Below are 57,671 nucleotides of genomic sequence, written 5' to 3'. Positions count from 1 at the left end.
TGTTCTTCCGAATTAATATCACCGGGAGCAGCATAAAACCCGTTGGCACCAAACTGGCATTGAGCGTAGCCTGCCATTGCCTGAATGCTATTATCTGCATTAAAATCATAATTTCCGCTATAAAAAAGGCGCGTATTTTTTGAGGCCGAATTGTAGCGCTGTCCGTTAGAGTTGCTTTGGGCCAATGAAAAAAGCTGACTCTGGTTATCAGATCCGTAAACTCCTGTAACCTCCACTGCTCCACCTCCATAAATTCCTTCACCGTCACCTTCCTCCTTGCTTTTAAAAGAACTTCCGCCCCTTATATCTGCAATTACAGTAGAGCGTTTGCTCTTTTTAGTAACAATATTAATAGCTCCAGTAAGGGCATTGATTCCATAAACCCGCGCTGCAGCACCTCTTATGACTTCAATATGATCTATAGCACTCAATGGCACAGGAATATTCATCATATTGTGGGCAGTTTGGGAGTCTAACATTTTCACCCCATTAATCAGCACCAAAGTTTGCTCCGAAGTTCCACCATCAACAGAAATATCGGTCTGTGTTCCAAACGGACCACGCTGCCGAATGTCCACACCACTTATAAATGATATAACCTCGTTGAGCGATTTAGCAGGAAGCGCCTGAATTTGTTTTTGGGTAATGACCTGAATATCCCGTGTGGACTCACTAAAAGGAGTTTGCAATCTGTTTCCCTGAATAATAACTTCATCTAATTCGTTTATTTCCTGATCTGCATCGGGAACCGTATTCTTTTCTTGCGAGAAGCTAGGTATGGCAGCTAATAGAATTAATGTCGCTAATTGTTTTTTCATAAAGACTTCTTTAATCGTAATATTTAAAATTGATGGCAAAGGTTTGGATTAAAATAGTATTTTTGGTAGTCCGATATGTAAATAATGAGTAGTCCGGTTACAATTCCTTTTAATTCCTTCATAAAAATAGATCGTCGTAAAAAGGAGGCGATCTATATGCAAATTGTTTATCAGTTTATTAACGCCGTAAAAAGCAACCTTTTGGAAGATGATGACCGACTTCCTGGTAGTAGGAAAATTTCCGAAGAGCTTCAAGTACACAGAAAGACAATAGTAGCCGCTTTGTCAGAGCTACAAGAACAAGGGTGGATAGAAACCCTGCCAAACATTGGCTCTTTCGTTAGAAATCCTGAGCTTTCCCCCACTCAATCCAAAAAAACCAACGCTTTTCAGCATCCTCCAGAAAAGGCAGGGTTTCATTTTAAGAAGGATTTTATATTGGATACCCCGATAGAAAAACAACAAGAAAAATTATATTTTACCGATGGCACGCCAGATTATCGCATCATTAAATCGGAGGAACTTGTTCGTTTTTACACTTCGGTAATTCGAAGAAAAAATCAATCAGGTCCTTTCTTAAATACTGTTGATGACAGTCTGTTATTTAGGGACCAACTCAGTTATTATTTAAATTTAACCCGAGGCTTTCATCTTTCTAGGGATTTTTTGCTGCCCGTAGCTGGATTGGAGCAGGTTCATTCCATCTTATCGCGTTTACTGATCAATACAGGCGATCTTGTTTTGGTGGAAGAGCTCAGTTACTTTTTACCCAATATGATTTATAGTCAAGCCGGTGCCAAAATGAGAACAATTCCGGTAGATGCGGACGGAATGAACATAGATTATATTCAAAACCATTATAAACCCGGCGAGATACGATTGGTTTATATCAACAGCACTTGCCAATATCCCACTACCGTTCGTCTTTCCAAAAAGCGGAAAAAGCAATTGCTAGATTTGGCAGATGCATACAATTTCATTGTAATTGAAGATGATAGGGATTTTGAATTTTCTATGATAAAAAACAAAAAAGAATCGCTTTTTAGAATAAACGGCGGCAATCGCATCATTTATGTTGGCACTTTCGGACGGTTTTTAAATCCAGGTTTTCAAGTTAATTTTTTAATAGCCCCGAAAGACCTTTTGCAGGAAGCAGCAAAATACCTGAATATCTTTGGTAAACCAGATACCATGATGGAAAAAGCATTGAGAGAGCTCATTCACGAAGGAGACATTCATCGATACCAAAGAAAGTCCAAAAAAGTAATCGCTGAGCGGAAAGAAATGTTTGCCCAATTACTCAACACACATTTTAAGAACAACATTCTATTTACTATACCGCAAGCTGGTTTAGCTTTTTGGATTCGGTTTAACACTTCATTTTCTTTGACGCAATTGCAAAAAAAGGCAGGAGAAAAAGGACTCTTTATTCCGAGTATTTGCCTCTATCAAAATCGATCCATAACCGCTCTAAGACTAGGATTTGCACATTTTAATCAGCAGGAAATGGAAGAAGCCGTGAAAGTGCTAGGTGAAGCTTATTGGGAAGTAGTTGAGTAGGTGTTGGTTGGTTTTTGGAACAATAGCGTCCTAAACGTATTGAGCCAGTCTTTACAAACTCTTTATATATCTGTATTTCAATAGATTTTTGAAGCGATGGAGTCTTTTTATAGGTTTTATTTTTCTCTGGCCTATCGAAAATTTATCGTAAAATTTGAAGTGAACGAACCGTAAAATTTTATGGCAAGGTCCTTTTGGGACCTATATTGTTGGCTATCTCCATCGTTCTACAGATAGTAGAAACAGCTATATTTATTGCCAATTCCTATAATTTTCCTACAATAAATACTATGTTTAATGCCAGATTACGAGAACACCCAATCCCATCCAAAACATAATAATGCAGTTTACACCCCCAATTTGCAGTTCAACCGAAACTGATTTTATAAGTAAGACTATTCCGATTCATTTGTGGTATACATTTTTAAATATCGCCTGATGAAAAGAATAATACTATTGGTACTGATTTTAGCAGTTACCCCATTTCTGATTATATCCGAAAAACCCTTAAATCAACAGGTTGAAGAAATAAGTAGATATAATTCTAAACAACCAGAATTCAGAGGATGGGAATATATAAAAAATAGGGCATTCAATAAGAATGGTACGCTTCAAAAAGGATATGATAAGCCTGTTATCATTCAAATGGAGAGGGATGCCACTTTTAAGGACAGTATAATTGTTGATGGTTTTATTAAAAAACTTAATGGTTTGCTCCCCACAGTTAGAATTGGTTTTAATTCAGATTCAACTTGGATTGCCCCTATACATAACATAATTATGGGGTTTAGAAAAGATACTCTAGGATTTAGAACCGTACCATACCAATATTACGACAGATTTTTAAGAAAAAAACATTGGCCAGATGGAACTGTTATTGGAATAAATAATTTTGATTTCTTTCGAACTAATGATGGAAACAAACATTCCTGGTTGGCTTTTAAATTTGATGATAACATTTCTGATAGTTCTAGAAAAAAGTTGATCGAATATGAATTATGGGATAGGATTTTTTCCACTCCAAACATGTTAAACTCATATAATCAATCATTTGAGGTAGGAATATTTAATAAGGCTGAACACCAATCTAGTTTAGGCTGGATTGGAGAATTAGACCTATTTCTTCTACAAAAATTATACTCTACTGACTTTATGGAGCAGTTCGGAGAATATATGTATAATACCTATCCCTGGCGCTATGCCACATATTTAATCGATAGAACTAAAGCAAGGTTCACAGGTATGTTATTATCATTTACACTAGGTGTTATTGTACTTATTCTAGGTCTAAGATTGTTGTATATGAAAAAATATAAATATACTTTCTTCAAATACCTAATACCACTACTAGTCGTTTTTTTATCTTATAACTGTTTGAATAACCTATTTTTTTACTTTGCCTATCCTGAAGCTTTTACGTATTTAGACGCCTATTTGGGTTATTTTTTTACCAGTTTGATTGTTGTTACTGCACTAGCTCTCCTCCTATATCTTTTGGATAAAATTTTTATTAGAGAAAATTTGAGTTTTGCCTTACAACTCCTATTGAAAGTAAGTTTCGTTATTTTAACAGGATGCCTGTTTACTTATGGACTTTATCTATTGGCAAATCAGGAAAATAATTTGGTCTCTATATATTCTTACGAAAACTATATTAAATTGATTTTATTTCTAGCATTTGGACGTGGCTTTTTAATCTACTTAAACCACTTCTCAGACTCCCTAGTAAAGCAAAAAGATGTAGAGCTAAGTCACCTAAAAGAAATAAATGCGCAAGCCGAGTTAAAGTTGTTGCAGTCTCACATTAATCCACATTTCTTATACAACGCCTTAAATTCCATCGCTGCCCTGGCTCATGATGATGCCGGTAAAACGGAGAAAATGGCACTTTCCCTTTCCGATTTGTTCAGGTACTCCATCAATAAAAAAGGAGAAAAAATGAGTACGGTTAGTGAAGAAGTAACTCTGGTAGAGAACTATTTAGAAATCGAAAAAATTAGGTTTGGAGAGCGATTGGAGTTTACACTTACTATTGACGAGGATGCCAAGCAAGAAAAGATTCCTATGTTTATGCTTCAACCCCTCATAGAAAATGCCATAAAACACGGGGTCTCCAAGATAGGAGGAGAAGCAAAAATCAGTCTCGACATTAAAAAAGAGGATAAGGGTCTGTTGATAACAGTAGGCGATAATGGTCCCGCATTCCCACAGGGATTGGTAAGCGGACATGGTCTGCAAACGGTTTACGACCTATTACGCTTAAGCTATGGTGACAAAGCGTCCTTAAGTTGGGAGAACGAGCCAAAAAAACAGATTGTAATATCCATTAATAACAGGTAACGGCATGAATAATATATATAGAACCTTAGTCATAGACGATGAGCCCCCAGCAAGAAAACGACTGCTGAAATTACTAGAGAATTTCACCGATACTTTTGAAGTTATTGGCGTTGCCGAAAACGGATTAATCGCTAAAGAGAAAATTGAAACTATTAAACCAGATCTTATTTTTCTGGATATAGAAATGCCAGAGCTAACGGGTTTTGAAGTCTTGGAAACGCTGACCTATATCCCCATAGTAATTTTTTGCACCGCCTATGAGCAATATTCATTAAAGGCATTTGAAACCAATAGTATAGATTACCTATTAAAACCAGTAAAGTTAGAACGCTTGCAACAATCGGTGAGCAAAATAAAGTTGTTTAGCAATAATCTTCCTAATCAGAATATTATTCAGTTATTAAAAGACTTGTCTTCTAAAAAGGAAGTCCACCAAATGACTTCCATCACGGTGAAGAAAGAGGGAAAACTCATTTTTATTAAGCTAGAAGAGGTGAGTCATTTTAGTGCAGATGAACGTTATGTTTCCGTACATGCTAAAAATGGCGTGTACTTAACGGAGGATCCCTTGTCTCAATTAGAAGAAAAATTACCAAACAATTTTCTAAGAATACATCGCGCAACAATTATAAACAAAGATTTTGTCAGCGAAGTACAGAAATACTTTAACAGCAGGTATAGCATCACTTTAAAAACTAATAAAAAACAAACCATAACCACGGGCAGAAGTTATAACGCACAAATAAAGAGTTGGTTGAATGTTTAAGTAAAATCAAGAACACCAACAATAGAAGCATCCAGCTTAGCTTCTAAGCTGAGAAAACTCACTCTATCTAGGCATTATTTCTAAACTACAAAGAATCCTATTCCAACCTAAATTTAAAACAATGAAAAATATAATACTGTTGTTATTACTCGTTTCAATTTCTTGTAAAAAGCGAGAAATAAGTAATTCCAAGGTTTTTGATGCCCCTAAGACCGTTACCCTAACCGGAAATGTATCTAATTTTGATCCTGAAAATCCAAATATTAGTTTTGCTGTAAATCGGGTTGGTGTAGACCGGTTAAGTCTAAATTCTAAAATTGACAGTACAGGGTTTTTCTCAGTGTCCTTTGAAAGCTATACCCCTACTGATGTTTGGGTAAATGTAGGAATCAATTTTCTAGTTTTGACGCATCCCGGTGATAGCATCCATATGAGTTTTGATGCCAAAATCGCTCAGACGGTTCCAATCTTAAAATCGATTCAATTCTCTGGGGATGCGGTGAAGACCAATCAAGATGCAGCACATTTTCAGGAAATGTATTTTTCCAATGAAATTTATACGGACTGGGACGCCAAAAAGAAAGCGACAAAGGAATATGGGGCAGATGACTATCTCCAGTATCTAGATACTTTGCAGCAAAAGAGTACCGAATTAGTGAATAATTTTATTCAGACATATTCCCCCAATGAAGAATCCCTACTTTGGGCCAAAACCTATATTGAACAAGTTTACTACAATGCGTTAGCATTTTACCCAGCAGAACACCGTGAGTTAAACAACTTGCCTTTTTCATGGGATGTCCCAGAGAATTATTACAACTCACTTAACGAACGGCTTCCTATTACAAAACCGATGTTAATCAGCGGCTATGCGTTAGTCAATTTTGTAAATCGCTATAGTTACCGATATGTACGCAACAAGACTAGGAATGAGAAATCCAATGAAAAATATCGTACGGAATTTGGATTGGCAGGTCCTTTAAAGGAACTAGATTCCATAAGTATCTATGGAATTATAAAATATACGGAAGATAGCCTACTACGCCAATTAGTATTAGCTGAATTATTCCAACAGAGGTTTGACAAGGTTGAAATAGATCTCTATGAAGATTATAGAGATTTGGTTAAAACCCATATCACCGAACCCTTTATCGCCAAACCCTTGGAGGAAAATTATTTAAAAACCAAGAAAAGCATAGAGTCACCAGAACTTGTGTCCGAGGCCATATTAAAAGATGCTTCTGGTACTTCCGTTGATAAGATAATAGAGAACCTCTTGGAGACCCACAAAGGTAAAGTAATCTATGTGGATACCTGGGCGTCTTGGTGTGCTCCTTGCCTAGCAGAGTTTCCTAATTCTAAAAAACTTATGGAGGAGATGGAAGGTCAAGATGTAGTTTTTGTTTATATCTGTATAAATACCAAAGAAAAGGCCTACAAAGCTGTATTGGATAAATTTCAACTGGGAGGGGTACACTATTTTTTGGATCAGAACCAAAGTATAGATTTTCAGACTGTATTTAATATTAGTGGTATACCCTTTTACATATTAATTGATAAAGATGGTAGTGTAATAGAAAAAGGATCACATCTACGACCCGCAATGGTAAAGGAAAAAATAGAAAAATTGCTGTGAGTTATAGTGTCTATAATTGTCAAAACAAATGTATAAAAACAGTAGGTAAATTGAAATTATTATGATTCCATTTAGCAGCAATTACTAATTCTAGATACAATAAGTTTCACCTACTACCAATCCACAAATAATTATAAAATGCAATTAAATCCTCCTACATGCAGTTCGTCAGAAAGTGGTTTCAGATATCAGGCTTATCAAGTTTCTTTGAGGTGTATTAATCAATAAACCGACCATTATGAAGAAATTAAGATCATTTCTATTGTTGCTACTTCTCGTTACCAAAGGGTATTCCCAAGAACAGGAAAAATTACCTGAACAACCATGGAAAGATATTCTTGAAATGAATAGTCATGAATATTCCCCAATTACCAAATGGGCAACAGATATAGATATTAAGTTAGAAGGCCTCTACACTGAAGCCGATTCTTTAGTTGTTTCTCAAATTACAAGAAAGTTAGATTCAATTACCGAAACAATATCCATCACATTCACAAATACAGAAGATGCAAATCTAAGAATCCACTTTTTAGATACCCTTGTACGGGTAAAAAATAAATTTAATAGTACCACAACAATTAGGTATGGGCCCAATTCTGGCAATGGATATAAAAGTGCAGATCTTTATGTATACAAAATTGATCAAACAGATTTAGAAGTCCGAAACACCTTAGAGTCGAAAATAGCAAAATCGCTTATTGGTGGATCATTTATTCTTTCATTTACAGAACAAAAAAGGAGTAGTATTTTTAACCCTTTGGTTGCAAGTAATAATAGTAATAATCCATTAAATAAAGAGGACATCGCAATAATCAAGGAGGTTTATGGGAAAAATTATGATAGACGATTAAAAATTGCGGAAGAACAATATAAATATGTGCTTCGGAACATTCGAAATGAAGAAATTTCTCAAAGAAAGAAATCAATTTGGTGGGTGAAAAACCCCATTTCAATTCTTATTCTACCAACGATCATTTTACTTTTAGTATTTGTTTTTATTATTAAGAAAATTAATCAAGCGCTAACAACTAAAATTAAGCATGACTGGTTTCGTTTTGGAATTATATCATTTATTGGATTGCTATTTGCCAACGTTTTAATAGTCCTCTTCACTTCAGTATATGACTTTATAACAATGCCTCCTTATCAATACAGTTCAGTAAGCATAATTGGCAAAATAAAAAGAAGTACAATTATACTATTTGTTCTCGTATTCCCCTTCTTATTTCTTCTACGCTATATTGAGTTAAGAATTACTAAAAGCACCCGTAAAATCTTGACAAAAACTAGTTTAATTTTTCTGTCAACAGGATTTTTACCTTTTATTATTATTTCTTTATTAATGTACTTTACCAATAATCTTACTGGTGATCACAGTTATTATTTCCTTTCTCAAATTTTCTTACTTATAATGACATTTGCGTCAATAAGAGCCTTCATAAGCTACTTTATTTTTAAAGAACGTAGCCTAATTGTAGAAAACGAAATGCAGCTATCACACTTAAGAGAACTAAAAACTAGTGCAGAGCTTAAGGCGTTACAATCCCAAATAAACCCTCATTTCTTATATAATGCATTGAACTCCATAGCCAGTTTAGCCCATAAAAATGCCGATAAAACAGAAAAGATGGCATTATCCCTATCGGATCTGTTTAAATACACCATCAATCGAAAAGGAAAAAAAGACAGCACTATTGGGGACGAAGTAGAAATGGTCAAAAATTATTTAGAGGTAGAACAGATTCGTTTTGACGACCGGTTGAATTTTACTATTGAGGTGGATCCCTCTTTAGAAAACACCAAAATACCCATGTTTCTCATTCAGCCTTTAATAGAAAATGCCGTAAAACATGGGATTTCTAAATTAGAAAACAATGGCCAAATTACCCTTCGCATTCAAAAAAGTGAAGCGGGCATCACTATCATTGTAGAAGATAATGGTCCCCATTTTCCGGAAGGTCTGGTAAGTGGTCATGGCCTGCAAACGGTCTTCGACCTGTTGCGGTTGACCTATAAGGAAAAAGCATCCATTAGTTGGAAAAACACCCCTACCAAACAAATTAAAATCACCATTGAAAACTAGCAGCAGTAATGAATGTACCTTATAGAACTATTATTATAGACGATGAGTTTTTAGCAAGAGAGCGTTTATCAGAGTTAGTAACGCACTTTCCTGAGAGTTTTAGTATCATCGCTACCGCAAAAAACGGAACAGAAGCAAAGGAAAAAATTAATCAACTACATCCAGATCTTATTTTTTTGGATATAGAAATGCCTGGGCTAAACGGATTTGAACTGCTTGAAGAATTAGATACTATCCCTTTGGTTATCTTCTGCACAGCATTTGATCAATATGCCCTTCAGGCTTTTGAAACCCATAGCATAGATTATTTGGTGAAACCTGTACGGTTAGAGCGGTTAGAGAAAACCGTTGAGAAATTGCGCTTATTTAAAGGGAATAATACCTCGCTTAAGCTATTAGAAGCCATTAAAGAAATGGCTACCGAGAAAGAAGCGAAAAAAATGACTTCTATTACGGTTAAAAAGGGAGAGAAGCTATTTTTCGTAAAATTAGAGGAGGTCATTTATTTTGAAGCAGATGCCAAATATGTAAGCATTTACACCAATTCTGGAAACCACTTAACGGAGCAGTCCTTGGCCCAATTAGAAGAGAAATTACCAGATTATTTCTTACGAGTTCATAGAAGTATAATCATGAATACCAATTATGTAGAAAATGCACAGAAATACTTTAATAGCAGGTATATCATCACCTTAAAAACCAAAACAAAAATGACCATAACCACGGGTAGAAGTTATAACGCGCAAGTTAAAGGCTGGTTGAATGTGTAATATAATTATAGTAATCAACCATATTAAAAATGGCGTAGCATAATATTCAACTAAGATTTCACCTGTATATTCTTACAAGAATCCGTATGTTTAATAATTCCTTGTAAACCACAAAACAAACTAGAAAAAATGAACCAACCAAGCAAAGACTTCACCTTAAAGGACATACAAAAACTACTCATCAGCTGCTTCGTATTTATATTTTTAATAAATATTACTATTGCCCAAGAATCAAATATTAGTAAGGCATCACTCCCAGAAACCGTGTTTGGTGAATGGCAAGGTGAGACCGGAAATGGGGAATACAATGGAATATCAATACATCCAATCTTTATAGAGACGGGATATCGCGCATTTATGTACCAGATTATCTATAAAGGGGATAACGGTGTTTACTTTTTTGATGCTAAAGACAATCAAGGAAATACTATAAGCTATCAGCTGGAGGTTGTAGCCAAAGACTCCATTAAACTAAAGCTAGGAGACAATCCGTTTAGAGTATTTGTAAAGCACCAAAATCCATTAGATGGCAAACATATTACCATTTCAGAAGTGCCTAATGAGCTAAAAAGAAGTTGGTTTACCACGGATGGAGAAAACAATCTAGAGTTTTCCGTTGGCAATCAAGAAATAACCTTTAGAAATAAAGCGTACACCATTGAAGAAATTGTTTCTTTTACCTCTAAAGAGCCACGAGAATACCGTTTTGTGGTTAAAAATGACCAAGAATATTGGATGTTCTATTTTAAAAACTGGGACGAACATTATCTGCAAGTAGGCTTTAATGGGAAGGCAGGGGACATGTATAAAGCTAAAAAAGAATATCCAAATTTTAGAATTAAAAATTTTTCAGAGTATGCTTCTTCGGCAAATGGGAAAAGACATTTATCCAATAAAAAGGGAGCGTCGGCCGTTCCTGAAAAAGTGTCCAAATGGATTGATGATGAGCTAGCTAAAGTTAACTCTACCCCTTTAGAGGATTTCGAATCTCCAGAGTTTTTTAAAAGGGCGAATGCTAAACTCATAGGGTTTCTTAAAGGGTATGACCCTAGTTTGGGCTTTAAAACTGGAATTATTTACTTGAGAAATAACATAACTCGTGAAGATTACCCTATTGTTCTACAAATTCATCCTAACGGTAAATTTGAAGCTACTTTACCGTTAACTACCCCATTATATACTCATTTCGTAATTGAAAACAAATGGATTCCCTTCTATATAGAACCGGAACAAACCCTATCGGTAACATTGGATTTGTTAGATCTATTGGCAATAAACAGAATAAGTATACTTCAAAATAAACTCAAGAATATTGAATATGATGGCCCATTGGCGAAGGAGAACGAGGAGTTATTAGGGTTTAGTTTTAGAACTCGGGATTATGAGGCTTATAAAAACAAAATAAGAACAGTATCCCCAAAAGAATTTAAAAACGAACAATTAATTGTATTAGAAGAAAATCTACATCAACTAGATAAGTATAAAAACAATTCTATAATTATTGAAAATGAAAACGCCTTAGATGCCAAAGTACATGTAAATGTAAATTCTATTTCTCCTAAAGTCTATACGATTTTAAAAAATAAAATTTTATTACAAAATGCAGTAACCATGTTCGACTTTGTTATGGATAGAGAATATGAAGCTAGAAAAGATACAATAAATACGTTCTTACAGGAGTCAGTGCCTATTGAATTCTATGATTTTTTAAAAACAATACCCTTAAATGATAAAAACCTATTAGTCTCTACTGAATTTGGTACTTTTATTAATCGCTTTGAATATTGTGACCCCTTCATGAAGACTAGCGTGCTTATGCCTACAAGTTCATTCGAAGATAGGTGGAAAATGAAAGACCTTGTATTAGTTAATGAACTTGGTTTAGAAAACAATTTAATCTATGAAATTTCAAAGATCAGATCGGTAGCATTTGAGTTTGGAAGAAGAGATAAAGAAACTGCTAAGGCTTTTTGGGATCGTTTAAAAAAAGATATTACCAATCCGTTTTTACAGGAAGAAGGAAATCGAATTTTAGAAAAAGTGCATCCAACCGTACAACAGACTTCATATAAATTACCAGATACAAAGGCAACAAATGTTTTTAGAGAAATTGTAGATCCGTTCAAAGGAAAAATAGTGTTTGTAGATTTTTGGGCAACTACATGTGCTCCATGCGTAGGAGAAATTAAAAGAATGAAGGAAATACGCAAACAGTATAAAGGCAATAAAGATTTTGTTTTTGTTTTTATTACCGAAGAACGTTCTTCCCCCATAAATCATTATACAAAGTTTGTACAAGAACAGGAGCTAGAACATATATATAGACTCCCTTTAGATGATTACAATTACTTGCGAGAATTATTCAAATTTAATGGTATACCTAGGTATGTAGTACTAAATAAAGATGGGAATGTATTAAATGACGACTTTCCTATGCATAATTTTGATTTTGAGTTAAACGGAATTCTGGAAGAGAGTAAATAATCCAAACCCTGCGCTAGTGCGAGTATCTTGCTCGTGCCAGTATAAGGTAGTAGATATTGAAACGAGTGTGCCACCCGTCTGCAAACAAAGGCAGGCTCAGTTGGCAGTAATCGGTAATCAGTCGCCAGGTTAGGTCAACTCTAGTCTAGGGAGGTTCAAAAAAATTCTCAATTCTCACATCTCAATACTCACATCTCAATACTCACTACTATAATATCATTTGTTTTGGTTAAATTAGTTATTTCAAAACCGCAAATAATTTTAAAGAGAGGTTTAGTAATAACCAGCCTAATAACGACCAAATACAATAAATGAAATACATAGTATGTGAAGAACCCGGTAACTTTCAATTAAAAGAAAAAGAGCCACCAATAAGAAAGCCTGGGGAGGCTCTTTTAAAAATTAACAGCGTAGGGATTTGTGGGACCGATCTACATGCCTACAGCGGAAATCAGCCTTTTTTCACCTATCCAAGAATACTAGGGCATGAACTGGCGGCCCAGGTACTGGAAATAGAAGACAACAGCAAGGGCATAAAGGTTGGCGACAAAGTAGTGGTGATGCCCTATCTTAGTTGTGGTCATTGTATTGCCTGTAGAAATGGGAAAACCAACTGCTGTACCCAAATCCAGGTTCTTGGGATTCATACTGACGGAGGAATGCAAGAGCAAATCTCAGTTCCTATAGCCATTTTACTACCCGCCAATAATTTAACCGACAATCAGATGGCTATCGTAGAACCTTTGGCCATTGGTGCCCATGCTATTAAGAGGGCTCAACTAACTAAAGATGAAACCATCGTGGTAGTAGGATGTGGTCCCATAGGAATCGGGATTATGAAATTGGCACAGCTAGAAGGTGCAAAAGTAATTGCAGTGGATATGAATCAAGACCGACTCCAATATGCAAAGGAAAAAATAGGAGTTGATTTTATTGTGAACACAAATAATGACGCAATAAATCAGATTTCTGAAATTACTAAGGGCGACCTGGCTACCGTAGTCTTTGATGCTACTGGTCACAAAGGAGCCTTGGAATTAGGCCCCTCTTATATGTCACACGGGGGACGGTATGTTTTAGTGGGACTTTCCAAAGGGGAGCTAACCTTTAAACATCCTGAAATTCACGCTAAAGAAACTACCTTACTATGTAGTAGGAATGCCACGGTGGCCGACTTTGAATTCGTTATTTCCATGATCGATCAGTTCCCTACCGAATCCTTCATTACGCATAGTGTACATTTTTCAGAAATGAAAGAGCATTTTAATAATTGGTTGGATCCTGCTGCTGGAGTCATTAAAGCGACCGTTGAATTTTGAAAATAACATCTATGTCCACAACCTTTCTACAAATACACCCTGAAGATAATATTCTTGTCGCGCTACAAGAGTTGCCGCAAGGTCACCCAATTACATTTAATGGGGATACTTTTCCACTAACCGCCAAAATCTCTGCTAAGCATAAATTCGCGCTAAAGGATTTTAAACCGGAAGACCCTATTTTGATGTACGGGAACTTAATTGGCAAAGCAACCAAGTCCATCGCCAAAGGGGAGATCATCACCATAGATAATATAGTACATGCCTCTTCCGATTATAGCGTAGGAAAGCAACAGTCCGAATGGATAGCCCCCGATGTCAGCAAATGGAAAGACCGCACTTTTAACGGCTACCACCGCGCCGATGGTAGTGTAGGTACGGCCAACCACTGGTTGGTAATTCCCATGGTGTTCTGCGAGAATAGAAATGTAAATGTATTGCGGGATGCCTTATTGGATTCATTAGGCTATAGCATCGCAAAAGAGTATTTGGTGGATGCAGAAATCCTAGTTTCCAAATATAAAGCAGGTGCCAGTAAAGAAGAACTCATGGCGGCAACTATCATTAAAACCCCAGAAGAAATTAAAGAGAACCGCACTTTCCCCAATGTAGATGGAATAAAATTTTTAACTCACGACGGAGGATGTGGTTGTGACCGGGGGGATTCGGATACCCTATGTAATCTATTGGCAGGTTATATCACCAACCCCAACGTAGCTGGGGCAACCATTCTTAGTTTGGGATGCCAAAACGCACAGGTGAAAATTCTAACGGATGCCATTGCAAAACGAGATCCCAACTTTTCTAAACCTCTACATATTCTAGAACAACAAAAAAGCAAAAGCGAACGCCACTTTATAGAAGATGCTGTAAAACAGACCTTTTTAGGTCTCATAGAAGCAAATAAAGCAACCCGAAAACCCGCACCCCTAAGTAAACTCACCTTAGGACTGGAATGTGGTGGTTCTGATGGATTTTCTGGTATCTCTGCTAACCCTGCCCTTGGTTATACTTCCGATCTTTTGGTAGCCTTGGGTGGCGCCACGGTACTTGCTGAATTCCCTGAATTGAACGGGGTAGAACAAGAACTCATCAATAGATGTGAGACAGCAGAAAATGCGGAGAAATTCGCCTCCCTTATGCGTGCCTATTCGGAAAGGGCAGTAGCCATTGGCTCGGGCTTCGAAAGTAATCCGTCTCCCGGAAATATTAAAGACGGACTCATCACAGACGCTATGAAATCGGCCGGAGCAGCCAAAAAAGGGGGCACTTCCTTGGTAAAGGATGTATTGGAATATACAGAACCGGTCACTAAAAAAGGATTAAACCTTCTTTGCACTCCAGGAAACGATGTGGAAAGCACTACCGGACTAGCAGGCTCTGGCTGCAATGTAATTGCCTTTACTACAGGCCTGGGCACACCCACAGGAAACCCTGTGACGCCCACCATTAAAATCTCCAGTAACAACGCCTTAAGTGAACGCATGAAAGACATCATCGATTTTAATGCAGGTACCATTATAACTGGAGAAGATACCATAGAATCTAAAGGAGAAGAATTATTGGAGTATATTATAGAGGTTGCCAGCGGTAACATTGTCCCAGCCGCAGTTCGATTAGATCAGAATGATTTTATTCCTTGGAAAAGGGGGATTTCTCTTTAACAATTAACAGTGAACAATTAGCAATTAACAATTTTATAGATATGAGTACAGAGAATTAGTATTGAGAATTGAGTAGTGAGTATTGAGTATTGAGATACTTACTCGGGCGGAATTAGAGAACGATATATGAGGTCACCTGACGGTGACTAAGTTTACCTGCTAAGGGAGACAGAGTCTAAGACATGATTTTAAAACAAGTATTCAAACAAACCGCATTTCCAAATCATCAAATTAATTCATTTTTACGTTAATAAATTAACCATGCAAACAATAAACCGCACTTTAATTAAGCAACAACCCTCCCCCCTACCGACCAAAATACTTCAATTTGGAGGTGGAAATTTTCTTAGGGCCTTTGTAGATTGGATGGTACAGATTCTAAACGAGAAGACCGATTTTAATGCGGGCATAGCTATTGTTAAGCCAACGGAATATGGGGATTATCAGGAATTAAAGGATCAAGGCGGACTTTTCACTGTGATTCTAGATGGTGTTAAAAACGGACAACAGATTCAGAATATTAAACGGGTAGATTGTGTAAACTCCGTCATCAATCCCTATACCGAATGGGAACGTTATTTGGAGCTTGCCAAAGACCCCCATCTGCGGTTTGTGGTTTCTAATACCACCGAAGCCGGAATCAAATTTAATCCTCAGGACATATTTCAACACACGCCGCCAAAAGAATTCCCTGCAAAACTGACCCTGTTTCTATACCATCGATTCCAGTTTTTTAATCAAGATCCATCTAAAGGCCTAATTCTTCTGCCTTGCGAGTTAATCGAGAATAACGGACTCACACTACAAAAAGCTGTACTAGAATATGCCAACCATTGGGAATTGGAGTCCGAATTTACCTCTTGGATAGGTACTGCCAATCACTTCTGTAGTAGCTTGGTAGATAGAATCGTATCCGGATATCCAAAAGATCGCGCCAAAGAAATAGAAGAAACATTGGGATATAGAGATCCCATGATGGTCGCCGGGGAATACTATCACAGTTGGGTGATTCAGGCTCCAGAGTCGGTACAAAAAGAACTCCCCTTTTCCCAAACCGACCTCAACGTGCAGTTTGTAGAAGACCTAGTCCCCTATCGTGAAATGAAAGTGCGGATATTAAACGGTGCCCATACCGCCTTGGTACCCGTTGCTTATTTAGCAGGAGCCAGATTAGTGGATGAAGCCTTGGAACAACCTGAAATAAGTCGATTTATAAATGAGTTATTGCTACAAGAAACCATCCTAACCTTAGACTTCCCAGAGACAGTAAAACAACAGTTTGTTGCCGATGTATTAGATCGATTTAGAAACCCCTTACTAAAACACCAACTGATCAGTATTGCCCTCAATATCACCTCAAAGTTTGTTGCCCGATTGTTGCCAACACTCAAAGATTATCAAGCCTTGGAGAACACACCACCTAAAAGGATTGTTTTTGGATTGGCCGCCCTCCTTTATTTCTACAGAGGAAACTATAATGGGGAGAAAATCGACCTAAAAGACGACCCAAAGGTGCTCTCCTTTTTCAAAGAAAGCTGGAGTCAGTACGATGAACAAAAAACTTCTATGGACGAAACCATCCACCAAATCCTGGCAAATACTGATATCTGGGGGGAAAACCTCAACGATCTTCCAGGCTTAACCGAAATGGTTGTTAGCTATATTGGTTCCATAGAACGACAAGGGGTTCTTAGTAGCTTGGAATTAGTAGGGAGATGTGAGTATTGAGAAGTTCACAGTAGGCTGTCATCAGTATACAGTTAAAAGTAGCAGTAAGCAGTAGCAGGCAGTAGTTTTAATTAACAATATCACTCAGTTATCCGTCAACCGCTGTTTCAATAACCAGTAAAATAGATATGAGTACAAAGTAGTGAGTATTGAAAGCGGTTCAGTAATCAGTAATCGGTGGTCAGTGGCCAGTTTTTTTTCAATTATCAGTGAACAATTATCAATTGCTGTAAGCTTTGGGCATTTCCCTGTAGTCTTTGGATTTTATTGGTATCAAGATGTCGTAAACGCTTTGTTAATAAACGTTAATTTTATGAGAATTTCCGCTCCCTTTAGGGCAAGGGGTAGACGGAAATTCCAGAATGAATTGAGAGTACTTTTAGTATATACTTCCCTAAAACTACATCACCCTATAACCTTTTAACAATCGAGCACAGCGAGTGTGACTTCTCCATCGCCCAAAAACAGGGCTCATTTCGAAGTGACTCCAGGCCTGTTAAAAACCTTATATTTGGATGTTTTCAGGGAAAATGTAATTATGAGTACAAAATCATTATTACATAATAACCAATCTATTGCATGACCACTTAGATATTCGTACGGAGATTCTTTGCTTTAGACAACTAGTAATCCTTATTTGAATTGCAACGGCGTTTTAGCCCATGATTAAAGTGGATCAGTGTTAGCTTTGCCATCTCCAAATTGTCAAATTTTCAAATCATCAAATTGGAATGATCCAACAAATCCTCCTACGTAAAGAATCAAACCTTTAACTTTGGGATTAAAACTGAAACTTATCCCAATGTATCTAAACTGCCATTCCTACTACAGCCTTCGTTTTGGAACTATTTCCGAAACGGAGTTGTTGGAATTGGCGCAAGAGATGCAGGTAACGCAATTGGCACTTACCGATATCAACAATACCTCGGGCTGCCTAAATTTTGTTAGGAAAGCTCAGGAACACAATATTAAACCCATTTTGGGAATAGATTTTAGAAATGGGGCAGATCAATGCTTTGTAGCCCTAGCTAAAAACAACGAAGGATATCGGGAATTAAACAGTTACCTCTCCCAACACCTGCACGAGGAGAAGAAAATTCCGGCCATAGCGCCGGCTTTTAAAGACGCTTTTGTCATTTATCCTTTTCAAAAAGCACTTCTTAATGGAAAATACAATTTTTTAGAGCATGAGTATGTCGGTATTTCCATCACCGATCTTAGACGACTGCCCTTTACCAAGCTTTCAGAACTCAAGGATAAACTAGTAGTACAACAAGCTGTTACTTTCCGTAATAAGCGCGACTTTAATGCGCATCGTCTGCTAAGAGCTGTAGATAACAATCTATTATTAAGCAAATTACCAAAAACCGAGGAAGCCAATCCCGAGGAAAAGATGATTCCCATAGAGGAATTGACCAAGGCGTTTTCTGAGTATCCCTTTATTTTAGAAAATACGGAGCGTATTATGAATTCCTGCTCCATCTACTTCGACTTTTCCGACAACCGTAAGCCCCAAAACCTAAAAACCTATTTGGGGAATACCGCGGAAGACGAAGCGCTATTAGAAAAACTATGCAAGGAAGGCCTACCCTACCGATATCCCAAAACCGATACCGTAATATTAGAACGACTCCAAAAAGAGATGGACCTCATTAAAAAAATGGGATTTGTTTCCTATTTCCTCATCAATTGGGATATTGTTTCCCATGCCCGTAAACAGGGTTATTTCTACGTGGGACGTGGTAGCGGTGCCAATAGCATAGTCGCTTATTTGCTCCGGATTACCGATGTAGACCCCATAGAACTGGATCTGTATTTTGAGCGGTTTATAAACCTCTATCGAGTTAATCCGCCCGACTTTGATATTGATTTTTCATGGAAAGATAGGGAGGCCATGACCCAGTATATTTTTGAACGTTTCCCCCACGTTTCCCTTTTGGGGACCTATGTCACTTTTCAAGAAAAAGGAGCTATCCGGGAATTGGGAAAGGTGTTTGGACTTCCCAAAGAGGAAATAGATATGCTCTGCAATAGGGATTACCATATTTCACAACTAGACGATATATCTAGACTGGTACTTAAATACGCTCAGTTTATCCAAGGAAAGCCCAACTACCTCAGCATTCATGCAGGAGGGATACTGATAACAGAGAAACCCATTGAATACTTTTCTGCTACCCACCTACCTCCAAAAGGATATCCCACTACGCAATTTGATATGGTGATAGCAGAAGACGTTGGGCTTTTTAAATTTGATATCCTATCCCAACGCGGACTAGCAAAAATTGCGGAGACCTTGGAAATCATTGCCTATAATCAGCCAAAGGAAATCGGCACTTTCGACATTCACAATATTGGAAAATTTAAAACAGATCCCCATATAAACTCTATCTTAAAAAGTGCACAATGCATGGGCTGTTTTTATATAGAGTCTCCTGCCATGCGCATGTTGTTAAAAAAGCTGGAGGTGGATACCTATTTGGGGTTGGTAGCGGCAAGTTCCATTATACGTCCTGGAGTGGCTAAAAGTGGAATGATGCGCGAATATATTCTACGACATCGGGATCCAGAACGGACCAAAGAAAAAGCACATCCCGTAATGTTGTCCATTATGCCAGAAACCTATGGGGTAATGGTATACCAGGAAGATGTGATAAAAGTAGCCCACTATTTTGCCGATCTTACCCTAGGCGAAGCCGATGTGCTCAGAAGAGGAATGAGTGGCAAATTCCGATCTAGAGAGGAATTTCAAAAGGTAAAAGACAAGTTTGTAGACAATTGTCGTGTTAAAGGATACGAAGACACCCTTATTTTTGAGATTTGGGACCAAGTAGCCAGTTTTGCTGGCTATGCCTTTGCCAAAGGGCATTCTGCCTCCTACGCCGTAGAAAGTTATCAGACCCTATTTCTAAAAGCTTATTACCCTTTGGAATATATGGTGGCCGTTCTTAATAATGGGGGCGGATTCTACAGTGCGGAATTCTACATTCACGAAGCCAGGATGTTAGGAGCAAATGTACACCCTCCCTGTATCAACAATAGCTTTATAGTGAATCATATCTATGGCAAGGAGCTATATTTAGGGTTGATGTACTTACGGGAACTGGAAGAAAAGGTGGCAGAGCGCATTTTAAAAGAAAGAGTAACCAAGGGTGAATTTTTATCGTTGACCGATTTTATAGACAGAGTATCCATTTCCGTTGAACAACTAAGTATTCTGATTCGGATAGATGCCTTCCGATTTACGAAAGTGAATAAGCACGAACTATTATGGCAGGCACACTTGTCCCTCTCTAAAAGCACAAAGTTGGAACACCCGAAGCTGTTTTCGCCCAAACAACCACATTTTGAAATTCCCACTTTATACACTACAGACCTAGAAATGGCTTTCACCCAGATAGAACTCCTAGGTTTTCCGCTATGCAGTCCGTTTTATTTATTAACCGAAGTTCCCGAGAATAAGAACGGGAAAAAAGACCTAGAAAGATACCTTGGAAAAAACATCGATATCTATGGATATTTAGTAACCGTAAAAAACACCAAGACCCATAAGGGAACCCGAATGAACTTTGCCACCTTGGTAGATCAACATGGGGAGGTTTTTGACACCGTACTGTTCCCTCCTGTTGCTGCAAAATACTTTTTTAGGGGAAGAGGCATTTATAGGTTTTATGGAAAAGTAGTAAGCGAATTTGGGTTTCTAAGTATAGAAGTGATTAAAATGCAAAAACAAGATTATATTCAAGATCCCCGGTATTCGGACAAAAAACCATAACTACTATATTTCTTTCAGACATTGACTTAATTTAAGTCGGGAAAATTCGAATTCTAGCGCCTTAATCAAAAGTATTTTTACTAGATTGGAGGGGTGAAAAATGTAAGAAGTCCATTAGGTAGAAAAAATGATGATTGCTCCTACCTATTGGCACAACCCCAATCAAAATGAAACGCATAACCAAACTTATAAACCAAGAAATTCCCTATTTAGATAAAACCAAGAACAAGCTTATTTTAATTGGCTTTATCTGTTTATATTCCTATATTTTTATCAAAATATATGACCCATACGATATCAATGAATGGGGAAAGACCTATTATTTAGAATTTGTCTTATTGGGGTTAGGTGTATTCCTAGTTTCCCAATTTATTCTCCGTCCTCTATTTAAGATCAAAAGATTCAAAGTTTACAGTTTAATGCTATGGGGGCTTATGGAAATGCTCCTTATTGCAGCGGTATTCGAATTAGTATATAGTCCGCCAATAAATAGCTTTCAAGAACAAATTGTTGAGTATTTAATAACTGTAAAGCAAATTGTGCTAGTAGTGGTTGTGCCTTACACGCTATTTTTGTGGTATACCCAAATACAATTGAAACTATCATCCTATAAACAGCTGCCTCCTAATACAGTAGCAACCAATGACGATAAAGGGAATGATTTATTGGTAATCAATGGGGAAAATAACAAGGTTCTACTAGCTATAAAGTATCCAAAGCTACTATACATTAAATCTGCAGGTAATTATTTGGAGCTATTTTACCTAACTGGGGAAAAGCTCACAAGGGAATTAGTAAGAATGAGCTTTAAGGAATTAGAGGGGAAGATAAATGACCCTAATGTAATCCGTATCCACCGTTCTTATATGATAAATACCATCCATATTTCCTCTCTAAAAAAGACCAAAAAGGGTTATGCGCTACGCATACAAAATATCCCTGATGAAGTTATCCCAGTATCATCAGGATACAAGGAAGTATTTGAGGAATCCTTAGAGCAAGGAAGGTCCCATTAATCCCAAATAGGGGTTTTCTATCACAAATCCGTCAAGATATGATAGGCTGAAAGCAAACTCCATTAATTTGGTGGTAAACACAACCAGCAAAAACATATTCTGTTTTAAGTCAGATTTCATCGTGAAAAATATCAAGATGTTAAAGAAGGCTCTGTAGAACTAAAACAGAATAGGTTATAAAAAGGTTGTAAACCACAAATTAATTCTAAGTAGTGTGAGTAAAAACAGCATTCTATTTATGGCGGTAATTATCAGCCTATTTATTGGAGGCTATGCCCTAGTTAAAAATTCAGGGACACAACCTCCTACATATTATGATGTTCCGCAATTAAGCAGTACTTGTCCGCCAGGATTTAAATTAAATGAGCGGAACGAGTGTATTTCCCAAAACTTGTACAAACTATACACCACTGATAATGACCCTGGTGTAGGTGGATTAAAAACTGCCTTGCCAGAAGTTAGGGACGGTTTTTCCCCACAAGAGATAGATTTAGGGAGGTATTTGTTCTTTGATCCTGCTCTTTCGGGGAACGGCACCATCTCTTGTGCCACTTGTCACGATCCCAATAAAGGCTTTAGCGATGGCCTACCTAGAAGTAGAGGAATGAATAATCAAATTCTAGATAGGGCAGCTCCTACCCTATGGAATGTAGCCTATTTAAAGAGTTTCTTTTGGGATGGGAGAGCAAGTACTTTGGAAGAGCAAATGAAAGGTCCACTATTTGCTGATGATGAAATGGCAAATACTCCGGAAAATCTAATACAAACAATGAATTCCATTGATAATTACAGGTTCTTATTTGCCGAGGCTTTTCCAAATAGAAGCAAAAATGATTCTATTACTTTAGATGAAATCTACCGCTCTATTGTTGCTTTTCAATCCTCCTTAGTTTCCCTAAACAGCAAGTACGACCAATATGCACATGGATACCATAAAGCGCTGAATCAAAAGGAAATAGAAGGATTAAATATATTCCGATCTTTTGTAGCTAGATGTGCCGAGTGCCATACCCCGCCCCTATTTACCAATCAGCAAATAGCGGTATTAGGTGCTCCCGAACCCGATGGACTCCCTTTTGACCCAGGAGCCGAAGTTCCATTTAAAGACAAAACACTAAGAGGCGGATTTAAAGTACCTAGCTTAAGAAATATTGAAAAAACAGCGCCATATATGCATTCGGGAATGTTTCCGACCCTTAGAGAAACAGTACAATTCTATACGGATGGTCGCGGACATGCAGTCCCCGAAGATGAGGATTTAATTCTGCATTGGCATATTTGGGAGCCCAATTTAACCGACTATGAACTAGATAGGTTGGTTGATTTTCTAAAAACCTTGACAGATGAATCTTTTATGCCAAAAATACCTGAAGTAGTACCTTCTGGTCTAACCACAATGATTAACCAATAACCAAAATAAAGAAATGAAAAAAAAATCTGGATTTTTAAAAATAATCGGTTTGATCCTAACGCTGGCGATTGGCGTTTTTATCGGGAAAACATTTTTTACCAGTAGCCCCTCTGAAACGGTTCCTATGCCAACCACCATGAAATACAGAAATGTAGGACTCACCAAGGATAGCACACGGACAACGATGAGTGAAGAGTTTACTGGTGAAATCATTCAGGTTAAAAAAGGGGAATCCATCCAAAAAGCCGTAGAGGCAGCAAACCCCGGAGACTTAATTCAAGTTTTCCCAGGCACGTATTATGAAACGGTCTATATAGACAAAGACAACATCAGTGTACAGGGAATTATTATTAAAGGAGAATGGCCCACCTTAGATGGAAAAAAAGAACTAAATGATGCATTCTTATACTCAGGAAATAGCATTCATATAGAAAACTTTAAGATCATGAATTATAAAGGCAATGGCATTATGGGTCAGGCTGGAAATAATTTTGTCCTAAGGAACAATTGGATAATGGATGCCGGAGTATATGGAATTTTCCCTCAATATGGTAAAAATGGGTTAGTTGAACACAATGTGCTCAGTGGTATTGAAGATGCTGCTATTTATGTAGGAATGTGTGATAATATAGATGTACTCCACAATGAGGTCTTTAACAGTGTAGCAGGAATAGAAATTGAAAACTCTAGACATGCGTTGGTGGAAAATAATTACGCTCACAATAATACTGGCGGTATCTTAGCATTTATTACTCCTGGACTACCCATTAAAACTGCATATGATATCATAATCCGAAACAACTTTATTGTAAATAACAACCATCCTAATTTTGGTGCCCCAGGTTCTATTGTAGCTGGGATTCCCCCTGGTACCGGTATTCTAGTTATGGCTGCCGACGATGTTATTATAGAAAATAATATTATATCTGGAAATGATAATGCAGGAATTACCATTGTAGACCTCGCCACCGGTGGCAGCACCTCCAATGATAGAAATTCCGAACCCAATCCAGATCGAATTGTTATCCTAGATAATTTTATGCATAACAATGGTAACAATCCTACTGGGGAGATAAAGGCCTTAATGCTCACCCAATTATCCACCAAAGGACCAGATATACTTGCTATGGGCGGCGGAGTTGGCAGTACAATAAGGGACAAGAATAGATATCGCACTTTCGGATTGGATGATTTTGGTCCGGCACAAATAACCGATACCAAAGACGTAACCACCTTTTTATTGGACGCTCCAGTAGCTCCAAGGACGGCTTCCAAAGAAGAAATAGGTCAACTTACCTACTACGGGGTATGTGCAGGCTGCCATGCATGGGAAGAGCGACTAATAGGTCCGCCTACCCAAATTATACAAGCCATTCACGCCAATAATCCTCAGGGTATTGTAGACTATATCACTAAACCGAAAAACTTAAGAAAAGATTATCCAGAAATGCCTCCTCAAGATTACCTGTCCGACGAAGCTAAAATGGCCGTGGCAGAATATATTTTGGCCATGAAAGAATAATCAGGAATAAACCACCTGCGAAATAAACCATTTCCCGAGGGAAAAAAAACTAACTAAACAACCAAACTTTAAATTATATGAACAAACTATTCTTTTTACTGATCGCAATAGGGTTTTCCCTATCTGCATCAGCGCAACGTTCTATATCGGGCCAGGTACTAGAGAAAGAGACCAATGTCCCCCTCTTGGGAGTGTCCATATTAGTGAAAGGAAGCAGTAAGGGAACTACTTCTGATTTCGATGGAAACTATGAACTTAATAATCTGGATGAAAATGCCGTATTAGTGTTTTCTTATCTAGGGTATACCACCCAAGAAATTGTAGTAGGTAACCAGAATACTATCAACGTTTCTTTGGAAATCAACGCCCAGCAAATGGATGAAGTGGTTATTACCGCCCTAAACATTCAGAGAGATAAGGAATCTTTGGGTTATTCCATTTCACAGGTTTCAGCCGAAGAAGTTAATGTGGCTCGGGAAAATAATGTTATGAACTCGCTTTCTGGAAAAGTATCCGGCCTACAAATCACCCAATCCAATACCGGGGTAGACGGATCTAGTCGGGTTTTACTTAGGGGAATTACCACTATAAACGGTTCTAACCGACCATTGGTAGTGGTAGACGGAATTCCCATCAGTAATGGAGGTAGCGGTGGTTCATCATGGGGAGGAGTAGATCGTGGGGATGCGCTGTCTGATATCAACCCAGACGACGTAGCCTCCATCAGTGTCCTTAAGGGAGCTGGTGCGGCTGCAGCCTATGGATCTTTAGGTATGAACGGGGTTATTCTTATTACTACTAAATCTGGTATTAGAAAAAAGGGAGTTGGTATATCCTTTAATTCCACCTTTACCTTTACCGATATTGCCCTAACTCCAGATTTACAAAACGAATATGGAACTGGTGCCTTTGGTGATTTTGCTCCCATGGCAGGAAACGGAAGACCTATTTTGGACTATCCCTTTTCTTGGAGTTGGGGTCCAAAAATGGAAGGTCAAGCCTACACTGATTGGTTGGGGCGTCCGGGTGTATATTCTCCAAACCCCAATGGTAATCCATACAAAGAGTTTTATAATACGGGTTATTCCCTCTCTAACTCTGTTTCTTTTGATGGGGTGAATGAAAATGGATCTTTTAGAGTTTCCATAACCGATGAAGACGGACAAGGAATAATTAGCAATAATACCATATCCAAACAAACATTAAACCTTAGGGGATCATCTAAATTAACCGATAAGTTTAGTATAGATGGTAAGATGACCTATATCACCTCTAAAGTGAAAAATAGGCCAGAATTAGCGGAAGGCAGTGCCAATACCGCATTACAGCTCTCCTTAATGCCAAGAGATATACATCTATCTGATGTGAAAAATAATATCGTAAATCCTATCGGAGAAGAAATTAAATGGAATCTAGACAATACGTTTAACAATCCTTATTGGTCTAATAGGTATGTCCAAAATTTGGATGAAAAAGACCGTTTTCAAGGTTTTATTTCTGCCAATTGGGAAATTAGTGATCATTTTAATCTTACCGGAAAAACCGGAATGGACTATACTGTTTATGACTATGTGTCCCATGGAGCAAGAGGAGCCCAGGCTATTAGCAACGGCCTAGGAAGTTATTCGCACAATAGTGGTAAGAGCAATATCTGGAATTCGGATATCTTAGCAACTTATACTACAGATATAGCTGCATTTAAAATAACCACTAGTTTGGGTGCCAGCTATAGAAATGAATATAGTAGCTATAATAATATTTCTGGTAACGATAGTAAGGTGCCCCATTTTTATCAAATCAGTAACTACAAAAATTCATTTAGCTCAGAAGGAATTTCAGAAAAAGGAATCTATTCCTATTACGGATTGGGCCAGATTAGTTATGGCGGATTTTTATATTTTGATGTTACCTTAAGAAACGACAATTCTTCTACCCTACCCAAAGAAAACAATTCCTATTGGTACCATTCGGAAAATATGAGTTTTCTATTTCCTAAACTATTGGGGATAAATGACAATATTCTAAGTTTGGGTAAGATTAGAGGCTCATATGCCAAGGTAGGTAACGACACTAGCCCATATCGTACACAAGCCGTATATAACGTAGACCAGACCGTAACGCTTCCCTATACCGTTGGATCCATTCCCAACAGTCTCCCGTCGTTTGACCTTAGACCAGAAACTTCAAAATCCTGGGAAGTAGGTACAGAACTTGGATTCTTTGACAATAGACTACAACTAGATTTTACGTATTACGAAACCGAGACTACAGATCAGATTATGGCAGTCCCCTTATCAGGTTCCACTGCTTATTCTAGCAAAGTAATTAATGCGGGAAGTATTGAGAACAAAGGATACGAACTTCAATTTAATGCTATTCCGTTTACTTCCGACAATTTTGAATGGAACCTTGGATTCAATTTCACCAAGAGTAATTCCAAGGTGGTGGCCTTAAATGAAGGTTTGGAAGGAATCACCCTAAATACCCTTTGGAACGTTTCTGTTGAGGCCAGACCTGGGGAAGAATTTGGTAGCCTTTATGGGAACGATTTCTTAAGGGATAATTTTGGACGAAAATTAATTACCAATGATGGATATGCCCAAAGAGGTGACCGTGTAAAGCTAGGAAATATAAATCCAGATTGGTTTGGGGGCATCACCTCCAACATCAGATATAAAAACCTATCCTTAAGTACTCTAATTAGTATTCAACAAGGAGGGGAGTTTTATTCCTACGGTCGTGCCTATAGAATGTTTTTCGGTACTGATAAGCGCAGTTTACATGGAAGGGAAACTGGAATTATTGAGGAAGGTATTAATGAAAATACCGGCTTTGACAATACCACGCCTGCAAATGCTATGTTAAAACAATTTTCGGATGTTTTTACCAACGAAATTGCCACAGATCAAATATTAGATGCTAGCAATGTTAAGCTAAGGGAAGTGGCACTGACCTTTGATTTCCCCAGTTCCATGTTGCACAATACTTTTATTCAATCTGCCAGCTTATCAGCCATAGGTAGAAACCTCTTCTTTTTCTATAATGCTGCAGGAGATATAGATCCAGAAGCCAGTTATAGCAGTGGTCCCGCAGGCACAGCATTTGAACACTCCTCGCTGCCTTCAACCAGAAGCTATGGTCTTAACCTAAAAATCAACTTTTAATCCCCAGTTATGAAAAACATACAAACCACCATAATAAAAACAGCTGTTGTCATAGTCATAGGATTGAGTTTCTTTTCATGTGAAAAACACTTAGACGACCTTAGAGACAATCCCAATGCTGTTACACAAATAGACGATGCGGCCTTATTTACCAAAGCGGTCAGAAGTCTTTTTCAAGGCACCACCGATCAATCTGTATCCCGTTTTGCCGGTCAATACGCTCATTACTTTGTAGCTGGAAGTACGGCCAGACCACCAGATCAGTACGGAGATGGATTTGATGAAAACTACAACGATATGTTTACCGGGATGTACGGAGGCACTATTAGACATATTGAAGAAGTATTAGAGATTACCTCTGCTGCAGAAACCGAAAACGAAGTAAGATATGCTATGGCCCAAGTTATAGCCGTTTTAGGGTATGCCCGACTCACAGATGCCTTTGGAGATATACCCTATACCGAAGGTGGAAAAGGAAAGACAGAAGGTATTTTACAGCCCAAATACGATACTCAGGAGTTTATTTACCAAGATATGATTAAGCGTTTGGGAGCTAGTGTTAATGTGCTTAAGGATGCAGATCCTGCTCTGGGATATCCTAATTCGGATCCAATTTTCAATAACGATCTTGAAAAGTGGACACGCTTTGCCAATAGCGTAAGATTGCGATTAGCCATGCGTTTAAGGGATGCAGACAATAGCCTATCTTTGCAAACGGTGAATGAATGTTTAGCAAATCCTTTAATGGAAGACAACAGCCATAACGCTACCATGATTGAAACAGAAGGTAATGGTAATGCGTGGTTTGGGAACCGTACCGGATACCCATCTATAAAAATGTCTACTAAACTTATAGATCAACTACAAGGAACAGATGATCCTAGATTAGCAGTTTATGTCAGTAAGGATCAACAAGGTAATTATTCAGGTATGATTAATGGTCTTGGTGATGTGGCCTTTGGAAACTCTAATTTCTCTGCCAAATCAGATATGGGCATAGCCCTATCCTCTAGGGACAGTGAACTATACCTAATGAACGCTGCGGAAGTATGGCTCTTACGTGCCGAAGCAGCGCTAGTTTATGATAATGATCCTGTGACGGCCAATACCCTCTATAGAAAAGGTATAGAGACCTCTTTGATGCAGTGGGATATAGAAAATACAGATATAACTACCTTTTTATCCTCCCCTACCGCTACCCTTTCTGGTAGCAATGATGAAGAACAAATAGGAGTTCAAATGTGGCTTGCACTTACCCCTAACTTCTATGAATCTTGGAGCTACATACGTCGCACTGGATTTCCTGTTATTGAAGAAAGAACAGATCCTAAATCAAGCAGGGGTGTTACCAATGGTATTATGCCCAAGCGATTTTTATATTCCTCTTTTGAACTAAGTTCTAATAATAACAATGTAACGCAGGCCATAGAACGGCAGGGCGGTAATAAGATTAGTGTGCCCGTATGGTGGGATAAAAATTAAACACCTACTAGGTAATCGGATAAAAAATGCTATAAGGTTCATAAAACCTTAATTAATAAAAGATATAAATATATGAAACTCATCAAATTAATTAGTCTAGCTGTGCTTCCCTTCTTCCTAATTAGTTGCAGCGACGATTCCCCTGCAGCTCCTTTGGCAGATTTTCAATTTATGGTAGAAGGTACCCAAGTTACTTTTAACGGAACTGTAGAGAACGCCCAAACTATTCACTGGGACTTTGGGGATGGAACAACTAGTACCGAAGAAGACCCTGTTTATGCCTATTCTGATATAGGGACTTTTAAGGTAGTACTTACCGTAACGGGCGAGAATGGAAGCTTTTCTGAAACCAAAGAGGTTACCATTCTTCCATCAACCGAAATATTATTGACCGGTGGACAAGCGAGAACAGAAGGCAAGTCCTGGCGATTAAAAAAGGCATATACCTCTGGAAAAGAAGGAGCAGGAATGGTGGATAATGAATTGGGACTTTTACTTCCCTCTCAAGAGAATCTATTAGATCTTGTGGGATTAGGCGCCTCCTATGAGGACACCTTTACCTTTTATCATGATGGCAGGTATGTAGTAGATAACGTAGACGGACAGAGTTTAATGGGACTCGTATATGCTAGTATTTTTCATGCTGAGCAAATAACGGGCATTTCTTATGATGTTAATAATGTGCCTTTGGCACACGCCCTCTATACACCAGCCACAGATGCTACTTGGGAAATTATGAAAGGTGACTTTACTGTTGATGGTGCAGCGGGACCCGTGAATTTCACCAACAAAACGCAGCTTATTCTGGGGGAGTATTTAGGCTTCAAGGATAGTAAGGTATTGGTAATCCTTAAGGAAATTACCGAGACCACAATGAATGTGGCTTTAGGAATACACACAGAACCCAGTGTTTATGATAAACCAACATTACTGTTTCATTTATCATTAGAATCCTTATAGGTTACATCTTGTAATTAAACACACTTTCCATTTTCTATAAATCGACCCAGTTTTATACAAGACTGGGTTATTTTTTAAACCTATTCTAAAAGGGTTTTCCTTGAACAGATTGATCGCAAAATAAAGGGCTAAACATAGAAAAACCCTGTCCAAAAAGAACAGGGTTTAAACTAAAGCTATAAAGTAATGGCTTAGACAGCCACATTAACGACCTTTCCGTTTTTCATTTCTCCTAAAACGGTTACATCTTTACTTTTTTTATACTCTTCGTAGGCATACATCATTTGTTCTTCTGTATCCCTTCTGATTTTTATTCCTCCCGATTTTTGGTTCTTGTTACGAACTTCGATATAATAACCATCTTTTAATTCTGTCGGTCTTGTAGCCGGTCTCCCCAATCTACCTCTAGATCTAGTCATAAATAACATCTATTTTTAATAGTTCAACATTATCATTTGCACATTAAATTCATTTTTATTCGTATCAACATACAAAAATTTAATGTTATAATTGGGCATTATATCTCTTATTCTATACTAATCCTAATATTTACAGCTTTTTAACATAAACTTAGCACTAATCTTCTCGAAAAATTCGGAATTTTTGCGATTTTTTAATTATAACCTCAAATCTAACCTAAATATCATTAAAAATGTAATCTATTTTCTACATCCCTAAAATGAAATTTAAGCATCTAAGCGTAAGATTAATTTATTTTTCCATTGGGTGCGCCTTTAATAATTCTTCTGCAGAATAAAACCCTTTTTTATCCTTTGTTGATTCGCGAATCTGTTTCACCTTATTAGCATCTATAACCGATGCTTTATTACCAAATGTGTTTCGAACATAGGTAAGAACAGCTGCCATTTCTTCATCATTTAGCATTCCACCAAAGGGGGTCATAGGCACCTGCCCTGGATATTTTTTCCCTAATACCTCAATAGGTCCCATCATACCACTTAGTGTTAATTTTATTAAACGGTCTTCACTGCCTGTTACCCAACGAGAACCTGCTAGTGGTGGGAATCCTGAACTCTCCAATCCCTTTCCATTCGGTTGATGACAAGTAACACAAAATCCTTCTCTAGCATAGATTTCTGCTCCTTTAATAAAAGCATCTCGATCCTTGCCAGTTAGTTTAGTACTTACTTTACTAGCCTCAGGATCTTCTCCCAGTTTATGTCCGTTTAAATGGGCTATTGCTGCTTCATAAGGTTTTTGCATCCAACTATCTAATGGCTTCTTTCCAGCTTCTTCCACAATAGGCAGTCCTATCTCCTTGTCTAACCATGAGGCAGCCACCAAGGCTTCTAACCGAACCCTAGGATGATCATCTTGTGCAGCATTCATTAAGATTTCGCCTTGATTTGCCAATTGATGTCCACCATATCTTGCCACCCTTACGGCTGCGGCACGAGCTCTGAAATCCTTCGATTTTAAAACTTGAGTCAAGAGTTCTTCATCTATCTTATTTAATCCCCAACTTACCCATAGTCCTTCTAAAAGATGGTGTTCATATCTAGGATCATTTTTATCCAAATTATTGGTCCATTCTTTCAGTTTACTCAACACCTCATCAGCAGCTCTACCTCGTAACTCTAATCTTGTTCTCTCTCTGGTTCTAAATTCAGGTAATTTTAAGTTGTCTAGTAATTCCTCTATACTAGCATCTACAATTTTTGCTGGCTTCACCAAGGGTCTAGATGGATAGGTAATCCTATATACCCTACCGTGACTGTGGTCTCTAAGGGGATCCCTTGCATTGTGTTGCATATGGCCAATCAATACATTGTGCCAATCCAGAAAATACAAAGATCCATCTGGCGCAAACTCCATATCTACAGGACGGAAATTAGGATCGGTAGCTTTTACTAAATCTAAAGTATGTTTACTAAGGTACCCCGCAGAATTTGGGTCGTCCTCCAAAGAGTGTTGTTTTGTTCCTAAAAATCCAATCGTATTATTGATTAGGAAGTCCCCCTGTACCTCATCAGGAAAATGCCTGCTAGATATAAACTCTAGCCCTGAAGTTGGTCGCACTCTATGTGCATCCTCAATAAGGTTTTTTGGTAAAGGGCTTGCCACTCCGTAACGCGATTTTATAGTTCCTGGCATCATCCAGGTCATATCAGGACCTGAAGTATGGGCAAAGAAATTCTGCCCCCACTCATCAAACGCAATTCCCCATGGGTTTGGGATTGAAAGTTGCGCAGTACGCTCTAAATGATTCCTCTGCGGACTATACCTATAAAATCCGCCATTAGTACCTCTTACAGGGCCATAGGCAGTTTCTACATTAGTGTGAAGAAATACACCTTCACCCATATAAATAGCTCCTGAAGGGTCCGTAGCAAATGCACTGATAGCGTGATGTGTATCATGATCATCAAAACCACTGAGTATAATTTCCTTTACATCTGCCTTATCATCCCCATTAGTATCTTTTAGAAGTACAAGATTAGTTCCTTGGGAGGCATATACGCCTTCTGGAGCAAATGCAAACCCAATAGTAAGATGCAATCCATCTGCAAAAACCGTTTGCTTGTCCGCTTTGCCGTCGTTATTAGTGTCTTCTAAAATAAGTAGTTTGTCATTTGGTTTACTATCCCCTGGTTTATAGTGCGGATAGCTAGGCATAACTCCTACCCATAAGCGTCCTTTATTATCAAAGGTCATTTGCACAGGATTAGCCAAGTCCTCAAATTCTTCCTCAGAAGCAAAAAGTTCTAATTTATATCCTTCTGGTACTGTTATTTTATCAAGGGCTTCCTGTCCATACAAATACTCTGGATTCCCATTTTTATTATTAGGTCGGTAATTTGTTTCCACCTCGGGAAGTTCTGGAGTTTTAGCATCTGCAGCAGCTAAATCCATGGTTTCGCCTTTAGCAGCCTTCCAAATGGCAGTATCTCGTATAGCGGTCAGCTGCCTAATTTTTTCTACCTCATAAGGATAATTGTCTGGTCCAAAAGGATCGTATCGTCTTCCATAGGCATGGACCCCATTTGGAATTTTTATGTCATTATGCCAAAACCAATTTTTCTCCATTACGGCATCATGTACTAAGCTTCTGTGTTCTTCTGCAACAGCTTTATCTTTTCCAAATAAGTCATCTGCCAATAATTTAGCGAACTTTTGATATCCTAAATCGTTCAACTGAAAACCATCTGCCGTTAAATTCTCCTTTTCGGTATCGTACCATTTCTTAGTAGTTGAGAATGCATCTAGAAAAAGCACCCCATTATTAGCTGCTACCTCCCGCATCGCCTCGGTATACATAGAAAGGTTTTCATTCTCTTTTTTCCCATTTGGCAAATCCCTTTCTGCTGATAGGTCTTCAAAGGCGATAGGGGATATAAGGGCTAATTTAGGAGCCTCATTCCCGTTATATTTTTGTTTTAAAGTATGCTGAATAAAAGCATTTAATTCTTCCTTAAAGTTTTCTAAACCTGCTTTTCCCTCAAAAGACTCGTTATATCCAAAAAATGCAAGAACAACATCCGCTTTTAGTCGGGTTAGCCACTCGTCCTCGGTATCAAAGTGACCAATACTACCAGAAGGCTGTGCCAGTTCGGTTTGAAAAACTTCTGCTCCTGGAAACGCCCAAGGCGAATTTCTAGAAGAATGGGGCCTAAATCCAGGAGTATTACCACCATCAGCCATATTTCTAATAAACAAAAGACTATCTGGATATCTCAACTGCATCTCCGTTTCAAAATGTCCAAAATTCATCATCCTAGAACTTAGGTTATTACCTATAAGCACTATACGGGATTCTTTTTGAAGAGGTATGCCTTCTCCTCTATCCTTATCTCCACAGCTATACGCAATAATTACAATTAAGAACGCTAGACTAATTCTCCCTAGTGTCCACTTTTTATTTAGATTCATAAGTTTGGTGGTATATTTAAAATAGTTTTATAAGAAACTCACGTGGATTCCCTCCTCCACAGATTTCTCACAAGCTTCAATTATTTTTTGACAACTGATGGCATCTTCTAAACTTGATAGCGGCTCTTCATTACTTCGCAATACCTTATCTATAAAATGTGTCGTTGTATTTTTTATTGATTCTGGATAGCATTCATATGTTTGTGAATGCGCTCCATTACGGGCATTTACTACCCAATCCCGATAACTGTAACGCGTACTCCCTTTAGTTCCAATTACTTTTATTATACAGGTCCAGGGATCTCCGGCATGATCGTCATTAGCAAAACTAGCCGATAAATGGCTCAAGCTTCCGTTCTGCATTTGGATATTGGCCATAGCTACATTTTCCTGCGGGGCAAGACTTGGATCTACCGTGTGTTTTAAACAAGAAATTGTTTTTGGCATTCCTGCCAAGTATAACATGGTATAACTATGGTGGGTTAATATCTGACGAATAACACCTGGGTATCTGGCACGGATATCATCTGCATGATGAATATTATACATCATATAAAACTGGGTAATATCTCCCAATCTCCCCTCTTGAATCATTCTTTTTGTCCGTTGGATTCCGTCTTCGTAGATATAGTTGTGTACCGGCATACATTTCACCCCAGCTTCTTCCACGGCCTTTTTCATTTTTTTCAGCTCAGCAATATTAGAAGCTGCTGGTTTCTCTACTAAAATATGTTTCCCAGCTTGGGCTGCCCTAATGGTATAATCGCAGTGGGTTTCCATATTAGTGAGTATGAAAACTGCATCTATTTCCGGATCTTGGAGGAGTTCATCTACGGAATTATAGGTCTTACACCCATATTTCTCTGCTTTTATAGCCCCTTTTTCTGGTGTCCTGTTCCAGAGTCCTACCAATTCCGCTCCTTCCAAGGCGTTAATTGCCTCGGCATGTAAATTGGCTATATCCCCTGCACCAAGCAGTCCTATTTTTATGGTTTTCATGAGCCTTCTTCCGAATAGTTTAAACTTCCTTTTTCTGCCATTTCCATAAATTCCTTTAGGGATTTTCTAACCCCTTCTCCAATTGACGTTAAAGGCAACTCTTTAAAAGTACGTTCTATTTTTTCATGACTAAGGTCAGAAACAAAAAGGTTGGGTTCTGCTCCCTCTGCTATAGAAAGTTGCGCATACTCTCCTATTCCCATTGCTATTGCTTCTTGTTCAACAATTTCCAGAAACTCTTCAATAGCTATAGTCTCTCCTTTAATATTAAATGCCCCAAAACCTGTAAAATCTGATAGCGCACATGTCGCAAAATGGGTTCCCACATCTTCTACAAAATGATAATTCTCACGTCCCTGATAGGGCATTTCAAAAGGAATAACTTCCCCCTTTACCGCTCCCATAGCAATAGCTTTAAGGGCATTTGTAGGCGCTGAGGTCTTTCCTTTGTCCCTTCCCTTCCCATACGTGGTATTTATCCTTAGGCAGACGGTAGGTACTTTGGTATTGTCATGAAATAATCTTGCCAAATGTTCTCCTGCAAGTTTCCAAATTCCGTAATGGTTAGGAGGTGCCAATTGTGCGTCTTCTGTAATACCTGGATTTGGATACATGGCGCGCATTCCATACACAGCTGCCGAACTTGCAAATACAAATCGCTTTAAATTGCGTAGTTTTTCCGATACATCAAATAACGCCATTGTACCACCTGTATTAATTTCCATACCTCTAATATGGTACTTAGAACAATCTGGACTTTGATAAGCTCCCAAATGAATAATATGGGTAGGGTTTACCCGCAATAGTAACTCTTCCATTGCTTTATAATCTGCCACATCCAAAGTTTCAAATTCTAATCTTGGATCTAGCTCTTCACCTAACCACAATTTTAAAGAATCCGTATTGTTTGCGCGCGTAGCAACTATAATTTTAGAAACCTCTTGGGATTCCAATAATTTAAAAATCGTTGCCGATCCTATACAGCCTGTTCCGCCTGTTATAAATATTGTATGCATTATCTTGTATCTGTTATCAGTTCATCTTTACAACCGCCTTTACATTGGTGGCTTTTATGGAGTCTTCAAAGGCCTGGGTGATGTCCTTAAAATCATAGAAATCCGTATAGTGTTCTGCTGGAAATGCACCAGTTAGCATCAGTTTTTGGGCCACCATATAATCTGCCCTGCAAGAACCCATAGATCCTCTCATATTTAGGGAAGTCCTAGTAAGGTGGGTAGCATTAATTTGGACTTCCTTGCCATATGTTGCAATAACACAAATATTCCCTTCGGGACGTACAACATTAATTGCTTCAGACAAAACTTGGGGTACTCCCGAGCATTCTATAAGTAGATCTACTTTACTGTTATTGCCAAAAGCAACTCCATTAGCATCTGTAATTCCTTTTTGTAATTGGGCAGTTAAGGTATTTTCTGGAGATACCTCAATGGTAATAAAGCCCCTTTCCCTTGCCTTTTTTAATCGGGTATCCCTATCATGGGCAATTCCTGTAATAGCAACCCTTGCCCCTGCAGCACGTGCTACCTCTGCAGACATTAGTCCGATAATACCACAGCCAGTAACCACTACATCATCACCAGGTTTAATAGCACATTTATTATATAGTGCATTTACCACTACAGATAGTGGCTCTATTAAGGCTCCTTGCTCTGGGCTTAATCCGTTCATTAATACTACAGCGCGATCGGACTCCAATACTACTCGTTGACCAAATCCACCGTTTCTATGGAAGCCTATAATCTCTTTAGACGGACATAAGTTCCATTTAGATACGCTACAAGCGGGACAATCTTCTTCTTGACAGCCCAACATGGCCAATGGGGCAAAAATGTCTCCTACTTTTAAATCTCCGTGGTCTCCCGGACCCAATTCTAGCACCTGAGCACTAAATTCGTGCCCAATAACCCTTGGTCGCTCTACCCAATCAAAATTAGCTTTTCCCAAGGCGGCACTATTATCTGATCCACAAATACCTGTAAATAGAGTCTTTGCAAGAATTTCCCCTTCTTTTAATTGTGGAATATCCATTTCTACAACTGAAGTGTTTCTGGTAACCAAGCCATCCGAATTGGGCATTATCTTTTCTCTTCCGTGAAGACAAAAGCCTTTTATTTTTTCACTCATTTTTCTTTTTTTATTATAATCGATAAAAGATTAGGGTATTCAGAGAATACCCCTTTTAAACTATTACCAATTAACTCCAGTATCTTTCCACTGTCTGTCTTTTGCTGAGTCTAATACGGCCTCGCAAACTTTTTGTGTTTCCTGAGCTTCTTTAAAGGTAGGGGAACAAACCGAATCGTCTTCTAAACTTTTAAAGAAATCCGCTGCCTGATGTACAAAAGTATGCTCATACCCCACACTTAATCCAGGCACCCACCATTTGTCCATATAAGGATGATCACCATCAGTAACATGTATAGATCGCCATCCTCTTTCCATAGATTCGTCCCTATGATCAAAATACTCCAATCTGTTTAAATCGTGTAGATCCCATCTTATAGAAGCATGTTCTCCATTTATCTCAAAAGTTTTTGCTGCTTTGTGTCCGCGGGCATATCGCGTAGACTCGAATACTCCTAAGGAACCGTTATCAAAATGACAATGAAAGATACAAGCGTCATCTATACCCACCTTTTGTACTTCCCCCGTTCCGGTATGAACACGTTCTTTTATAAATGTTTCTGTTACTGCAGACACATCTTTAATTCCACCATTAAGCCACATTGCTGTGTCTATACAGTGTGCCAACAAATCTCCAGTAACTCCAGAACCTGCAGCATCATTATCCAAGCGCCAGGTACCTTCCCCTCCTTGGGGTAAATCTGGGCTTATGGTCCAGTCTTGCAAAAAGTTTGCACGATAATGGAATATTTTACCCAATTTTCCAGCATCTATAAGATTTTTTGCAAGGGTAACCGCAGGCACTCTACGATAGTTGTACCATACTGAATTTTTTACACCCGCTTTTTCTACCGCGTCTACCATAGGCTGAGCCTCTGCTACGGTTCTGGCCAACGGTTTTTCACATAATACCATCTTTCCGGCTTCTGCAGCTGCAATCGCGATCTCTGCATGCATATTATTAGGAGTACAGATATCAATTGCATCAATATCGTCCCTTGCGATTAATTTTCTCCAATCAGTTTCTATAGATTCGTATCCCCATTGATCCGCAAAGGCTTGTACCCTTTCTTTATTACGTGCACAGACCGCTTTAAGTACAGGACGGAACTTTAAATCTGGAAAGAAATTAGCCAATCTATTGTAGGCATTGGAATGGGTACGCCCCATAAACCCATAACCTACCATTCCTATTCTGATTATATTTTTATCTGACATTCTAATTTGCTTTTATTTTTTTAATGAAAATTATTTAAGTACTTATTCCTTGTAATAGGGCGTCCTACTATTCGGCTTCATACCAACCGTGTTGTTTTCTTACCTTAACCATTGCTGCTAAGATATCATTCCAAGTTTTTGGTTGCATCATCACCTCATTGGGGAACATACAACCATCCCAACAGATATGCTTAAATTTTTTGGTTAGTATTCCATTCTCATCACGCAGCCAATAACCCGCATCCTCAACAATATCTAACTTACCATTGGGATCAGATGCCAAACAATGTCGACCTGTTTTATCGTGTGAACCCGCGCCAAACACCGTCCCATCATTCTGTGCAACATGAAAATCAATAGTCCATGGCCTTAAGGCATCTGTTAAGGTTTTTAATCCTTCTTTAAGAGTCTCTCTATCTTCCCACTTAAAGTCTTCAGGTAAAATTCGCTCATCGGGTTTATTGTACCCCAAAAGGTATAATAAGGTATGAGCCATATCTGCCTGAAACCCTATATTGGGTCTATCTACTTCTTCTAGCGTATTTATCATGGTTTTCCATCCATGCATCCCACCCCAACATATTTCTCCTTCGGCTGCTAAAGACTCACCATAGTCTGCAGCCACATCACAGGCTTCCCTAAATGTTTGGGCAATTAGTTTGGTATTAGCTACCGGATCGGCAGCCCAACTAGCAGGATCTACAGAAGAATCTATTCGAATAATTCCATGAGGCCTTACCCCAATATCACGAAGTTTTTTACCAATTATACACGCTTTACGTACTTGCGTTACAAACTGGTCGCGCTCTGCTTTGGTTCCCATTGCAGAACCTCCGCCCGTTCCTGCCCAAACTGGTGCTACAAGACTTCCTATTTCAAGGTTTTTTGCACGTGCCTTATCGGCCATCCTTTTAATTCCGTCATCGGTAGAGTCAATATCCATATGTGGATCGGATACAAAAAGATCGAATCCATCAAACTTCACCCCGTCTACCTCCGCATTCGCCGTAAGGTCAATAAGGGTGTCCAACGAAACTGGTGGCTCAGAATCTGGTCCTTTTCCCACTACGCCAGGCCACGAGGCGTTGTGAAGCTTAGGAAAATTGTTTTCTTGCATAGTTTTTGATTTTTTATTGATTGGTTTTAGCTATTTCCCTTAAATAGAGAAAGCTAAAAAGTTATTTACAGTACTAAAAGTCAATCCAACTCTTCAAATCAGTAATTAACATTTACTCTATTTTGAAGTCTAAATATATTGATTAATTATGAGCGCAATAATCAACTCCTACAAATCTAGAATAGATTGTAACTATATATTTCCTGTATTTTACTAAATATTGACACTTTTCTGTCTTAAATTAGAGCCTTTCAATTAAAATAAGAGAAATTATGAGTAGCCCGAATATTGAAAAGACCTTAACAAATAAGCAAACTTTTATCTTTAAGGATTTGGTGGGCCCTTATTTTAACCCCAATTGGCATTTTCATCCAGAATTCCAAATTTCTATTATTGCAGAAGGTAGGGGCACTCGTTTTGTAGGCGATCATGTACAGTCCTTTGAAAAGGGCGATCTAGTAATTACCGGCCCCAACCTCCCCCATTTATGGCGAAGCGACGATGTCTATTTTGAGAAAGATAGTACACTAATCACAAGAGGTTTAGTTATTTACTTTGATAACGAATTACTAAGCAAATCTCTATTAGAAAAAGAAGAGTTTTATAATATTAATAAAATGGTAGAGAATTCTGTTAGAGGCATGGAGTTTTATGGTGAAACCAGACAGAAAGTTAACCAATTAATGCCGGAAATAGCAGAAAAAAAAGGCTTTGATAGAATTATGAAGCTATTAGAAATTATAGATATACTCGCCAATTCCGAGGAGTACAATCTATTAGCAAGTCCGGGTTACGTAAATGTATTTAAGGGAGACGATGCAGAAAAAATGCAAATAGTTTACGATTATGTTATGGACAATTTTAAGACCAAAATTTCTTTAGACGAGATTGCTAGTTTGCTAAATATGACCCCAACCTCTTTCTGCAGGTATTTTAAACCTCGAGCCAATAAAACTTTCACCCGTTTTGTAAATGAAATACGAATAGGACATGCTAGAAAATTATTGCTAGAGGATAATTTTAATATTTCCCAAATTAGTTACGAGTGTGGATTTAATGCTTTATCTAATTTTAATAGGCAATTTAAATCCATTGTAAAAATGAGTCCGCATGAGTTTAGAAAGCTGTTCCTAAATATTAAAACCAGCATATCTTAAAAGAGTTACATAATACGGTGAGACATAAACAGGGAATCAAGAAGTTCTAAGTATTATAAGCTTAAAATGCCCTAGAATTATATAATACTATCCCTAAAAGACAAAATAGTACTGTTCTTTATCAATAAATAGGAAGCAATAAATAACTTTAAGATTTAGATTTGTTGGGATAATATGTATTTTGCGTTTAAAAGCCGTCAATTTTGGTATTTCACGGATCGAATCCAAAAAAATGCCTATCCTTGTCCGATACTATGAAAACCGACCTAAAAAAATTATGAATATTATAAAAAAGTGATTAATCTTATCGTTTCATATCAATTAACCAAACAATCAAAATAAACTATTAACTCGATGGAAAAAACAACATCTATTTTACACCCTAATGCGAACAGATTATTTTGGGGTAGCTGCCTCGCTTTAATTACAACAGCTTTCTCCTTTAGTATTAGAGCTGGTATTTTACCACAGCTAGGTGAGGAACTGAGCTTATCTGCAGAGCAGTTAGGCTTCATTAATTCTATGTGGTTTTTAGGCTTCCCTATTTCTATGGTTATTGGGGGTTTAATTTATCATAAAGTAGGCGGAAAAGCCATAATGCAATTTGCTTTTTTTGCACATACAATAGGTATTATAATGACCATTTATTCTGGTAGTTACACCGGTTTATTAGTATCTACCTTACTTATTGGTTTAGGTAACGGTTGTACAGAAGCTGCTTGTAACCCTATGATTGCTGATGCCTACCAAGGAGTTAGGATGAGTAAAATGATGAACCGTTTCCATATGTGGTTCCCAGGAGGAATTGCTATAGGTAGTGTTATCTCTACCTTTATGTCTGACGGCTTTAATATTGGCGGAAGCTTATTAGGCGGAGGCATGAGTTGGGAGAGTCAGATCTGGGTAATCCTTATTCCTACCCTAATATACGGTTTTATTTTCCTAGGTCAGAAATGGCCAGAAGCAAAGGTAGAAGAGGCTGCTACCCTTAGCGGTAACTTAAAAGCGATGTTATCCCCTTTATTTATTTTTATGATCTGCTGTATGGCATTAACCGCAATTTCCGAATTTGGTCCCCAGCAATGGTCGAGCCTTATCTTAGAGAAAAGTGGTGCTAACCCTATGTTAATTCTAGCATTAGTAACTGGTCTAATGGCGGTTGCTAGATATTTTGGAGGAAGTGTTGTAAAACAGTTTGACCAGACTGGCGTTTTATTAGGCTCAGCTGTTATCGCTACTATAGGTATCTTCCTATTTAGTACACAAACAGGAGCTATGGCTTATGTAGCAGCAATATTCTTCGCATTGGGAGTTGCTTATTTTTGGCCAAACATGATTGGCTTTGTAGCTGATAAAATTCCAAAAAGTGGTGCTTTGGGTATGTCTATTATTGGTGCCGTAGGAATGTTCTCTACCTCAATATTTCAACCGATTATAGGAGGGTGGATCGATACTGATAAAGCTGAAGCTGCTGCGGCAGGACTTACAGGGGATGAATTGGAGTTGGTAGCCGGACAAGCTACTTTGAGTACCATGGTTGCTTTTCCTGCTATCTTAATTGTTCTTTTCACCTTCTTATGGTTCTGGATGAGAAAACGCAATCAAACTTCAGCTGCGGAAGCTGCAAGTGGACAACCCGCTTCAGAACTATAGAAAATATATTAAAATAACCATCCCCGAGGCAAAACTCCTCGGGGAGTTATTTAGATTAAATAATCCATACCAAATAGAATCTTTTCGCCAGTCTATACTTTCTGTATTATACTTCATTCTTTAAGCGAAACTGATTTAAAAAACTATAATTTATGAAAATCGGAATGAATATGTTGCTCTGGACTAACCATGTTACAGAACAGCACTTCCCTATTGTGGAGAAAATTAAGGCAACTGGTTATGATGGTATAGAATTATTCCTTGGAGAAGGGAATGAAAGCCATTATTCTAAACTAGGATCATTCTTTAAGTCACAAGAACTAGGAGTTACAGCCGTGGCCAGTTTAGCACCTGAAGAAAATATAGCAAGTCCGGATCTTAAAACAAGAGAAGCTGGATTAGAAAAATTAAAATGGTCTATAGACATGAGCGCCGCCTCTAATGTAGAAGTCATATGCGGCCCATTTCACTCTAGCTTTGCCTATTTTACTAGGCAACCCCCTACTCTATCAGAAAGAAAATGGAGCGTAGAAATGTTACAAAAAGCAGCTGAATATGCTGAGTCTGCAGGTATTATACTTGCCCCCGAAGCTTTAAACAGGTTTGAATGTTATTTGTATAATACCATGGCCGATTTAAAGACCTTGGCAGAACAAGTAAATCATCCTAGTTTAGGCGCCATGTACGATAGTCATCACGCTCATATAGAAGAAAAAAGTCAGGCAAACGCTTTAAAAACCATTGCACCACACCTAAAACACGTCCATATTAGTGAGAATGATCGTGGAACACCTGGAAGCGGACAGGTTCACTGGGAAGAGGTTTTTAGCACTTTAAAAGAAATAAAATATGACGGTTGGCTAACTATTGAAGCCTTTAGCACAGTGATACCGGAGTTTGCGAATGCCATTAATGTTTGGAGAGATTTTTCCCCATCAGAAGAAATCTATACCAAAGGCCTTGCCTTCATAAAAAAAGGAATGCAAGGATAAAAAGACAACCTAAGGTCTATCCATTTTACTTTAGAATACTCTCCATTTTAAGAGTTATTTCTAGTTTGATAAAAACACTATTTAAAATACATTATGAAAAATTATTTTTACTTACTTCTTACCCTACTTATAGTTTCCTGTAGCGGAAAAAAAAACAAACAGGAAAAAAGTGAGTCCACTGTAGAGGAAGCTGTAGAATGGCTAACATTTAATGGAAATGACAATAATGCAAAGCATATTGTTTTCATTTCTGGGGATGAAGAATACCGATCTGAGGAGGCATTAACACAGATGGCAAAAATTTTAAGTACGCATCACGGGTTTAAATCGACTGTCTTATATGCTCAAAATCCAGAGAAACCAGGAATTATAAATGCCAATTATGGTCAGAATATACCCGGTTTAGAAGCCCTAGAATCGGCAGATATGATGGTCATTTTTACTAGGTTCCGTGCACTACCAGACGACCAGATGCAACATATAGACAACTATTTAAAAACTGGGAAGCCGGTAATGGGTATCCGTACATCTACCCACGCCTTTAATTTTAAGCCAGAATCTAATTCTAATTTTAAACATTACGGCAATTACTACAACGGTGAAAAAACGGAATGGAAAGACGGTTTCGGTCGATTTATTTTAGGTGAAAATTGGATAAACCATCACGGACATCACAAACATCAAAGCACTAGGGGTATTATTGCCGACGGAGCCGAAGGACACCCTATAACTAACGGATTAGAAAATGGGGATGTTTGGGGCCCTACCGATGTATATGGAGTGCGACTGCCACTCCCTGGAGATTCTGAACCTATTATTTTAGGGCAGGTAGTAAACCGTGCAGGAGAATTTGATGAGAAAGATATATTCTTTGGGATGAAACCTACAGATAATGAGGTGGCGAAAACCAATGACAAAGGAACCGATCTAAACAATCCTATGATGCCAGTTGCTTGGACTAAAAGCTATAAGCTGCCAGACGGTAAAAAAGGAAAGGTTTTTACTTCTACCATTGGGGCGGCCAACGACCTGTTGATTGAAGGTACACGCCGACTTTTAGTAAACGGGGTGTTTTGGGCAATGGATATACCTGTACCTGAAAAAGCTGACGTTACCTTAGTAGGCGATTATAATCCCACTACTTACGAATTTAGAAAAGATGAATATTGGGATCAAAAACAACTTAAAGTTACCGATCTAAAATAAAGAGTAAGCCAACTACCCTACCGCGCTTTTAAAGCAATTATCTTTAATACAAAAATTAGGCGCGGTAGAGGTAGTCAAATTTATCAATTGACAATCCTAGAACAAGGTGAGAGATAGCTTGCGCTACACCATAAAATTATCATACTAACTAGGAAAAATACTACAGGTTTTAAAAACCTAACCTATTCATCCTATTCTGCTTAGAACTCCTCTTGCCCTATCACTATAATAAATTGGATATAGCTTCTGAATTTTACTTTTCTATACTTTATTTACTTCATTACTAAAATAGATTACCTTTACTCCATAATTTTTTGGGAACAATTCTTTTGGGTATAAGTTGCTATTTATCCGACAAATAGAAAGATTTTCGTATTTTCGCGGTAGTTTCCCAATTAAATTTTTATGTCGACACCCTCCTTATTGAAAAATCAATTACATAATTTAATACAAAATGATCCGGCCATTTTCAGATGGATAACGGAAAAACCTGTTGATGGGTTATGGTTCTTTGAAGCAAACAGAAGCGATCATTTTTGGGTGAGTCAATCTTTTTGGCAGGCCTTACAATTTAATCTGTCAGAATCAGAATATGATGGGACCTTTATAAATGATAAACTAAATGTAAATGCCATTGAAAGCCTTCAGGTATTTATAAAGTCCTTAAACAATAATAGGCCTAAAAACTCTTCTACAAAACTATCTGTACAAGACGCAAAGGGTAACCATAAGGATTTAGCCATAGAAGCTTACCCCATACAAGACAAAGAAAACAAACTATCCTATTTATTGCGATTTAATAAGCTTAAAAATGGGTTTAAACAAGAACGAATTGAGCTAAATGCACTCATCGATCTTTATGAGGAAACAAATGAAGTTGCACAAGTAGGAGGTTGGGAAGTTCATTTATTAAATTATAAAATTCACTGGACCAAGGTAACTCAAAACATTCATGAGGTAAATAGTGACTACGTGCCAGAGTTTGAGGAAGCAATTAAATTTTATAAAGAAGGTTGGAGCAGGGATCTTGTTGTTAAATCTTTTAATGAATGTATTGAAAAAGGTACTTCCTTTGATTTAGAATGTAAATTAATAACTGCAAAAGGCAGGGAGGTTTGGGTCCGCTCATTTGGAAAACCAGAATTCAAAAATGGAAAGTGTATTCGTGTATATGGTGCTTTCCAGAATATTGATAAAAAAAAGAAACGAGAAATTGAATACAAAAAAACTAGGGTTCAATTCCAAAATATTTTTGAAAACTCAACTATAGGAATTCTTTTAACAGACAAAAACAATAAGGTTGTCGATATTAATCCCGCCAGTATTAAAATTTTCGGCTTTGAAAATCTCTCTAAGGAAGAGGTTTTACAATTAACTTTTAAGGACGTTATACATCCCGATAGTCTTGCCAACGCGACTAAATTTCGCAACAAATTAATTGCTGGAAAATTAAGTAGTTATAAATTAGAAATAAAATGTAATCACTCTAGTGGCAAGATCATTTGGTGTAACCTAAACAGTTCTATTATTCCTGGAGCGAACCATCAAGAAGACCTTATAGTTACTCAAATTGAAGAAATTACGGAGCAAAAGGAGTTGCAACGTATAGCTAAGGAAAACGCCGATAAGTTTATTAAGGCTTTTGACAACTCTCCTAACGGGATGGGAGTAATTGGTCTTGACAGGAAGTGGGTATTGTTTAACAACCAACTTGCTGAAATGATAGGTTATTCTAAAGAAGAATTTACCAAGCTTAGGTTTAGAGACATTATTCACCCAGAAGATTTAACTAATGATCGTGATTTAATCAACAAACTTGTTGAAGGGGAGATTGAAAAATATAGTATTGTAAAAAGATACATTCACAAAAATGGTAATATAGTCCACGGCCACTTTCACGTGGCCGGTATTTATGATGAAGCGGGTACTGTTACTTCACTAATCGGTGAGGTGGTAGATATAACCGAGTCCATTTTAAATCAGCAAGCCTTAGAGTTAAGTTTAAATGAGTTTAAGGCGTTGCTTGATGCTACCACACAAATTTCCATTATAGAAACCGATTTAGATCTTACCATTAAAAAATTTAATAAAGGGGCTGAAAATTTATTAGGATATTCTTCCAATGAGGTAGTAGACATATCTAACGCAGCAATTTTCCATGTAGAAGAGGAGATTACTGAGCATATTAGCGTGTTGTCAGAAAAATATGGAGAGCCTATAGCAAAAGAGGCTGCCTTTACTCATGAGATTGCACATGGTGTTATGGATCCTAAGGAGTGGACCTATGTTAGAAAGGATGGTAGTACTTTTCCTGTTCAGCTTGTAGTTACACCTATATTAGATAACAATGGAATTACCACTGGATATTTAGGAGTAGGTACCGATATTTCTGAATTAAAGGCTATGGAAGAGTCTTTAATTTCGGCTAAAGAAAAAGCAGAAATGGCAAGTAAATCTAAATCGGATTTTCTTGCAAACATGAGCCATGAGATTAGAACCCCTTTAAACGGAATCATTGGGTTTACCGATCTTTTAATGAAAACATCGCTTACAGACAGTCAGCTAAACTATATGAAGACTGTCCATATTTCCGCTATATCATTATTAGACCTAATCAACGATGTTTTAGATTTTTCCAAAATTGAGGCTGACAAGCTGGAATTAAATATAGAGAAAACAGACTTAGTACAACTATGTGGTGAGGCAATAGACCTTATAAAGCACCAAGCACATGATAAGGAATTAGAAGTTCTACTTAACATTTCCCCTAAAATAAAGCGCTTCCTTTATGCAGATACTGTTCGCCTTAAGCAAATTATCATAAACCTCTTAGGGAATGCTGTGAAATTCACGAATAAAGGTGAGGTAGAGTTAAAAGTAGAAGGCAGCACAAAAGATATTGATGCGGGAAAAATGATATATCAATTCTCTATCCGGGATACCGGAGTTGGAATTGCACCAGAAAACATGGATAAAATATTCCATGCCTTTGATCAAGAAGATGCTTCCACAACTCGTAAATTTGGCGGGACTGGACTTGGTTTAACAATTAGCAACCGCTTATTAGACCTTATGGGAAGTAAGCTTCATGTAAAAAGCATTCCAGACATAGGTAGTGTTTTTTATTTTGATGTGGCTTTTAAAACGGAAATAGAACAGCTTCCAAATGAGACCACAGGAACACGTAGCGTTAAAGAAGTTTTAGTTATAGACGACAATACTAATAACCGTACTATAATAAAAGAAATGTTGGCTGTGGAGAAAATTAATTCCACCCTACTATCAAACGGAATTGAAGCTATAAACACCTTGCAAAAAGGTAATAAGTTCGATTTGGCAATTATAGATTACCATATGCCATATCTAAACGGTTTAGACTTAATTAAACATATAAGAACAGTACTTAACATTTCCGAGATTGAGCTTCCTATTATCCTCTTGCACAGTTCTGGTGATGACAATAAGGTAAGACAAGAATGTGCCGAATACAAGGTGCAGTTTAATGTGGTTAAGCCTATACAAATGAACGCCCTTTTTAATCTTATTTCAAAAATCCAAAGTCAGGAAATTCTACATTCAGTTGATTCATCAGGGCAAGGAGAGGTAAATATCTCCGCTTATAATTTTAAGATAATGGTAGCGGAGGATAATGTGATAAATAAACATTTAACTAGAACTATTCTTAAAAAATTGCTTCCCAAAGCAGAGCTAATAGAAGTAGATAACGGGGAAGAGGCTATAGCGGCTTTTAAGAAAAATGAAATCGATTTAATATTAATGGATATACAAATGCCAGTATTAAGTGGATATGAAGCTTCTGCTGAAATTAGAAAAATAGAGAATACTGAAAGTAGGGTACCTATTATTGCCTTAACGGCAAGGACTGTATCTGGAGAACGCCAACGATGCTTAGAAAATGGCATGGACGATTACGTTTCCAAACCAGTAGTGTTAGAAACCATTAAAGAAATCATAGTAGACTATTTAATAGAAACGGAAAAGCATTCTACTAATATAAACTAAGACTCAACTCAAATAATCAAACTAAAACCTATAAAATCAGGTGCAAAACAAAAAAATCATATTAGTAGAACGTCAAGCCGATGAGCGTGCTATTCTAAAAACAATTCTAACTGACAGTTCATTTGAGGTTCTAGATTTTAGCGACAGTATGGGGGCTATACAATGGGTCATGGAAAATGGCAATCCCAACTTACTCATATTAGAAGAGTCTTCTATTCCATTAAACGGATTGCAAACCATGGATTATATGCGAACAGAACTTAAAAAAGAACACCCTACCCTAATAGCATTAGAGTCCGACACCCATACTACAGCTAGAAAACTACAAGGCTTCTTAAAAAAACCATATTCAGATAAAACCCTTAAAGAAGTAGAAAACTTCCTAAATGATTTAGATATACCTAATGAAGCTGAGAAGTTACCCAAAGCCTATTCTTTAGACTATTTAATAGATCTGTCTGATGGTAACAAAGAGTTTATTTCTGAATCACTCGCTCTTTTTAAAGTTTCAGTTTCTGAAAAATTAATAGAACTTGAAACTTCTATTGATCAACGGCATTTTGAAGAGGTAAGAAAAATTGCGCATAGCATAAAACCTTCTTTCGATATGCTTCTAAATCAAAAAGGAAAAGAACTGTGTCAGCGCATGGAACATTCCAAGGATGATGAAGAACTAAGTGCTTTGGTGCAAGAACTAAAATTAGAGTACCAACTAATACAAAACCAAATAACTGTAGATACTCCAATAGAAAAGATTTGAAAATGAAGAAAAAAATATTGGTCATAGAAGACAATCCGATGGTTGTTAAGTCTCTTGAATTTAAGCTTTTAAAAGAAGGCTATGATGTTGTTACGGCAATAGATGGAAGGAGTGCTATGGAGCAATTAGAAAACAATCATTTTGACTTAATCCTAACGGATTTAATGTTGCCTTTTGTTTCTGGCAATCAACTAATAGAGTATATAAAGAAAAATCATCCAAATATTCCTATCATTGTTCTGTCTACAGCAACCCAAGAAGATATTATTACTAATGCCTTTACCATGGGTGTTGATGATTTTATAACCAAACCCTTTAGTCCAAATGAATTAGCTTTGCGCGTTAAAAGAAGTATTGGTTCTTTTAAAAATCAGTTATCAGATAATTAAAATATGGCACTAGGGCCTAATTATATCTTTTTTAATGTTGACACCACCTTACATTATTGACTTACCCTCCCTACTGGAAATTAACCTAGTAATGTCTTTGGTGTTTTTTATTCTAGCGATATCTTTAATAAGTCTTATCCTTTATCTACGAGTACATAAAAACTTTAGAAATCAAAGAAAAGATAAATTAGAGGTGTTATTAATAGATTTTATCAATAACTATTTATTCAATGAAGATTTTGATAAACCGAATGAGATTAATAGATTCATAAAGAATCAACTTAAAACTACGCTAGACAAAAAAGTAGCTACAAAACAACTTCTAGTTTATGCCGAAAATTTAAAAGGGGAATCCTCAGCCGTAATTAAGGAAATATTTTACGGTTTTGGATTATACAACTTTCTTATCCAAGACTTAACACAAAAAGAATGGTATAGGCAGGCTAGAGCGCTAAATGTTGCTTATCAATTGGACATGGATATTCCAATGGATTTAGTTGACTCATTTATCAACGCTAAAAATAAAGAAGTAAGGCAACAAGCTTTTTTATACCTAATACATAGATCTACAGACAACCCATTAGGGTTTTTAGACAAGGTAACTACTCCATTAACTCTTTGGGAACAGATCCATATCGAAAATGGCCTTAAGACCTATGAAGGAGTCCCCCCTGATTTTTCTAGATGGCTGTATCATAAGTTAACTAGTGTTGTAGTTTTTAATCTAAAAATGATTGCAGACTACAACCAATATCAGCATATCCCTATCTTACTGAAATTCTTAAATCATAAAGATCTCGAAATACGTCTGCAGACCATAATTTCCTTACGAAAAATGGAAGCCCCGGAAATGATACCCATTTTAGTAGAAAATTTTTCAAAAGAGAACCCTCAAATTAAAAAAGAAATCTTAATCACATTAGGAGAAATTGGACTTGAAGAACAGCTGAAATCTGTAGCGCCATTTATTCTTCAAGAGGAACTAGACCTTAGAGTTTCCTATCTTAAAATTGCACGCCATCTTAACCCAGGAGGTGCTAAAGAAGAGATAGATGATTTTAAGAAGATTACAATGCTACAGGCATAGGAAAATCTAAAATTAGCAAGCTCTAGTGAAAATCATCCATCATTTAACAATCCTATAAAAAATCAGTTAGTATTGAATTTTAATTTTTTCGAATTAATAGACATAGCAAGCCTGCTGTTTTTAACCTATGGTTTAATAATCATATCAGGCTACGTTTTCTTGGCGCTATTTTCTTTTATGGAACTACGCGATTATAAGCGCAAGCATAATTTTAAAGATGAAGTCCCCTTACTCCAATCTTCCCATCTCCCTAAGATTTCAGTTTTGGCTCCAGCCTATAACGAGGAAGCAAACGTAATTGAAAATGTAAGGTCATTACTCACTCTGGATTACCCTTCTTTCGAAATTGTTATCATCAATGATGGGAGTTCCGATAATACCCTACAGAGTTTAATTAGCACATTTGACCTATACCTAGATGATGTACTGTATTACCCCCATATTAATACAAAAAATGTCCGAGGCATATACTCTTCAAAACATCAGGCTTATAAAAACTTAAAAGTAATTGATAAAGAAAATGGTGGTAAAGCAGACGCTCTAAATACGGGAGTTAATTGCTGTAGCCACGATATTATTTGTTGTATAGATGTAGATTGTATTTTAGAAAGGGATGCACTTTTAAAGCTGGTAAAACCGTTTTTAAACAATGATAAGAAGGTAATTGCCTCTGGAGGGATTATCCGTGTTGCCAATTCGTGCATTATAGAAGATGGCAGAATTATTAAAGTTCGTTTACCGGATACCTTTATTGCCCGTGCACAGATTCTAGAATATTTCCGAGCATTTTTAATGGGTAGAATGGCATGGTCACGTGTAGATGGCCTGTTACTAATTTCTGGGGCATTTGGCATGTTCGACAAGAAAATTGTCATTGAATCTGGCGGTTATAATCCAAATACGGTAGGTGAAGACATGGAGCTATTAGTCCGTATGCGCCGACTAATGAGGGATAAAAAAATACCATATACGGTCAGCTTTGTTCCTGACCCGTTGTGTTGGACAGAAGTACCGCAAAGTTGGAAGGTTTTATATAGACAAAGAAACCGCTGGACACGTGGTACTATAGAGACCTTAGGTTTACATAAAAGACTTCTATTTAATCCAAAATACGGGGTGTTAGGCATGCTCAGCACTCCTTATTGGATGTTTTTTGAATGGTTTGCACCTTTAATCGAATTTGCTGGAATAATATTTTTAATCTTAATGTTCCTTTTCGGTCAATTAAATTTGCCTGTCTTTCTAATATTTTTTGGAGTAGTCTATACCTTTTCAATTTTATTTTCTATAACGGCCTTATTCTTTGAAGAATTTTCTTTCCAACAATATAAAAAACCTAAGTATATGCTGCGTTTACTTCGTACTGCTTTACTAGAGCCTATTTTATATCATCCTTTTGTAATGTGGTCCGCTGTTAAAGGAAACATAGATTTAATATTGGGGAAAACAACCTGGGGAAAAATGACCCGAACAGGCTTATCTAACCCATCAAAAACAAAACCTAATTAACTATTATCTAATGATTATGGCTAAATATAAAATTCAACTTTTTTTATTATTACTCTTAGTCTTCCAGTTTGTCCCCCTATCTGCACAAACAGAACTATCTACAGACGAACTTTATACCAATGCAAGGAAGGCTGCCTTTGATGAAGACAACTATGGAAAAGCAATATCCTTACTTAAGAAAGCATTGGCTAAAAGTCCGGACTATTTAGAGGTAAGTGTCTTTTTAGGTCGTATATACACCTATACGGATAGTCTTCCAAAAGCTAGAATGGTTTTTGAAGAAGTGCTAAAGAAAGAAGCAGGACACGAAGAAGCAACACTAGCTTATGCCAACCTAGAATATTGGAATTCCGACTCGGAAAAAAGCTTAAATATCCTTAATGCTGGTATAAACCAGCATCCTGATTCCGAAAACCTTGGATTGTTAAAGGCTAAGGTTTTAAAGGATTTAAAACGGTATGACGAATCTAGAACTGTAATAGATCAGTTGCTAAGAAATAACCCTGAACTCACAGAAGCAAGAAGTTTATTAGGAAGCGTTAATAGTTCTTCTGCAAAAAACAGCATTGGACTAACCTACGATTTTATTTATTTTGACAAACGATTTGATGATCCTTGGCATTTAGCTAGCGTAAACTATAGCAGACAAACAAAATTAGGTTCTGTGATTGCCCGTTTTAATTATGCCAATAGATTTACTACCAACGGTGCACAGTTTGAAGTGGATGCATATCCAAGAATATCAAATCTGTTTTATGCTTATGTTAGTGGTGGAATTTCTGAAAACAAAGGTATTTTTCCACGGTACCGTGCAGGCTTTTCTTTATATGCCAACCTTCCTTCTTCCTTTGAAGCTGATGCTGGATTTCGATTTCTAGCTTTTTCAGGTAATACCTGGATCTATACTGTTGGTGTGGGTAAATACTATAAGAATTATTGGTTTAATTTACGAACCTACCTTACCCCTTCCACCAATTCAATCTCTCATTCCTATTCCTTAACCACGAGATATTATCTTGGGGGGGCAGATGATTACCTTAGCTTTAAAATTGGCACCGGAATATCCCCAGATGACAATGTAAATAGCGTAGCCTTTGATCCGGACAATATCTATAAACTAAAATCTATCAACTTTGCATTAGGGTATAAAAAATTACTTTGGGACACCAATGTAATTAGTATCCAAGCTTCATTGGAAAATCAGGAATACGCACCAGAAACTAAGGGAAACCAAATTTCTCTAAGTGTTGGCTATAGTAAACGTTTTTAACTTATGGCAAAAAGAATCATAGGACTACTACTTGTTCTGATAATTGCAACTCCCATTACCATGTTTGTGACTTGGTTGGCTACGCCTAAAAAAAAATTGGTGATAGCGTTAGTAGACAAAACTGTACTAACTAAAAAAGGCCAAGAACATATTTCATTAGGTTGGATTTTAAACCACAACAGGTACACCAAAACATCAGATAAACCTTATAAGATAGGTGAAGATTATTTTGGTTTTTTTCCATTAAAAAATGAAGAGTTCCAATTAAAAGGCCTTGAAAGATTTACACAAGACCAATTGAAAAAATTAAGTGCCGATGCTGACATGACCTATTACACCGATACCTACGGAATTTACAAAAACGAATGGTATAAGGAAGGAAATGTAGGTGAACAGTCGGGTATGCTTTATGGTGGCTTAAGCAATGACGATATTGTCTTTTTAAAAGCGATGAAAGATCGTCATAAACTTATTATTACCGAGTTTAATACCATTGGCTCCCCTACCCATTCTGGTAACAGAAAAAAATTTGAAGATTTGTTCCAACTAAAATGGACCGGATGGACAGGCCGCTATTTTAATAATTTAGACCCCACCGTAAATTTAGAAATCCCTAAGTGGCTAATAGAGAATTACAAAAATTCCCATAATGGAGCATGGCCCTTTTCCCGTGCCGGTCTCGTTTTTGTAAATGACAATGACCAAGTAGTTATTTTAGAAGAGGGCACACATGTAAACAATGCTCTTCCTTATATCCATGCTACTCCCGAGGGACAAAGTAGATGGCATTTACCAGAAAAAACAAAATATCCATTTTGGTTCGATATTATGGTTCCTAACCTAGAAGTAAATACGGTTGATGCATCTTATAAATTAAATCTATTGCCAGAAGGAAGTAAAGAACTGGCCAAATATGGCATTCCAGAGTCGTTTCCTGCGGTAACTCGACATTTGGGAGACGACTACCGCTTTTTTTATTTTTCGGGCGACTTTAGCGATAATCCTATTAAATATAATAGTTCCTATTTTAAAGGCATCGGTTTTTTTAAAGGTTTCTTTTTTGATGACCGTGACCCTTTAGAACGCGGTAGTTTCTTTTGGAATTTCTACAAACCTATGGTTACCCAAATATTAGAAAATGAAATGGAAATTATTACCCAAAATCAATAATTAGCGTTGTATTTTTTATAAATAGAATCGGGCACCAAGGGAGCCTCATTAATGAGTTCCCTATTTCGTCTTTTAAAAGCTTCAAAAGCGGCTTGTAATTCCCGCTTTTTTTCTGGGTTATCAACTAAAACTTCCCCCATATTGTCAATCAATTGATACAAATTGTTTCCATTAAGATGATAGTCCCCCATAACAAAGTCGACCAAATCTGTCTTTGTTTGCATTAATGGGATTTGTTTAATATTTCTAAATTTACGAACTGTATCTAACCCACTTCCCATAAAGCTCACCTGCTCTGGTAGTTGAACCTGGTGGTTGTTCCCTAAATAATTCAGTAAGCTAGGGGCAATATCAAAATGACTGGACAAAGATGCAATTTCTGCAGTCCTAGTTAACATAGGTGAAAAGAGTAACAATGGTACATGATAGCGATCTATCTTAGTACTCATAGGAATCTCTGGAATACGATGGTCGCCTGTAATTAGGAAAATCGTATTTTCATAATCATCACGTTTCTTATATTCTTTTATGAAATCTTTTATAGCATCGTCTGCATAGAGAATAGTAGCATATTGTTTGGCATATCCTTCATATTCCTTCTTTTTATCATTATTAAATCCAAGTTCGTCTAATCGTTCTTCAAACCTCTTCTTATAATACTCATTGTTGTGTAATAAAAACGGACTATGGGTAGTAACGGTAAGTAAAATATTCAGTTTAGGTTTTGTTATGGTATCGTCTCTTTGACTATTTAAGTAATAGCGATATAGTTCATTATCACCATAACCCCAAGTGAAATTATTATTTGCAGGTAGTTTTTTATACGTACTGGGAAATGTTCCCTCATCAAAAATATTATCTATTCCATTCTTTTCAAGATAGCCCTTCATACCATCAAAACTAGCATCTCCTCCATAATAAAAGCTGGCTTCGTATCCATGGTTCTTTAAAATACTCATCAACGAATTTTCATTAGGCATCTTATCTTCCAAGGCTAAAAATCCATTCTCTGCAAACGGAAGTGAGCCTACTAATGAGGGCAATACTGCAAAGGTTCTCCCTCCATTACTTAAAAAGTTTTTCCAGTAGAGACTATTTTGAGACAAAGAATCCAAATAAGGAGTGAAGTTACCTAAATACGCATCTTCATTAGTATAAGCCCTTCCCAAACCTTCTACGATAATTACAACAATATTAGGAGCCTGCTGTTTAGCCTTAAAAAACGGGGATAGTACGTCGTCTTGAGGCCTTGTATGTAAAAATGGATAGGCATCATCAATATAATCCACAGTTTTTAATCCGGCCAATTGCGCAGCACCAGGGCCACCCAAATAGTCATCGGCATATATATCTACCTCGTATCCTTTTTTAAATAAGTAATTTGCCGCCTCACTATAAAAGTGTTCCGACTTATTAACTACCAAGTTATTTGCAAAGTCTGTGCTTAATTGCGGCTTAGCTATAACTTTAGCAATCCCAGTACTATAAACTAATAGAGAAGCAATTGGTAATGCAATAGCGATGGCTTTGGGAGCTTTCCATTTTTTAGGAATAAAATATAACGCCAATAAAAGTAGAGCTAAGACAATGAATACACCCAATACGGAAATGAGCGATACGCCACCAGATGCCCCTACGGTCTGTTTAATATCTTTTATAGAATACCCAAAAAGGTCTGCACCTAGTAAAACAAGAGAAGTATTGTAATAATTTATTAAGCTTAAATGAATAATAAATAGAAGAACCAATATGGACCCTAAAAAAATCTTTGCAGTTTTTTGATGTAAGATGAAAATAAGTGTAAAAATAATAAATGGGATAAAAACCCATTGCACCCAAAATACGGTATCAATAAACAAACTAGATTTCAGCAAGCTAAAGTACCCCATTGGTAAAAAGTGACTTTCCTTATAAATAAAAAGTTCTATGGCACTTATAACCCAAAGAAAAATCAGCGCAATAAGGGCATAGATGCTAAAGGATTGTAAGGCTTTAAATAGGGATGATTTTAATGTACTTAAGGTCATAGGGAACTTCGAATTATTTACTTAAACTACTAGTCTTTAGTTATCACTATAAAAAAATTATTTTACCGAATAATTTAAATATAAGTGAACCTGTAGTTTAACTAGCATGACAAATATAAGTTTGTATTCTTAAACTCGCTTTATACTACTGCATTAGTTTAAATAAATGATATAAATAAACTGCTAAAACAGCTATATCCTCTAGGAAACTTACTAAGACACCTGATGGATACTACTATTAATATTTAAATGTTCGGACCAAAAAAAAAAATCAGGCCTGCCCGCCTGTATTCTATGATTAAAAAAAGGATATCTACTTTAATTTATCAACAATCCTAAGCTGCATATTTCATAAGATTAATATAGGGTTCATTTCGCGTAATAACTGCAAACATTCTGGACACTAATTTGTTTCTAATAATATTGATTGTGCTCATCTTGTTTTTTCCTTCCTCCAGTCTCCTCTGGTAATATGCTTTCATTTCCGGATTATGCTGTAAGGCCGATTTTGCACATAGATCAAGTAGGCTCTTTATTTTCTTGTTGGCTAGGTTACTAAC

37 protein-coding genes and 1 pseudogene (1 of these 38 running past the window's edge) are annotated in these 57,671 nt (G+C 37.3%); 28 read left to right on the top strand and 10 right to left on the bottom strand.

The window, feature by feature from the left end:
- Positions 1–818 carry the 5' end (the start) of a TonB-dependent receptor plug domain-containing protein gene (locus H344_RS0111775; RefSeq protein ID WP_026810509.1) on the bottom strand. Its footprint begins 1,066 nt before the window's first position, so the window shows 818 of its 1,884 coding nt (coding positions 1–818); its start codon is at positions 816–818; its stop codon lies off the left edge, out of view.
- Between the two features lie 84 nt (positions 819–902).
- On the opposite strand from H344_RS0111775, the gene H344_RS0111770 reads away from it, so the two are divergent.
- The 17 genes from H344_RS0111770 to H344_RS0111690 all read left to right on the top strand — a co-directional run bounded on the left by H344_RS0111770 (position 903) and on the right by H344_RS0111690 (position 30,498).
- A complete protein-coding gene (locus H344_RS0111770; protein ID WP_026810508.1) occupies positions 903–2,378 on the top strand; it encodes an aminotransferase-like domain-containing protein in 1,476 nt (491 codons plus the stop codon).
- A gap of 438 nt (positions 2,379–2,816) precedes the next feature.
- Positions 2,817–4,718: a sensor histidine kinase gene (locus tag H344_RS21065; protein WP_051254285.1), complete on the top strand. Its 1,902-nt coding sequence runs from the start codon at positions 2,817–2,819 to the stop codon at positions 4,716–4,718.
- A 4-nt stretch (positions 4,719–4,722) separates the two neighbouring features.
- On the top strand, positions 4,723–5,484 hold the full coding sequence (locus H344_RS0111760; RefSeq protein ID WP_026810507.1) for a LytR/AlgR family response regulator transcription factor: 762 nt from the start codon (positions 4,723–4,725) through the stop codon (positions 5,482–5,484).
- Between the two features lie 121 nt (positions 5,485–5,605).
- Positions 5,606–7,120, top strand: coding sequence for a TlpA family protein disulfide reductase (locus tag H344_RS0111755; RefSeq protein ID WP_026810506.1), 1,515 nt, complete (start codon positions 5,606–5,608; stop codon positions 7,118–7,120).
- 238 nt (positions 7,121–7,358) lie between these two features.
- The gene (locus H344_RS21060; protein ID WP_051254284.1) at positions 7,359–9,203 is read left to right on the top strand and encodes a sensor histidine kinase; all 1,845 of its coding nucleotides are present in this window, start codon (positions 7,359–7,361) and stop codon (positions 9,201–9,203) included.
- A gap of 8 nt (positions 9,204–9,211) precedes the next feature.
- On the top strand, positions 9,212–9,973 hold the full coding sequence (locus tag H344_RS0111745) for a LytR/AlgR family response regulator transcription factor (RefSeq protein ID WP_026810505.1): 762 nt from the start codon (positions 9,212–9,214) through the stop codon (positions 9,971–9,973).
- A 129-nt stretch (positions 9,974–10,102) separates the two neighbouring features.
- Positions 10,103–12,457 (top strand): TlpA family protein disulfide reductase, encoded by a 2,355-nt coding sequence (locus tag H344_RS21055; protein ID WP_051254283.1) that lies wholly within the window; start codon positions 10,103–10,105, stop codon positions 12,455–12,457.
- Positions 12,458–12,768: 311 nt separating this feature from the next.
- Positions 12,769–13,776, top strand: a complete 1,008-nt coding sequence (locus H344_RS0111735; RefSeq protein ID WP_026810504.1) for a zinc-binding alcohol dehydrogenase family protein — start codon at positions 12,769–12,771, stop codon at positions 13,774–13,776.
- An 11-nt stretch (positions 13,777–13,787) separates the two neighbouring features.
- Positions 13,788–15,440 carry a UxaA family hydrolase gene (locus tag H344_RS0111730; RefSeq protein WP_026810503.1) on the top strand — a complete coding sequence of 551 codons (1,653 nt, stop codon included), beginning with the start codon at positions 13,788–13,790 and terminating at the stop codon, positions 15,438–15,440.
- A 261-nt stretch (positions 15,441–15,701) separates the two neighbouring features.
- Positions 15,702–17,168 carry a tagaturonate reductase gene (locus H344_RS0111725; RefSeq protein WP_026810502.1) on the top strand — a complete coding sequence of 489 codons (1,467 nt, stop codon included), beginning with the start codon at positions 15,702–15,704 and terminating at the stop codon, positions 17,166–17,168.
- 802 nt (positions 17,169–17,970) lie between these two features.
- On the top strand, positions 17,971–20,943 hold the full coding sequence (locus H344_RS0111720) for a DNA polymerase III subunit alpha (RefSeq protein WP_026810501.1): 2,973 nt from the start codon (positions 17,971–17,973) through the stop codon (positions 20,941–20,943).
- Positions 20,944–21,110: 167 nt separating this feature from the next.
- Complete coding sequence (locus tag H344_RS0111715) at positions 21,111–21,959, top strand: LytR/AlgR family response regulator transcription factor (protein ID WP_026810500.1); 849 nt, start codon at positions 21,111–21,113, stop codon at positions 21,957–21,959.
- A gap of 214 nt (positions 21,960–22,173) precedes the next feature.
- Positions 22,174–23,370 (top strand): cytochrome-c peroxidase, encoded by a 1,197-nt coding sequence (locus tag H344_RS20110; protein ID WP_240484977.1) that lies wholly within the window; start codon positions 22,174–22,176, stop codon positions 23,368–23,370.
- Positions 23,371–23,383: 13 nt separating this feature from the next.
- On the top strand, positions 23,384–24,892 hold the full coding sequence (locus tag H344_RS0111705) for a parallel beta-helix domain-containing protein (RefSeq protein ID WP_026810499.1): 1,509 nt from the start codon (positions 23,384–23,386) through the stop codon (positions 24,890–24,892).
- Positions 24,893–24,969: 77 nt separating this feature from the next.
- On the top strand, positions 24,970–28,056 hold the full coding sequence (locus tag H344_RS0111700; protein WP_026810498.1) for a SusC/RagA family TonB-linked outer membrane protein: 3,087 nt from the start codon (positions 24,970–24,972) through the stop codon (positions 28,054–28,056).
- Between the two features lie 9 nt (positions 28,057–28,065).
- Positions 28,066–29,538, top strand: a complete 1,473-nt coding sequence (locus H344_RS0111695; RefSeq protein ID WP_026810497.1) for a SusD/RagB family nutrient-binding outer membrane lipoprotein — start codon at positions 28,066–28,068, stop codon at positions 29,536–29,538.
- A gap of 72 nt (positions 29,539–29,610) precedes the next feature.
- Positions 29,611–30,498, top strand: coding sequence for a PKD domain-containing protein (locus H344_RS0111690; RefSeq protein ID WP_026810496.1), 888 nt, complete (start codon positions 29,611–29,613; stop codon positions 30,496–30,498).
- Positions 30,499–30,689: 191 nt separating this feature from the next.
- Here the strand turns inward: H344_RS0111690 and H344_RS0111685 are convergent, their stop codons facing one another.
- From H344_RS0111685 to H344_RS0111655, 7 genes are all read right to left on the bottom strand, one after another.
- Positions 30,690–30,917 (bottom strand): hypothetical protein, encoded by a 228-nt coding sequence (locus tag H344_RS0111685; protein WP_308427449.1) that lies wholly within the window; start codon positions 30,915–30,917, stop codon positions 30,690–30,692.
- A 292-nt stretch (positions 30,918–31,209) separates the two neighbouring features.
- Positions 31,210–34,389: a PVC-type heme-binding CxxCH protein gene (locus H344_RS0111680; protein WP_026810494.1), complete on the bottom strand. Its 3,180-nt coding sequence runs from the start codon at positions 34,387–34,389 to the stop codon at positions 31,210–31,212.
- Between the two features lie 27 nt (positions 34,390–34,416).
- The gene (locus H344_RS0111675) at positions 34,417–35,388 is read right to left on the bottom strand and encodes a Gfo/Idh/MocA family protein (RefSeq protein ID WP_026810493.1); all 972 of its coding nucleotides are present in this window, start codon (positions 35,386–35,388) and stop codon (positions 34,417–34,419) included.
- The gene (locus tag H344_RS0111670) at positions 35,385–36,404 is read right to left on the bottom strand and encodes an NAD-dependent epimerase/dehydratase family protein (protein WP_026810492.1); all 1,020 of its coding nucleotides are present in this window, start codon (positions 36,402–36,404) and stop codon (positions 35,385–35,387) included. Before H344_RS0111670 ends, H344_RS0111675 begins: the two co-directional genes overlap by 4 nt.
- A 16-nt stretch (positions 36,405–36,420) precedes the next feature.
- The gene (locus tag H344_RS0111665) at positions 36,421–37,533 is read right to left on the bottom strand and encodes a zinc-dependent alcohol dehydrogenase (RefSeq protein ID WP_026810491.1); all 1,113 of its coding nucleotides are present in this window, start codon (positions 37,531–37,533) and stop codon (positions 36,421–36,423) included.
- Positions 37,534–37,596: 63 nt separating this feature from the next.
- Entirely contained in the window at positions 37,597–38,751 is a 1,155-nt protein-coding gene (locus H344_RS0111660) for a Gfo/Idh/MocA family protein (RefSeq protein ID WP_026810490.1), read from the bottom strand.
- A gap of 67 nt (positions 38,752–38,818) precedes the next feature.
- Complete coding sequence (locus tag H344_RS0111655) at positions 38,819–39,868, bottom strand: sugar phosphate isomerase/epimerase family protein (protein ID WP_026810489.1); 1,050 nt, start codon at positions 39,866–39,868, stop codon at positions 38,819–38,821.
- A 272-nt stretch (positions 39,869–40,140) separates the two neighbouring features.
- Here H344_RS0111655 and H344_RS0111650 point away from each other — a divergent pair, with 272 nt between their 5' ends.
- The 11 genes from H344_RS0111650 (at position 40,141) to H344_RS0111595 (ending at position 55,084) form a co-directional block, all read left to right on the top strand.
- The gene (locus H344_RS0111650) at positions 40,141–41,025 is read left to right on the top strand and encodes an AraC family transcriptional regulator (RefSeq protein ID WP_026810488.1); all 885 of its coding nucleotides are present in this window, start codon (positions 40,141–40,143) and stop codon (positions 41,023–41,025) included.
- Between the two features lie 354 nt (positions 41,026–41,379).
- Positions 41,380–42,678 (top strand): MFS transporter, encoded by a 1,299-nt coding sequence (locus H344_RS0111645; protein ID WP_051254281.1) that lies wholly within the window; start codon positions 41,380–41,382, stop codon positions 42,676–42,678.
- 152 nt (positions 42,679–42,830) lie between these two features.
- A complete protein-coding gene (locus H344_RS0111635) occupies positions 42,831–43,670 on the top strand; it encodes a sugar phosphate isomerase/epimerase family protein (RefSeq protein ID WP_026810486.1) in 840 nt (279 codons plus the stop codon).
- Positions 43,671–43,763: 93 nt separating this feature from the next.
- Positions 43,764–44,876, top strand: coding sequence for a ThuA domain-containing protein (locus tag H344_RS0111630; RefSeq protein ID WP_026810485.1), 1,113 nt, complete (start codon positions 43,764–43,766; stop codon positions 44,874–44,876).
- Positions 44,877–45,281: 405 nt separating this feature from the next.
- Positions 45,282–48,899, top strand: a complete 3,618-nt coding sequence (locus tag H344_RS20105; protein ID WP_051254280.1) for a PAS domain-containing hybrid sensor histidine kinase/response regulator — start codon at positions 45,282–45,284, stop codon at positions 48,897–48,899.
- Between the two features lie 40 nt (positions 48,900–48,939).
- Positions 48,940–49,659 (top strand): Hpt domain-containing protein, encoded by a 720-nt coding sequence (locus H344_RS21050; RefSeq protein ID WP_157378245.1) that lies wholly within the window; start codon positions 48,940–48,942, stop codon positions 49,657–49,659.
- 2 nt (positions 49,660–49,661) lie between these two features.
- Entirely contained in the window at positions 49,662–50,048 is a 387-nt protein-coding gene (locus H344_RS0111615) for a response regulator transcription factor (RefSeq protein ID WP_026810484.1), read from the top strand.
- Between the two features lie 34 nt (positions 50,049–50,082).
- Positions 50,083–51,135, top strand: coding sequence for a HEAT repeat domain-containing protein (locus H344_RS0111610; protein WP_026810483.1), 1,053 nt, complete (start codon positions 50,083–50,085; stop codon positions 51,133–51,135).
- Positions 51,136–51,207: 72 nt separating this feature from the next.
- Positions 51,208–52,644 carry a glycosyltransferase family 2 protein gene (locus tag H344_RS0111605; RefSeq protein ID WP_051254278.1) on the top strand — a complete coding sequence of 479 codons (1,437 nt, stop codon included), beginning with the start codon at positions 51,208–51,210 and terminating at the stop codon, positions 52,642–52,644.
- A gap of 16 nt (positions 52,645–52,660) precedes the next feature.
- Positions 52,661–53,914, top strand: a complete 1,254-nt coding sequence (locus H344_RS0111600) for a YaiO family outer membrane beta-barrel protein (protein WP_026810481.1) — start codon at positions 52,661–52,663, stop codon at positions 53,912–53,914.
- 3 nt (positions 53,915–53,917) lie between these two features.
- Positions 53,918–55,084 (top strand): hypothetical protein, encoded by a 1,167-nt coding sequence (locus tag H344_RS0111595; RefSeq protein WP_026810480.1) that lies wholly within the window; start codon positions 53,918–53,920, stop codon positions 55,082–55,084.
- Here the strand turns inward: H344_RS0111595 and H344_RS0111590 are convergent.
- Together H344_RS0111590 and H344_RS21980 are read right to left on the bottom strand one after the other, a co-directional pair.
- Positions 55,078–57,111: an LTA synthase family protein gene (locus H344_RS0111590; RefSeq protein WP_026810479.1), complete on the bottom strand. Its 2,034-nt coding sequence runs from the start codon at positions 57,109–57,111 to the stop codon at positions 55,078–55,080. The two genes, H344_RS0111595 and H344_RS0111590, sit on opposite strands and share 7 nt — an antisense overlap.
- A 335-nt stretch (positions 57,112–57,446) precedes the next feature.
- Positions 57,447–57,671 (bottom strand): annotated as a pseudogene (locus tag H344_RS21980) (IS110 family transposase); the annotation flags it as partial.

Source organism: Arenibacter latericius DSM 15913 (assembly GCF_000424985.1).
Lineage (GTDB): Bacteria > Bacteroidota > Bacteroidia > Flavobacteriales > Flavobacteriaceae > Arenibacter > Arenibacter latericius.
The sequence above is the reverse complement of the archived record's forward strand: the minus strand, read 5'-3'. Positions and strand labels throughout refer to the sequence as shown.

What these genes read in the sequence shown, in the direction of transcription:
- H344_RS0111650 (WP_026810488.1), top strand. Translation starts at nt 40,141, where the DNA reads ATGAGTAGCCCGAATATTGAAAAGACCTTAACAAATAAGCAAACTTTT.
- H344_RS0111680 (WP_026810494.1), bottom strand. Translation starts at nt 34,389, where the DNA reads ATGAATCTAAATAAAAAGTGGACACTAGGGAGAATTAGTCTAGCGTTC.
- H344_RS0111690 (WP_026810496.1), top strand. Translation starts at nt 29,611, where the DNA reads ATGAAACTCATCAAATTAATTAGTCTAGCTGTGCTTCCCTTCTTCCTA.
- H344_RS0111645 (WP_051254281.1), top strand. Translation starts at nt 41,380, where the DNA reads ATGGAAAAAACAACATCTATTTTACACCCTAATGCGAACAGATTATTT.
- H344_RS0111760 (WP_026810507.1), top strand. Translation starts at nt 4,723, where the DNA reads ATGAATAATATATATAGAACCTTAGTCATAGACGATGAGCCCCCAGCA.
- H344_RS21065 (WP_051254285.1), top strand. Translation starts at nt 2,817, where the DNA reads ATGAAAAGAATAATACTATTGGTACTGATTTTAGCAGTTACCCCATTT.
- H344_RS0111630 (WP_026810485.1), top strand. Translation starts at nt 43,764, where the DNA reads ATGAAAAATTATTTTTACTTACTTCTTACCCTACTTATAGTTTCCTGT.
- H344_RS20105 (WP_051254280.1), top strand. Translation starts at nt 45,282, where the DNA reads ATGTCGACACCCTCCTTATTGAAAAATCAATTACATAATTTAATACAA.
- H344_RS0111660 (WP_026810490.1), bottom strand. Translation starts at nt 38,751, where the DNA reads ATGTCAGATAAAAATATAATCAGAATAGGAATGGTAGGTTATGGGTTT.
- H344_RS0111665 (WP_026810491.1), bottom strand. Translation starts at nt 37,533, where the DNA reads ATGAGTGAAAAAATAAAAGGCTTTTGTCTTCACGGAAGAGAAAAGATA.
- H344_RS0111705 (WP_026810499.1), top strand. Translation starts at nt 23,384, where the DNA reads ATGAAAAAAAAATCTGGATTTTTAAAAATAATCGGTTTGATCCTAACG.
- H344_RS0111730 (WP_026810503.1), top strand. Translation starts at nt 13,788, where the DNA reads ATGTCCACAACCTTTCTACAAATACACCCTGAAGATAATATTCTTGTC.
- H344_RS0111755 (WP_026810506.1), top strand. Translation starts at nt 5,606, where the DNA reads ATGAAAAATATAATACTGTTGTTATTACTCGTTTCAATTTCTTGTAAA.
- H344_RS0111745 (WP_026810505.1), top strand. Translation starts at nt 9,212, where the DNA reads ATGAATGTACCTTATAGAACTATTATTATAGACGATGAGTTTTTAGCA.
- H344_RS21055 (WP_051254283.1), top strand. Translation starts at nt 10,103, where the DNA reads ATGAACCAACCAAGCAAAGACTTCACCTTAAAGGACATACAAAAACTA.
- H344_RS0111725 (WP_026810502.1), top strand. Translation starts at nt 15,702, where the DNA reads ATGCAAACAATAAACCGCACTTTAATTAAGCAACAACCCTCCCCCCTA.
- H344_RS0111685 (WP_308427449.1), bottom strand. Translation starts at nt 30,917, where the DNA reads ATGACTAGATCTAGAGGTAGATTGGGGAGACCGGCTACAAGACCGACA.
- H344_RS0111610 (WP_026810483.1), top strand. Translation starts at nt 50,083, where the DNA reads ATGTTGACACCACCTTACATTATTGACTTACCCTCCCTACTGGAAATT.
- H344_RS0111675 (WP_026810493.1), bottom strand. Translation starts at nt 35,388, where the DNA reads ATGAAAACCATAAAAATAGGACTGCTTGGTGCAGGGGATATAGCCAAT.
- H344_RS0111715 (WP_026810500.1), top strand. Translation starts at nt 21,111, where the DNA reads ATGAAACGCATAACCAAACTTATAAACCAAGAAATTCCCTATTTAGAT.
- H344_RS0111595 (WP_026810480.1), top strand. Translation starts at nt 53,918, where the DNA reads ATGGCAAAAAGAATCATAGGACTACTACTTGTTCTGATAATTGCAACT.
- H344_RS0111720 (WP_026810501.1), top strand. Translation starts at nt 17,971, where the DNA reads ATGTATCTAAACTGCCATTCCTACTACAGCCTTCGTTTTGGAACTATT.
- H344_RS21060 (WP_051254284.1), top strand. Translation starts at nt 7,359, where the DNA reads ATGAAGAAATTAAGATCATTTCTATTGTTGCTACTTCTCGTTACCAAA.
- H344_RS0111700 (WP_026810498.1), top strand. Translation starts at nt 24,970, where the DNA reads ATGAACAAACTATTCTTTTTACTGATCGCAATAGGGTTTTCCCTATCT.
- H344_RS0111770 (WP_026810508.1), top strand. Translation starts at nt 903, where the DNA reads ATGAGTAGTCCGGTTACAATTCCTTTTAATTCCTTCATAAAAATAGAT.
- H344_RS0111590 (WP_026810479.1), bottom strand. Translation starts at nt 57,111, where the DNA reads ATGACCTTAAGTACATTAAAATCATCCCTATTTAAAGCCTTACAATCC.
- H344_RS0111735 (WP_026810504.1), top strand. Translation starts at nt 12,769, where the DNA reads ATGAAATACATAGTATGTGAAGAACCCGGTAACTTTCAATTAAAAGAA.
- H344_RS0111600 (WP_026810481.1), top strand. Translation starts at nt 52,661, where the DNA reads ATGGCTAAATATAAAATTCAACTTTTTTTATTATTACTCTTAGTCTTC.
- H344_RS0111655 (WP_026810489.1), bottom strand. Translation starts at nt 39,868, where the DNA reads ATGCAAGAAAACAATTTTCCTAAGCTTCACAACGCCTCGTGGCCTGGC.
- H344_RS0111635 (WP_026810486.1), top strand. Translation starts at nt 42,831, where the DNA reads ATGAAAATCGGAATGAATATGTTGCTCTGGACTAACCATGTTACAGAA.
- H344_RS0111615 (WP_026810484.1), top strand. Translation starts at nt 49,662, where the DNA reads ATGAAGAAAAAAATATTGGTCATAGAAGACAATCCGATGGTTGTTAAG.
- H344_RS0111670 (WP_026810492.1), bottom strand. Translation starts at nt 36,404, where the DNA reads ATGCATACAATATTTATAACAGGCGGAACAGGCTGTATAGGATCGGCA.
- H344_RS0111695 (WP_026810497.1), top strand. Translation starts at nt 28,066, where the DNA reads ATGAAAAACATACAAACCACCATAATAAAAACAGCTGTTGTCATAGTC.